Genomic DNA, 57,176 nt, shown 5'->3' on the forward strand with positions numbered 1-57,176 from the left:
TCAGCTTCTTCATAAGTTCCCACACGAATTGCTTGATTCAATTGCGAAGGCGATTGGGTCTGTAGCTCAGTTGGTTAGAGCGCACCCCTGATAAGGGTGAGGTCGGCAGTTCGAATCTGCCCAGACCCACCAATTGTCGCGGGGTCGGTTGACCGGTTGACATTGGGGCCATAGCTCAGCTGGGAGAGCGCCTGCTTTGCACGCAGGAGGTCAGGAGTTCGATCCTCCTTGGCTCCACCACTCTCGGCGAGTTAGACCTGAAGAGCTCAGAATTGAATATCCGTGGTTGGATATTGAATTCTGGACTTTGTTTCAGAATCGTTCTTTAAAAATTTGGGTATGTGATAGAAGTAGACTGATTAATCTCTTTCACTGGTGATTAGTCAAGTCAAGGTAAAATTTGCGAGTTCAAGCGCGAATTTTCGGCGAATGTCGTCTTCACGTTCGAGGCTTATAACCAGATTGCTTGGGGTTATATGGTCAAGTGAAGAAGCGCATACGGTGGATGCCTTGGCAGTCAGAGGCGATGAAAGACGTGGTAGCCTGCGAAAAGCTTCGGGGAGTCGGCAAACAGACTGTGATCCGGAGATATCTGAATGGGGGAACCCACCTAGGATAACCTAGGTATCTTGTACTGAATCCATAGGTGCAAGAGGCGAACCAGGGGAACTGAAACATCTAAGTACCCTGAGGAAAAGAAATCAACCGAGATTCCCTTAGTAGTGGCGAGCGAACGGGGATTAGCCCTTAAGCTTCTTGGATTTTAGCGGAACGCTCTGGAAAGTGCGGCCATAGTGGGTGATAGCCCCGTACGCGAAAGGGTCCAGGAAGTGAAATCGAGTAGGACGGAGCACGAGAAACTTTGTCTGAATATGGGGGGACCATCCTCCAAGGCTAAATACTACTGACTGACCGATAGTGAACCAGTACCGTGAGGGAAAGGCGAAAAGAACCCCGGAGAGGGGAGTGAAATAGAACCTGAAACCGTATGCGTACAAGCAGTGGGAGCCTACTTGTTAGGTGACTGCGTACCTTTTGTATAATGGGTCAGCGACTTATTTTCAGTGGCGAGCTTAACCGAATAGGGGAGGCGTAGCGAAAGCGAGTCTTAATAGGGCGTTTAGTCGCTGGGAATAGACCCGAAACCGGGCGATCTATCCATGGGCAGGTTGAAGGTTAGGTAACACTGACTGGAGGACCGAACCGACTACCGTTGAAAAGTTAGCGGATGACCTGTGGATCGGAGTGAAAGGCTAATCAAGCTCGGAGATAGCTGGTTCTCCTCGAAAGCTATTTAGGTAGCGCCTCACGTATCACTCCAGGGGTAGAGCACTGTTTCGGCTAGGGGGTCATCCCGACTTACCAAACCGATGCAAACTCCGAATACCTGGAAGTGTCAGCGTGGGAGACACACGGCGGGTGCTAACGTCCGTCGTGAAAAGGGAAACAACCCAGACCGTCAGCTAAGGTCCCAAAGTTATGGTTAAGTGGGAAACGATGTGGGAAGGCTTAGACAGCTAGGAGGTTGGCTTAGAAGCAGCCACCCTTTAAAGAAAGCGTAATAGCTCACTAGTCGAGTCGGCCTGCGCGGAAGATGTAACGGGGCTCAAACCATACACCGAAGCTACGGGTTCGTCGTAAGACGAGCGGTAGAGGAGCGTTCTGTAAGCCTGTGAAGGTGAGTTGAGAAGCTTGCTGGAGGTATCAGAAGTGCGAATGCTGACATGAGTAACGACAATGGGTGTGAAAAACACCCACGCCGAAAGACCAAGGGTTCCTGCGCAACGTTAATCGACGCAGGGTGAGTCGGTCCCTAAGGCGAGGCAGAAATGCGTAGTCGATGGGAAACGGGTTAATATTCCCGTACTTCTAGTTACTGCGATGGAGGGACGGAGAAGGCTAGGCCAGCTTGGCGTTGGTTGTCCAAGTTTAAGGTGGTAGGCCGAACACTTAGGCAAATCCGGGTGTTCAAGGCCGAGAGCTGATGACGAGTGTTCTTTTAGGACACGAAGTGGTTGATGCCATGCTTCCAGGAAAAGCTTCTAAGCTTCAGGTAACTAGGAACCGTACCCCAAACCGACACAGGTGGTTGGGTAGAGAATACCAAGGCGCTTGAGAGAACTCGGGTGAAGGAACTAGGCAAAATGGCACCGTAACTTCGGGAGAAGGTGCGCCGGTGAGGGTGAAGCATTTACTGCGTAAGCCCATGCCGGTCGAAGATACCAGGCCGCTGCGACTGTTTATTAAAAACACAGCACTCTGCAAACACGAAAGTGGACGTATAGGGTGTGACGCCTGCCCGGTGCCGGAAGGTTAATTGATGGGGTTAGCGCAAGCGAAGCTCTTGATCGAAGCCCCGGTAAACGGCGGCCGTAACTATAACGGTCCTAAGGTAGCGAAATTCCTTGTCGGGTAAGTTCCGACCTGCACGAATGGCGTAACGATGGCGGCGCTGTCTCCACCCGAGACTCAGTGAAATTGAAATCGCTGTGAAGATGCAGTGTATCCGCGGCTAGACGGAAAGACCCCGTGAACCTTTACTGTAGCTTTGCACTGGACTTTGAGCCTGCTTGTGTAGGATAGGTGGGAGGCTTTGAAGCGAGGACGCCAGTTCTCGTGGAGCCATCCTTGAAATACCACCCTGGCATGCTTGAGGTTCTAACTCTGGTCCGTCATCCGGATCGAGGACAGTGTATGGTGGGCAGTTTGACTGGGGCGGTCTCCTCCTAAAGAGTAACGGAGGAGTACGAAGGTGCGCTCAGACCGGTCGGAAATCGGTCGTAGAGTATAAAGGCAAAAGCGCGCTTGACTGCGAGACAGACACGTCGAGCAGGTACGAAAGTAGGTCTTAGTGATCCGGTGGTTCTGTATGGAAGGGCCATCGCTCAACGGATAAAAGGTACTCCGGGGATAACAGGCTGATACCGCCCAAGAGTTCATATCGACGGCGGTGTTTGGCACCTCGATGTCGGCTCATCACATCCTGGGGCTGAAGCCGGTCCCTAGGGTATGGCTGTTCGCCATTTAAAGTGGTACGCGAGCTGGGTTTAGAACGTCGTGAGACAGTTCGGTCCCTATCTGCCGTGGACGTTTGAGATTTGAGAGGGGCTGCTCCTAGTACGAGAGGACCGGAGTGGACGAACCTCTGGTGTTCCGGTTGTCACGCCAGTGGCATTGCCGGGTAGCTATGTTCGGAAGAGATAACCGCTGAAAGCATCTAAGCGGGAAACTTGCCTCAAGATGAGATCTCACTGGGATCTTGAATCCCCTGAAGGGCCGTCGAAGACTACGACGTTGATAGGTGGGGTGTGTAAGCGCTGTGAGGCGTTGAGCTAACCCATACTAATTGCCCGTGAGGCTTGACCATATAACACCCAAACAATCTGCGGATTGTGGGTGCGGATGGTGAAGTCGACAGACCGAAAATTGGCCTGAACTTGCAAACCAGACTGTCACATACCTGATTCGGGGTCGCGCCAGCGGCGAGACCCCAACCGAATTGCTTGACGATCATAGAGCGTTGGAACCACCTGATCCCATCCCGAACTCAGTAGTGAAACGACGCATCGCCGATGGTAGTGTGGAGCTTCTCCATGTGAGAGTAGGTCATCGTCAAGCTCCTATCCCAAACCCCCGATACGCCCAGGCGTGTCGGGGGTTTGTCTTTGGGCGTTGAAAAGAATGGTGCTTCGTCGGTAGCGATCATTTGCGTCAGTGCGACTGCCGCTCGTCTAGAATAACCCGGTGACTCTCAGAGCTTTCCCCATATGCCAGAACAGGCCGATGACTGCGTTTTAGCGGACTATCCCCTGCACGATCTGATTGCCTGCCATGAGTGCGATCTGTTGATGCGGCGTGCTGACCTCGTTGAAGAGCAGAAAGCCTGTTGTCCCCGCTGCGGCTATGAACTGGTCGTGCACCGCTCGAACATGGTGCGCAGAGCGCTGGCACTGGTGCTGACGGCCTTGCTGCTGTACGTCCCCGCCAATTTCCTGCCAATCATGGAGCTAAACCTGCTAGGGCAAACCACGCAAGACACCGTGTGGACTGGGGTGGTCGGTCTCTATCAAACCGGAATGGGTAGTGTGGCCGTACTGGTGTTCCTGTGCAGCATGTTGATTCCCTTGGTCAAGTTGCTCTGCCAGCTCGTTGTCCTGTTGTGCATTCGCTTTCGCAAGGGACGTGAGATAGGGATGCAGATCTACCGTCTGTACCACCACTTGCGTGAGTGGGGGATGCTTGAGGTCTACCTGATGGGCATCCTGGTATCCATCGTGAAGTTGATTGATCTTGCAGACCTGCATCTAGGTGTTGGGTTGGCCTGTTTCATCGCGCTCTTGCTCTCGCAGGTCTGGCTGGAGGTCACTATGTCGTCCCACCAGGTTTGGGATGAACTTGACTCGGAGGGAGGGGCTCATGCGAGCCATTGATGCCGGTATTCTCGTTTGCGACGAATGCCACCAGCTGAACCGTCCGCAGCCAGAGGAGGAGCAGACCTGTCGCCGCTGCGGCGCTCGCTTGTACGCACGGCGCCCCGACAGCCTCGTACGTACGTGGGCACTGCTGATCACGGCCACTATCCTCTATGTCCCAGCCAACGTCCTGCCGATCATGACGATCAACTTCTTCGGCACTGGGGCTCCGTCCACGATCATGGGTGGAGTGATCGAGTTGATTCACGCCGACATGATCCCAATTGCTCTGGTTGTATTCATTGCTAGCATCCTTGTACCTACGTTCAAGCTAGTTGGTATTGCAATGCTGCTTTACTCAGTGCAGCGGCACCTGCCGATGTCTCCTAGGCAAAGAATTCTGATGTATCGCTTTATTGAATGGATCGGTCGCTGGTCGATGCTGGATATTTTCGTCATCGCAATCCTCGTGGCGCTGGTGAGCTTCGGCAACCTGGCCAGCATCGAAGCCAATCTGGGGGCGGCGGCCTTTGGCAGCGTCGTAGTGATTACCATGATCGCGGCCGTGACTTTCGACCCCAGGTTGATCTGGGACAACACCGAAGTGGAAGACGAGAATGCCTGAGCTGCCAACGCCAAAAACACGCAAGACCTCGAATTGGTCGGGGATCTGGGTGCTGCCGCTGGTAGCCCTGCTCATCGGCCTCTGGTTGGCCTGGAAGGCTATGAGCGAGGCTGGCATCGAGATTCAGATTCGCTTCGAGAACGGCGAAGGTATCCAGGTAGGGAAAACTCAGCTGATGTACAAGGGCATCCAGGTGGGCAAGGTCACAGACCTGCACGTCAGCTCTGACATCAAAGGGGTCGTGGCGACTGTTGAGGTGCTCAAGGAGGCCGAGCCTTATCTCAGCAAGGAAACGCGCTTCTGGCTGGTTCGGCCACGCGTTTCTCTGGCGGGTGTGACGGGCCTTGAAACCCTGGTTTCAGGCATCTACATCGCAATCGATCCGCAAAAGGGTGAGCGGGAGCGACGTTTTACCGCCTTGGCGGAACCACCGCCACTATCCGATTCGCTGCCCGGTCTGCACCTGACGCTCAAGGCCGACCGTCTGGGCTCGCTTGAGCAGGGCAGTCCGGTTTACTACCGGCAGATCCAGGTCGGTCAGGTGAAGAACTACCAGTTGGCCGAAGACCAGCGCACCGTTGAAATCAAGATCCACATCGAGGCCCCATACGCAGAGCTGGTGCGCAAGCACACCCGGTTCTGGAACGCCAGCGGATTGGATGTGTCAGCAGGACTGAGCGGTGTGAGGATCCGTACAGAGTCGGTTCTGAGCATGGTCGCTGGCGGCATTGCATTTGCGACCCCCGAGCATCGACAGGACAGCCCGCCGACGGACCCGAGCATCCCCTTCCGGCTGTATGAGGGTTTTGAGGCGGCGGAGGCGGGTCTGCGCGTTACCCTGCGGATGCATGATGTCAGTGGCCTGAATCCGGGCTCCACGCCGGTGATGTACAACGGGGTACAAGTGGGGAGTTTGAAGAAGCTCGATATGGACAAGGACTTTACCGGGGCGACTGCCGAGCTGACCATGGAGCCTCGCACTGAGGACTTCCTGGTGGAGGGTACGGAGTTCTGGACGGTCAAACCGTCCATCTCCCTGGCAGGTATCACTGGTATCGAGGCCTTGGTGAAAGGCAACTACATCGCAGTGCGCTTCGCCAAGGAGGGAGCACCAACTCGTGAGTTCCAGGTCCGGCCCAAGGCGCCGCCGCTGAATACCGACGCGCCGGGCCTGCACCTTGTCCTCACCAGCGACCGCCTTGGTTCGCTGGAGGTCGGCAGTCCAGTGCTGTTCCGCCAGATTCGCGTGGGTAGCGTGCAGAGCTATCAGCTATCGCGTGACCAGCAGCGCGTGGTCATCGGGGTTCACATCGAACCAGAGTTTTCCAAGCTGGTGAACGAGTCCACGCGCTTCTGGAACTCCAGCGGCGTAACGCTCAAGGGTGGTTTGTCAGGCGTCGAGGTGAAGAGCGAGTCGCTTCAGACCCTCCTGGCCGGAGGCATTACCTTCACGACGCCAGATCCCAAGGCCAAGCCGGTAACTCGCCCCCGGCGGTTCTCGCTTTATTCAGATGAGGCCCAGGCGTTGGTCAAAGGAACCATGGTCGAGATCGCTATGGACCAGTCCAATGGTGTCAAGGAGGGCACCCCAGTCCGTTACAAGGGGCTGGATGTAGGCGAGGTTGAGCAGGTGACCCTCAGCGAGGACCTTTCTGGCGTCCTGATCAAGGCGCGTATCACTCAGGCGGCGGACCGGATCGCCCGGATGGGGACTCAGTTCTGGGTCGTCAAGCCTGAGTTGGGGCTTCTGCGGACTGCCAACCTGGACACACTGGTGAGCGGACAGTACCTAGAGGTCCAGCCGACTGACCGGCCGGGCGCTCCCAAGACTCGTTTCACTGCGCTACCGCAAGGGCCGGACGGCCAGGCCAGCGAGGAGGGACTGCAGATCGTCCTCAGCGCGCCGCGCCTGGGTTCTTTGAAGCCTGGGGTAATTGTCAGTTATCGCGAAGTGCCGGTAGGCAAAGTGCTGGCCTACGAACTGGGTAAGTCCGCTGACCGTGTGCTGATCCGCGTGTTGATCGAGCCTCGCTTCGCGCCTCTGGTACATAGTGGCAGCCGATTCTGGCATGCCAGCGGTATTGGCGTGGACGCAGGCTTGTTCAAGGGCGTGAAGGTGCATACCGAATCGCTCGAAGCCCTGATTGAGGGCGGGATCGCCTTCGCGACGCCGAACGAGGCGCAGATGGGTAACCCGGCGCTACCTGGCCAGACCTTTGCCCTGCATGATAAGGCAGAGGATGAGTGGTTGACCTGGGCGCCGAAGATTCCCTTGGCCCAGTAATTCCATTCAACAAGAAGGGCCGCTGATGCGGCCCTTCTTGTTTGGTTCCCTAACGGTCAGGCAGGCTCGGCAGCGGGCTCGGTTTCTTCAGTCGTCGCTTTCACCGTCTCGCGGCGCTTAATGAACTTCCAGTCGGCTTCGTCGATGTAGATGCCGTTCGGCCCACTGCCGCCTTCAAGATCGATGGCGACATTGGCCGATACCTGTGGCTTGACCGAGGCGAGGATCGGCGTGAAGCCGAGCTGCTGGCTGGTTTCGATCAATGCCTGCTGGTTGCGTTCGTCGATGTCAGCCGCTTCGTCGAGATAGTAAGGTAGGCGGATGCGGCCGGCCTGCTCACGGTCCATCAGGTGCAGCAGCAGATACATGTTGGTCAGCGCCTTGATGGTCATGGTGGTGCCGTTGGAGGCAGCGCCATCGATGTCCGTATGGATGACCGGCTGACCGTGCACCTTGGTGATTTCGAACGCCAGCTCGAAAAGATCCTTCAGGCCCAGCTGGTTCTGGTTGGCTGCCACCAGGCGCGCCAGATATTCCTTGGCCTCTTCGTTCTTCGCATCCTGATCAGCTGTTTGCGTCAGGTCGAACACCGAAAGGGTTTCGCCCTCTTCGTACTGGCCTGCGCTGTGAATGATCTGGTCGATATGGCGCAGGGCTTCCTTGTTCGGCGCGAGGACGATGCGGAAGCTCGAGAGGTTGGAAACCTGGCGCTTGTTGATCTCGCGGTTGAACAGCGCCAGCTGGTGTTCCAGGTTGTCGTAGTCGCTGCGGATATTGCGCAGGGTCCGGGCGATATCGGTCACGGCTGCGCGACGAGCCTTGGCTAAAGTCATGGCCTCGTCCTGGCGGTGTGCGTAGGCGTTGATCAGCAGTTGGAGGCGGCGCTCGGTGTCGTCTTCGCTGTCGAACTTGGCCACACCCTTGAGGCGTACCTGGGCGTAGAGCGCTTCGATCTGTCCGTCGATGCGCTGTAGCGCCTGCCAGGTGTCCTGATAGTCGTTCAGCAGCGGCAGCAGGTTATCCAGGCTGTCGTCCACCGGGTCCATGAACGGTTTTCCGAACGGCAGGTTGGCGGGCAGCAGTTGGCGACGGCGCAAGGCGTCTTCCAAGGTGCGCTCCTTGGCTTCCAGGTCTGCCAACTGACGGCCTACCAGCTGAAGCTTGGCGGAGAGCTGCTGGACGCGCTCGGTGAAGGCGTCGCTGGATCGCTTCAGCTCGTCCTGGGTGGCCTCCAATTGCGCCAGTTCTTCCAGCTTTGCCGGTTCTTCTGCGCACAGGGTTTCGCTGCGGCGGTAGTCTTCCAGAGCCTTCTGCGCATCCAGCACTGCTTGATAGAACTGCTCGGCCTGGGCTTTGCTCGCAGCGCGGTCGGCGGCGACGGCCTGTTGGGTCTTGAGCTGCTTGAGCTCGCGCTCCAGACGGTCCTTCTGGTCACGCAGCGCGGCACGGTCGGCCAGAGCCTGTAGCGCGGGCGGCTCGATGTGGGAAAGGTCGATGGATAGGCCGGGCACCTCGAACTGGCTGCCCTTGAAGCTGTCGAGCACGGTTTCCAGGGTTTTCACCCAGGTTTCGCCGTCATCGAGCTGGATGCCTTTCTCGCCCAGCGGCAGGCTGAACAGCTGGCCGTTGAACAGACGCATCAGGCGGTCGACATCGGCCTGGGAGAACTCTTCACGCAGGCGCGAGTAGCTGTTGTTGTCGGCATGGTCGAGCTGCTGCTTGACCGCCTTTAGGCGTTTCTCGAGGTCGCGCAAGCGCTCGTCCAGATCTTCGGCGGAGAACTGCCGAGATTGGGCCAGGGCGCCGGCCAGTTCGTCGTGGGCGTCCTTGGCAGCGAGCAGTTGCTGCTCCAGGACCTTGGCGTCATCCACCAGCGCGAAGCGGTTCTTCAATACCGCCAGTTCGCCCAGCCAGCGCTGGCATTCGGTGATGGCGCGCTCCAGGCGCATCAGCTCCTGGGTGCCGCCGCGCTGTTCGTTCTGCAGACCGTCCTGCTCGCTGCGGTAATGCTCGGCCTGGATGACCAGTTCCTCACGGCGAGCGGTGGAATAGTCCTGCCAGGTGCCCAGCAGGGAATCCAGCAGCGGGGAAATGCGGTGCAGCTTGCCGCGCAGCACTTCGCGCTGGGTAACGCCATTTGCCAAGGCTTCCACCAACGGGCCGGCGGCGACCAGGGCCTGGTAGTCCTGCTCCATGCGGCGCACATCGCGGAAGGCTTCCTCGCAGGCGGCTATGTAATCGACGCTGCCGGAGCGCAGGCTGTGCTCGAAGGCGTCGAGGAACAGCTGCTTGAGCTTGGCGGCAGTGATCTCGCGCATGTGTAGCAGGTTGATGAACAGCGAGCGGAAGGTCTTCAGGCTCTGTTCGCTGGTGGAGCGCAGCGGGATCAGGGTGAGGTCAAGCGGGATCGAGGTATGGCCGCCGACCAGTAGGCGGCGCAGTTCGTCCGGCTTCAGCTCATAGGCTTTGATGCCTTCGCGCTCGAGGTTGTTGAACAGTTCGCGTTGGCGCAGGCAGGTGCCGCCCTGCTGGTAGTGGTCCAGGTCCAGCTCGCCGCGGTAGGCGAAGAACTGGTGGCCGAAACCGCCGCCCGGGCCGCGACCGGCCACGCCGATCACGTGCGGTCCATGGGGCAGGACCACTTCGACGAGGATGTAGCTGGTGTCGGTGGCGAAGTAAAACTTGCGCGACTGCTCCAGGCTGTACTTGCCGAAGCTCATGTCCGACATGCGCGCAAGGATCGGGAACTGCAGGGCGTTGATCGAGGCGGATTTACCCAGGTTGTTGGCGCCATAGATCGACAGCGGGGTTTCCAGTGGGAAAAGGCCGAGGCTGTAACCCGCAGTATTCAGCAGGGCGAAGCGGCGGATGCCGTAGCGTTCCTGGCTCATGCGTCCACCTCCTGGGCTGCGCGTTCTTCGGCCATGGCACGGGCCATGGCGTCTTCTTCGGACTCGTCGGAGTCCAAGGTGTCAGGGATGTCCATCGGGATGATCGTGTCGCCGCTGTCATCGTCCAGCAGTACCGGAGCGTGCAGTTCGAGGTCAGTGCTGTGCAGGCTGGCAGCCAGGTCGCGGTCGTGTTGCACCGACAGACACACATCGAGGAAACGGTGCATCGGTGGCAGGAAACGATACACGCCGTTGCTGTCCTCGGCGAAACCAAGCTGCGTCAGCCGGCGGATGATTTTTTCTTCCAACTCTTCATGGGTGGTGACTTCGGCCTGATGGAACAGGTCGCGGTACTTGTCCAGCAGCGATGGCAGTTCGTCGCGGCCAATGCTGCCGCCATCGAGCACGGACAGCGGATCGCGGCCCTGGTCAGCCAGGTGCTCGACGAGGATGAAAGTGAACAGCGCCAGGCGCTGGGCGGTCTTGTTCACCTGGGCACCCATCTGCTCGGGCACGAAGTAGTAGAAGCCACGAGGGTCGCACACCAGTTCGAAGCCGAGCGCCTTGAACAGGGCGCGGTACTGGTCCTGCTGGGTGGACAGCTGGGCGTAGCACTCCGGCTCACTGCGGGAGAGGTGGTAGCCCTTGAACAGCTCGCGGAAGATCGGCGCCAGCTGGGTCATTTCTTTCAGGTCGATATTCATGCAGAGGTCTTCTCGGCCGAAGATTGGCTTTTGATCAGGGCGTAGGAGCTCAGGCTGACCTGGTGCTCGGCGGTCAGGTAGTCACGGCGTTCCAGGCGTTCGCGCTGGAAGCGCGCGTCGCGGGATAGGCGCGAGAACCAGTAGAGCAGTTCGTCGGTGGCACCTTCCGGCTCCTGTTCAAGCAGCCAGACCATCAGGTCCGGCAGCGGCAGGGCCTGCTCACAGCGGTCGAGCATTTCCCGGGCGGTTTTCGGTGCCCGCGGTGCGCTGGTCTTGCGTGGGCCGCCGGATTTCGGGAAGTGCGCGGGCTTGGGCTGGAAGCGCGCCAGGGCGTAGACGTACGCCTCGACTTGAGACGCGCTGCCGAGGAAGGTGCTCTGCGGCCGGGTAAACAGCGGTAGGGCAGCTTGCGGAACGGCGTCCAGGCCTTTCTTGCGGATCACCGACAGCGCCAGGGCTGCGCCACGGGTCACCGCGTTGTGCCGGCGGGCTTCCTCACGCAGTGGCAGCAGCAGCTCGCGGGCCTTGCGCAGGGTCAGCTGGGCGCTGGTCTGCATCTCCAGGATGCGTGCGTGAGTCCGCAGCAGCAGGTCGTCGTCGACCAGTTGGCCAAGGCGTTGCTGTTCGCCCAACAGGCGCAGTAGCACCTGTTCGACGCGGCGTACGCCTTGTTCGAAGGCGCCATCGGCAGCGACCAGCTGGATCATCGGCTCGACGTATTCATCCCAGGTGGCCAGCACCTCGGCGTAGCGCTGGCGCAGGGGAATCTGCCGATCGCTGGTCTTGGCCCGATCGGCCACGGCGACCAGCGCCTGCTCGTCGTTGTCGAGCTTCTTCAGCACGTCGCGCACGCGCATGTCGAGCAGGCGCAGCTGGCGCGCCAGGTCGTTGCCGTCGCGAATCTCGAAGGCTTCCTGGATATAGCCGGCGAGGCGCTCCAGGTGGCGCAGGTAGGCCTCTATCTCCAGACACAGCCCCAGGCGGTGTTCGCGTCGCAGGTAGGCGAGGAAGTCGTGGATCTGCGCATTCAGCTCGAAGCGGTTGGGGCTCTTCGCCACGGGTACCAGGATATCCAGGCGCACCCAGACGTCGAGCAGGGCTGTGATGTCGGTGGGCGTGCCCTCCGGCAACTGGCCGGCGAGCTGGACACGCAACTCCACCAGGCTCAAGGTGCCAGCATCGAAGCGCTCGCAGAGCGGCTCGAGCAACGTCCAGTGTTCGGCGAGGGCGCGCAATACGCGCTTGGGATCGATCATCGATTGGCCGGTTTCGCTGAAAAAAGAGGCGATTGTACTTCAGGATGCCGGTGGCAATTCAGCCTTAACCGATCAGAGGATGAGGCCTGGCCGAGGGACTGACGTTTTTGGTCAGTTTGCGACTGGCCTCGGGTCACGAATCGGCAGCAATCAAGCCGCATCCCTGAATCAAGTGTTTGAAATGTCTGGCATGTTTTCTGCCTCACCAGCAGGACCGTGACTTATCGACAGGCGCCATGACACCGAATTCCGCCCTTTCAGCCGACGCCCGTTGGGTCGAGCTGGAGCGCCAGACCGACCTTGACTGGAACCTGGATGCCATCACCAATCGCCAGGAGGCAATTGCCTTCCTGCTGCGCTTCGAAAACCGCCTATGCGTCTATTCCGGCTATGTGGAAAAGCTCTACAGCAACTACAGCTTCGTGGTGCCCGAGGAGGAGCACGGCAGCATCACCATCCTGCCGGACGAGAGGGCCTGGCATGACACCTTCAATGAGATCCCCGTTGAGGCTGTGAAACCGACCGGTGTCCATATCCTGCCCGGGGAGGTCCTAGGGTGCAGCGGGCTCTACATGAAGATTCCCGGCGGGCATCCGCTGAGCCCGTCCTTCGAGTTGCCCTTCCAGGATGGGCTCAAGATGCTTATCCAGCGCTACCAGGCGCGCGGCGAGCAGTTCCTGCCGGTGCTGGTGAAAGGGGATCTGCGCGAGTACGAAGCGCGCATGCCCTCGCTGCACCTGCACCGCATCGATCCACGCCATCTGGGACGCATCTCGCAGCTGGAGATCGACATCATCCGCAGCACCATTGCCGAGCACCTGATCGGCCTATTCCGCCAGCGTTGAGAGCGGCGTTACCCGGTTGTGGCCATGGGCAACTGCCTGCCTGCCGTGGGGCGCACAACCCGCCTGGGCGGAACTGCGTACGATGGATGAAGGCGAGTTGCAGGGCATCACAGGTCGTGACGGTTTGAGTCTCAGCCTGGATATCAATTTCGCCGCCACCCCCGAACAGACCCGCTGCCTGAGCGGCTGCGGTACGCGTATCGCCTTCCAGCCAGCCAACGGTGCAGGCTTCATCGTTATCGACAACATCCGTGGCACTTTCAGTTTCGACGGCGTACAGCTAGATGTGGTCAAGATCGACAGCGGATTTGACGGCGACGGCGCCGCTTTCAATGCGACAGCCCTGCGTCTGGCGCTGACGCCTGCTCGCTTCTCCAATGCTCAGTTCACCCTGGCCAGCTCTAATCAAGTGCATGGCGACCAACCGGGTCATCGGCAGACGGGGGTTTTCACCTACCACACCGACGGCGAGGTGCGCCTGCACGGCAACCTCTACCTGTTCGGTACCCGTTGACCGGCCGACAAGGCTCACCGGCCTTCCCGTTCGCGGGAATTCACGCGACAATCCGGCCGTTGAGCACCCATCGTCACGAGTGGGGGGTGCCGCCAGCCTGAGCGGGCTACACGCCTGCTCGCGTCTTGAGGAGCGGAGTATGAGCAGCAACGATCGCGTCATCATTTTCGATACCACCTTGCGGGACGGCGAGCAGAGCCCCGGCGCTTCCATGACCAAAGAAGAGAAGCTGCGCATCGCCAAGGCCCTTGAGCGTCTGCGGGTCGACGTGATCGAGGCTGGCTTCGCCATCGCCAGTCCGGGCGACTTCGAGGCGGTCAAGGCGATCGCTGACAGCATCAAGGACAGCACGGTGTGCAGCCTCTCGCGGGCCATGGACGCTGACATCGACCGAGCTGCCGAGGCCTTGGCCGGCGCCAACTCCGGGCGTATCCATACCTTCATCGCCACCAGCCCCATCCACATGCAGTACAAGCTGCGTATGCAACCGGACCAGGTGGTGGAGCAGGCAGTACGCGCGGTGAAACGGGCTCGCAACCTGTGCGAGGACGTCGAGTTCTCCTGCGAGGACGCCGGCCGCTCGGAAATCGACTTCCTTTGCCGCATCATCGAGGCTGCCATCGATGCCGGTGCCCGCACTATCAACATCCCGGACACCGTGGGCTACGCCATTCCGCACCAGTACGCGGAGACCATCCGCCAACTGCTGCAGCGCATTCCCAACGCCGACAGGGCCGTGTTCTCGGTGCACTGCCACAATGACCTAGGCCTGGCCGTGGCCAACTCCCTGGCCGCCGTCGCCGTGGGGGCGCGGCAGGTGGAATGCACCATCAACGGGCTTGGAGAGCGTGCCGGCAATGCCGCGCTGGAAGAAATCGTCATGGCCATCAAGACACGCCAGGACGTACTCGGCGTCTACACCAACATCGACACCCCGCACATCCTCAGCACCTCGCGCATGGTCTCCGGCATTACCGGCTTCCCGGTTCAACCGAACAAGGCCATCGTCGGCGCCAATGCCTTCGCCCACGAATCGGGCATCCACCAAGACGGCGTGCTCAAGCACCGCGAGACCTACGAAATCATGTCCGCCCAGTCGGTGGGCTGGAACACCAACAAGATGGTGCTCGGCAAGCACTCCGGGCGTAACGCCTTCCGCACCCGCCTCGACGAGCTGGGCATCCAGCTGGGCAGCGAGGCCGACCTGAACGCCGCTTTTTCCCGCTTCAAGGAACTGGCGGACAAGAAGCACGAGATCTTCGACGAAGACCTCCAGGCGCTGGTCTCCGACACCCTTGGAGAAGAGGCGCCGGAACACTTCAAGCTGGTCTACCTGGAGGTTGCCTCCAAGACCGGTGAAGTGCCACAGGCCAAGCTTGTGCTGAGCATCGACGGCGTGGAGCAGGGCTCCAGCGCTGAAGGTTCCGGCCCCGTCGACGCCACCTTCAAAGCCATCGAAGCTTTGGCCGGCTCGGAGTCCACGCTGCAGTTGTACTCGGTCAACGCCATCACCCAGGGGACTGATTCCCAGGGCGAAGTAACCGTTCGCCTGGAAAAAGGCGGTCGTATCGTCAACGGCAATGGCGCGGATACCGATATAGTGGTTGCTTCCGCCAAGGCCTACCTCAACGCGCTGAACCTGATGCAGGCAGGCGTGCGCAAGGCCCATCCACAGGTTGCAGACGTTTGATCGCTGAACTCCGTCGTCGCGCTTACCTCAGCGCCATGCAGGTAGCCACCTGGCTACCTCGCGTGGCGCTGCCGTTTGCCGCCCCCTCTCGCCCGGAGCTGCTCGACGCCGCCCCGCAAGAGCCGCTCAAAGAAACACCGGCCCAGAATGAGGCAGCAGCTGCGCAAGCCACTCCGGCAGCCGAAGCTCGTCCGAACATCGCGCGCCCGAAGATCGAGGTGCCGCGCCCTGGCAGCACGCCGCGGCAGGCCGTGCAGCCCGAGTCGGAGCCCGGCGCCGAAGCCGAAGCGCCAGCGGCCAAGGCCGAAGTGGTACCGCCACCTCGTTTCTCCCTGCAACTGCTGCGCGCCGGCACCTGTATGCTGCTGGTCGAGTTGCCCACCGGCGAGGCCTTCCAGAGCCGCGACCCGGCCTACCTGTTGCTCAAGGACCTGTTGCGCGCTGCCGGCCTACCCGACAGCCCGCAATTGATCGGCGAGCCGGTGCGCTGGCCGCTGCTCAGCCGCGGCAACATGGATCAGGGGCCGGATGCTGCCCGTGACTTCGTCCAAGGCTTCGTGGCTGCGCGTCTCGAGGAGCAGGGCGAATGCGCCTGCCTGTGGCTGGTCGGGCTGCCGGCCATTCGCTTCGCCGGTGAGGCGGACGCGGAAGCCTTCAACCGCGAGTTGCAGGTCGAAGGCCTGGGCGCCGCCTGGGCGCTGCCAGGTCTGGAACAACTGATGGACGAGCCCCAGCGCAAGGCCGAACTCTGGCAAGCCATGCGCCGCATCATGCGCCGCTGGAAGAGCACCGAATGACCGACGCCGTTTCCTTCCGGCCTATGACCGAGGCGGACCTTGATGCCGTACTCAAGATCGAATATGCCGCCTTCAGCCATCCCTGGACTCGCGGCATCTTCACTGACAGCCTTAAGTCATACGATTGCTGGCTGATGTTCGAAGGCAGCCAGCAAGTCGGCCACGGGGTGATCAACGTTATCGTTGGCGAAGCCCACCTACTGAACATTACCGTCAAGCCAGAAAGTCAGGGCCGCGGCCTCGGCTTGCGCCTGCTGGAACACCTGATGCGTCGGGCCCATGAGCTTGAAGCAAGTGAATGCTTCCTCGAAGTGCGCGCCAGCAACCAGGCTGCCTACCGTCTCTACGAGCGCTATGGCTTCAATGAGATTGGCCGGCGCCGTGGTTACTACCCGGCGGTCGGCGGCCGCGAAGACGCCCTGGTGATGGCCTGCACTCTGCTCGACTGATGCACTGGCGGGTCTCCAGGGCCATTGCCAAAGCCTTCTGCGCTCCGTAAGGTGCGCCGGCCGAATGAGGAGAAGAACCGATGAGCGACCTGCAACAGCTGTTCGACAACAACGCACGCTGGGCTGAGGACATCAAACAGCGTGAGCCGGACTTCTTCGAAAAACTCGCCAAACAGCAGGTGCCCGAATACCTGTGGATTGGCTGCTCCGATGCGCGCGTCCCGGCCAACGAAATCGTCGGCCTGTTGCCGGGCGATCTGTTCGTCCACCGCAACGTCGCCAACGTGGTGCTGCACACCGACCTCAACTGTCTGTCGGTGATCCAGTACGCCGTCGATGTACTTAAGGTGAAGCACATCCTTGTCACCGGTCACTACGGGTGCGGCGGCGTCCGGGCTGCAATGCGGGACGCCCAGCTGGGCCTGATCGACGGCTGGCTGCGTACGATCCGTGACCTCTATTACGATCAGCGCGATCATCTGGCACAGTTCGAAAACGAAGAAGAGCGCGTCGACCGCCTCTGCGAACTCAACGTCATCCAGCAGGTGGCCAACGTCAGCCACACCAGCATCATCCAGAACGCTTGGCACCGCGGGCAGAGTCTCTCCGTTCACGGTTGCATCTACGGCATCAAGGATGGCCGCTGGAAAAACCTCAATGTCACCGTGAGTGGCATGGAACAGCTTCCCCCGCAGTACCGCCTGCGTCCACTCGGGCAGGCCTGATCCATGGCGCAACGTCCGGGTCAGGGCGCTGTAGGCCTGGCCTGGGCCGGATTGCTCCTGGCGTGCCTTTGCTGGGCAGGCAACGCTCTGGTAGCCCGCGCCTTCCACGACGCAATCCCACCGTTTGCCCTGGCCTTCTGGCGCTGGAGCCTGGCGTTGGTCATCCTTCTGCCCTTCGTCGCTCGGCCGCTCTGGCAGCACCGAGCCGAACTGCGCCGCGCCGGCTGGCGCCTATGGCTCGTCGCTGCTCTCGGCATCAGCACCTACAGTGTTCTGCTTTACTTTGCCGCCCGTACCACGGTGGCGATCAACCTCACGTTGCTCAATACCTGCCTGCCGCTGGCCACCTTCATCGGTGCCGGGCTGTTGCTGAACGAGTGGCCATCGCGCCGCGCCTGGCTGGGGATGGCCGTGGCGATCCTCGGATTGCTGGTGCTGATTGGTCAGGGCAGCCTGGCGTCCCTGGCCAGCCTCAGCTTCAACCCCGGCGACCTCCTGATGCTGCTCGCTGTGCTCGACTGGGCGCTCTACACGCTGTTGCAGCGGCGCTGGTCCAGCTACTTCCACGGTATTCCACCGTTGGCGTTCCTTGGCATGCTGGTGCTTGTTGGCGTACCGCTGCTGTTGCCCTTCTACCTACTGGAACAGGCTGGCGGCGCGCACTTCGACCCGAATCTGAACAACCTTGCTGCCATCGGCTATACGGGTGTTTTCGCTTCGCTAATCGCCTACCTCCTCTGGAACCAAGGCATCGCCGTCCTTGGCGTGGCCAAGGCCACGCTGACCAACTACCTGATGCCGGTATTCACTGCACTGCTTGGGTACTTCATCCTCGGTGAGGCGCTGCAGGCTTACCACTGGGTTGGTGGTGCGATGATCTTCGCCGGCCTGCTACTCGGTACCCGCCAGCGCCCGAAATAGTCAGGCCATCCTTTCCTCTGGGGTGCTGCTGATCGCTGCGAAGCCCAGCGATTGGGTCCTGTGCATAATTGCTTGCCTTCCTGCCGGATGTGCTTCGCGCCCTGATCCACTATTGGCACGATCCAAAAGCCCTACAAAAAGCTGGTTAAACGGTCAGAAAGTTATTTTCTCATTCTGTTTTAGCTATAAGAACCCTTTTGATTGACTGACTAATCCTGTCGTCTAGATGAGTTGTAGTCGTTTGTCTCGCCAAATGTCATTGATGCGGAAGATTTACCTGTTTTACCTCGTAAGCCAATTGTCGAGTTGCTACCCCAGCCGGCCCTCTATACAAAGCCCGTCGTTCGGGGGCAGCGGTCAATACCCGCCTTGTTCCGCCTTGCCACCTGAACGGTTTTATAGCTTTGGCCCCGTACCACGGAGCCAAGCGCACACGCACCTGCCGGGTTATCGCTCGGCGCGTGTCTGTCCTACTAAAAAAATAAGAGGTTCTTCATGTCTAACAGCGAACATGAACTTCAACGTGGTTTGGGTGAACGACATATCCGCCTCATGGCCCTCGGCGCTTGCATCGGCGTAGGCCTCTTTCTCGGCTCCGCCAAGGCCATCCAGATGGCCGGTCCGGCCATCATGCTCTCCTACATCATCGGCGGCCTCGCCATCCTTGTGATCATGCGCGCCCTCGGTGAGATGGCTGTGCACAATCCGGTCGCCGGCTCCTTCAGCCGCTACGCCCAGGACTATCTCGGCCCACTGGCCGGCTTCCTTACCGGCTGGAACTACTGGTTCCTGTGGCTGGTGACCTGTGTCGCGGAGATCACCGCCGTCGCCATCTACATGCAGATCTGGTTCCCCGAAGTGGACCGCTGGGTCTGGGCCCTGCTGGCCCTGGCGAGCATGGGCGCCATCAACCTGATCACCGTGCGCGCCTTTGGCGAGTTCGAGTTCTGGTTCGCGCTGATCAAGATCGTCACCATCATCGCCATGGTCCTGGCCGGCGTCGGGATGATCTGGTTCGGCATCGGTAACGGCGGCATTGCCACCGGCATCAGCAACCTGTGGAGTCATGGCGGCTTTATGCCCAACGGCATCCAGGGTGTGCTGATGTCGTTGCAGATGGTGATGTTCGCCTATCTCGGCGTAGAGATGATCGGCCTCACGGCGGGCGAGGCACGCAACCCGCATAAGACCATCCCCAGTGCGATCAACTCGGTATTCTGGCGCATCCTGCTGTTTTACGTCGGTGCCCTGTTCGTGATCATGTCCATCTATCCCTGGAGCGAAATCGGGACCCAGGGCAGCCCCTTCGTGATGACCTTCGAGCGCCTCGGCATCAAAACTGCTGCCGGCATCATCAACTTCGTCGTCATCACCGCGGCGCTGAGCTCCTGCAACGGTGGTATCTTCAGCACCGGACGCATGCTCTACAGCCTCGCCCAGCACGGTCAGGCGCCGAAACCCTTCTCCAAGACCTCGAGCAACGGCGTGCCGCGCAACGCGCTGCTGCTGTCCATCTTCGCCCTGCTGCTCGGCGTGCTGCTGAACTACCTGGTGCCCGAAAAAGTATTCGTCTGGGTGACCTCCATCGCCACCTTCGGTGCGATCTGGACCTGGGCCATGATCCTGCTGGCGCAGATGAAGTTCCGTCGCGGCCTGAGCCCGGCCGAGCAGGGCAAGCTGCAGTTCCGCATGTGGCTGTTCCCGCTGAGCTCCTACCTTGCGCTGGCCTTCCTGGCGCTGGTGGTGGTACTGATGGCCTTCTTCGAGGAAACCCGCATCGCCCTCTACATCGGCCCGGCGTTCCTCGTGCTGCTGGCCCTGCTGTACAAGACACTCAACCTGGCGCCCAAGGCTGACGCCGACGAGCCGGCCACGGTGAGTGTGGCAGGCTGAGGGAGCCACTTCGCGCCCAAGCACGGGTGATAGTGCAGTGCTAAAGAAACACCCCGACTCGTTCGGGGTGTTTCGTTTATAGCGGCAGGCGCTACGCAGGATAAGTTCGGGTCACATCGCCTAGCTTGCGGATTGCTCGCCAATGCTGTTGGGCGAGTGCTCAGAGGCTTACCATCAAGACAGGTGGGGCGGATTTTCGCTGGCCGGTTGTCAGTAGCTTGCCCCACGCACAGGTGAAGTTATGCACAAGCTTGTCGTAATCTCCGGTGATGGCATCGGCCGTGAAGTGGTGCCCGTTGCGGTGGAGGTACTGGAAAAGCTCCTGCCGAACCTGAAAACCGTCGAGGCCGATGCTGGTTGGGACTGCTTCCGGCGCCACGGTGCCGCCGTCCCCGAGTCAACTCTGCAAGCCCTGCGCGACTGTGGCGCTGGCCTCTTTGGTGCCGTTTCCTCACCCGGCCAGCGGGTGAATGGCTATCGCAGCGCCATCCTGCAAATGCGCCAGGCGCTGCAACTCAACGTCAATCTGCGCCCGGTACGCAGCTGGCCCGTCGTCTCCGCCAAGCACGGCGTGGACCTGATCATCCTGCGGGAGAACAGCGAAGGCCTCTACAGCGGCCGCGAACACCTCGAAGCCGATGGCGTCGCCATAGCCGAACGGGTGATCACCCGTGGCGCCTGCAAGGCCTTGGCCCAGCGTACGCTGGAGGTCGCCAAGGCGCGCAACGCCCGGCGCATCACTTTGGTCCATAAAGCTAACGTCCTGCCACTCACCTGCGGCCTGTTCCGCGATACCTGCCTGGAAGTGCTGGAAGGGGAGGGCTGGGCCGCCCAGCTCGACGAACGCTTGGTCGACCTCGCTGCTCTGCAGTTGGTGCAACAGCCCGAAGCCTTCGACCTTATAGTCACTACCAACCTGTTTGGCGACATCCTCTCCGACCTTGCCTGCCACTGGAGCGGCGGCCTGGCCCTGGCCCCATCGCTCAACTGGGGCCAGGGCATCGCCCTCGCCGAACCCGTCCACGGTAGCGCTCCCGATATCACGGGTAGTGGCCGCGCCAACCCGCTCGCCGCCATCCTCAGCCTCGCCCTGCTGCTGCGCTACCACTGGCTGGACGAAGACAATGCCAAGCGATTGGAGCAGGCTGTTGAAAGCTTCCTGCTGCATGAGGGCCGGGCCGACTTCGGGGTCGACACCACCCGGGTAGTAAGGGAAGGTGTGCTGGCAGTGCTCTGACTGCGCCCCGAATTCCAGTTCTCAATCCACTCTTGCATTCAAGGGAGAGGGCTGGTTGGGGTGGGCAGTGAATCCGGCCTCTATTGGATCCTGTGCCGCTGTACCCGTTCGGAGAGTCGCGGCCAGCACTGTTGACTGATCCACGAGGCTATTCCGACACTGTGCGACGTGGCGTTCGGTGGTCACGAGGGCGCAGCATGCGATCTCCCTATGCAAGTTGCAGCATGAGGAGGCTAGTACGCAAACCGGTGAAGTGCTCATGTGTTGCGCTCCCAGGCGTACAGCAGTCACAGCGCCGTGGCGCTGCTCATTTCATTCGGAAGCGTCTGGCATCCAGGCGACGGCCCTACTCACAAGTCTCCGTCCTTCTCGTTCATTTGGGGGTGTATGAAATGACCAAGCCTGCCGCCCGACTTGGTGATCTCCATATCTGCCCAATACCGGGGCACGGCCCCCTTCCTTCTGTGTGACCCGATACTTCGATCAGTTTGCTAGGGGCGGCCCGGGTCGGTTACGCCGCCAAGGAGATGAGGGAGCGTGATATCTACAAGCACTTCCAGCGCCTGCTGGTGGAACGGGCAGTGAGGTGGGGTAGGGCGGTATGACGGTGCGCAAGGATGGCAAGGCCTGGACGGCGGACTTTTATGAGAACGGTCGATCAGGGCGCCGCATTCGCAAGTATGGTTTCCCAACCAAGGCTGCAGCCCAGCGCTATGAGGCTGAGTACTTCTCCACGCTGAAGCAGACCGGAAGGCCGCTGGATGATCGCCTCTCGGACCTGGTGGAGCTCTGGTATGAGCTGCACGGCTGCTCGTTGAAAGATCACAAGGCAAGACTGGCACGTAGCCAGGCCGTGGTGGATCGGCTCAACGATCCCTATGCGTCCGACTTCGACACCTTGGCCTGGGCAAGGTACCGGCAGTCACGCCTCAAGGATGTATCACCGCACACGGTGAACCATGAGCAGCGTTATCTGTCGGCCGTGTTCTCTGAGCTGATCCGCCTTGGCGCGTGGTATGGAGTTAACCCCATCGCCAAGGTTAGGCAGATCAAGACTGACCAGGTTGAACTGTCGTTCCTCACCCTGGACCAGATCGAGCGGCTCCTCGAGGAGTGTCGCAACTCCACGAACAACCACACCTATCCGGTGGCGTTGATCTGCTTGGCGACTGGTGCGCGATGGGATGAGGCCGAGTCCCTACAGCGGAGCGCTATCTTTGGTGGCAAAGCGCATTTCCACCGCACCAAGAATCGTCAGTCGAGGTCGGTGCCAATCCCGGCCGATGTGGAGGAGATCGCCCTAAAGCTAGGCATGCCGGGTACAGGCCGCCTGTTCATGTCCTGCCGGGCAGCGTTCCGTAGTGCCTACAAGCGCTGTGGCTTCGAGACGCCGGGTCAGCTGACCCATATCCTCCGACACACCTTCGCCAGCCACTACATGATGGGAGGCGGGGACATCCTCAGTCTGCAGCGGATCCTCGGGCACTCATCGATCACCATGACCATGCGCTATGCGCATCTGTCGCCGGATCATCTGGAGTCGGCATTGCGCCTGTCGCCCCTGGCACAAAGCGGTCATGTTCCAGTATGCTATCAGTGATTTCAATGATTGTACCGGAGAAAGTCATGGCCAGTATCACGATTCGCAACCTCGACGATGAGCTGAAAGCACGTCTTCGCATCGTGGCGGCCAGTCACGGCCGTTCGATGGAAGAGGAAGTCCGGGTCATCCTGTCTCAGGCGCTTTCCGTCCAGGACAAGCGTGGCGGACTGGGGAGCCGGATACACAACCGCTTTGCTGCTCTGGGTGGGGCTGAGGTCGAGCTGCCTGCCCGTAAGACCAAGGCACGTGCAGCGGACTTTGATGAATGATCCTGCTCGATACCAATGTGTTGTCCGAGCTGATGCGGGCCAAGCCTGACCCGAACGTCATTGCGTGGGTAGATGCGCAATTGGGCAGCGAGATGGTGATCAGCTCAATCACTGTCGCCGAGATCCTTTATGGCATTGCCAGGATGCAGGACGGTAAGCGCAAGGAAGCGTTGTTTGAAGTCGCTAATGCAATGTTCGAAGAGGATTTCTCAGGCAACATCCTGCCATTCGATGTGGATGCAGCTGTGCACTACGCCGAGTTAGTCGCCGGCAGTGAAGCGAAGGGAAAGGTGGCCGATATGGCGGACGGGCAGATTGCCGCGATTGCTCGGCGCCATGGAGCCGCGATCGCCACACGCAATATCCGTCACTTTGACAGTTTTGGCGTTTCCCTCATCAATCCCTGGGAAGCCTGATAGAAAAAGCGAAGTAGGCGCGCCGTAGTCACTTTGTAGTCACCGGCCCAAACAAAAAAGGGCTTACCTTTCGGTAAACCCTTGTTTTGTTTGGTGGCTACGCAGGGACTTGAACCCCGGACCCCAGCATTATGAATGCTATGCTCTAACCAGCTGAGCTACGTAGCCGAGTGGCGCGCATTATTCTAGGGTCGGGGCCCTGTGTCAACCCTGCTTTGAAGATTTTTTTGATGGCTGATCAATTGCTTAGCGTCGATTGCCTGCCAGGAGCGTGGTTACTGGATTGCGCTGGTGGCATTCCGCCAATCTGGGGGGGGTTGAGTCGAAGGGGATTTGTGCTGAGCCTGCGCAGCAGGGTGAAACTCAGCCCTGGGCTCGGATAGGAAGGTTAGTTGGGCTTTGCTGCGCTCTGCGCCAACCGACAAATTGGTGATCCCGGCCCACCCGCAGACCTGGCTCCGCCTGGTTCTGCAACAGTAAATGCAGCTTTCGCGTCTCCAGGCGCGGCTGGCGCATCCGGACCTGTCGCCCGAACTGGGCCACCTGTCGATCCTGATGACTGATGCCATAACGGGCCTGAGCTTCCTTGTTGCTCATTGCGCCTTTTTCGACCTGGTCGGCCACCGCCAATTTAAAAGCCAGCGCGTAATCACGCTGGCTGAGTCGTACACCTTCCACTGCGGGGTTCTCCTGAAAGCAAGCGCATAAGGTGCAAACCTTATTCATGGCTGCTCGGTCGACCTCGGCGCAGTCGGGGCCGTTGGCGATCCATTCTCGCGGGGCTGTTGTCGGCTGCGGCCCCATTGGATAGCGATCAGCAGTAGGGTCGGGATGCCGAGCAGAGCTGTGATCATGAAGAAGTTGTGGTAGCCGGTGCTCTCCACCATGACACCTGAATAGCCGCCGATCAGTCGTGGCAGCAGCAGCATGATAGAGCTGAGCAGGGCGTACTGGGTGGCCGAGAACTTCAGGTTGGTGAGGCTGGACAGGTAGGCGACGAAGGCCGACGTGGCTAGTCCTGCGCTGAAGTTGTCGCACGAGATGGTCAGGATCAGCATGTTCAGGTGTGCACCCATGTCGCTGAGGGCGACGAACATGAGGTTGGTCGCCGCCGAGGCGACGCCACCGATGAACAGGATAGGTAGGATGCCGAAGCGCACGATGAGCAGGCCGCCGGCGCCTGCTCCGAGCAGTGTCATGATCAGGCCGAAAAGCTTGCTGACGCTGGCGATCTGCTCCTTGGAAAAACCCTGGTCGATGTAGAAGACGTTGGCCATGACGCCCATCACTGTGTCGGACATCCGGTAGGTGGCGATAAGTCCCAGCAGTAACAAGGCCTGCCAGCGGTAGCGCTGCACGAATTCGCTGATCGGTGTCAGGACCGGTGCCATCAGCAGGCGGCCGGGCGGAGAAAAGCAGGCCAGGGTGATCAGCACGAACAGCGTCCCGCGGGGCCAGGCGCCTGTGGAGTAGGCCTTTGCTGCTGCCGCGACAGTCACCAGGATAACGATCAGGACAATGATCGACACCGCTTGGTGGACGAAATCGAAATTGGGAATCACCTTGCCTCGCGCCGCCACCAGCAGCTGGCGGCGTTGCTGGCTGAGCAGTTCGCGCACCGGCAGTATCTGGCGAAGGCCCCAGGGCGACAGGCAGGTCAGCAGGAACAGGGCATAGAGGGCCGCTCGCGGCCAGGCGCGATCGAGCAGGCCGGTGATCATGGCCGGGAAGGAAATCAGCATCACCAGCAGAATGAGGACCGATGACAACTGGTGCTTGAGCCTGAAGCGCGAGTTGTTGCTCTGTACCGGCATGTCGATGGCAGGTTCTCGCATCCACAGGCTGGTGATCAGCCCAGGCAGCATCAGCAGGGCGAAGAGCAGGTAAGTTCCTGCCCAGGCGCTGTACGCATAGACCTGGGTGGTGGAGCCGAACCATTCGGCAAAATACAGAGCGCCCGCGGTGGCAAGCAGTGCGGAGACGCGGTAGCCAGTCATGTAGCTTGCGGCGAGGGCCGCTTGGCGGCTGTCTTCGGCAATCTCCAGGCGGTAGGCGTCAATGGCGATGTCCTGGGTGGCGGATGCAAACGCAACCAGCACAGCCAGTGCGATCAACCAGGTCAGGTTGGTCTGTGGGTCGCACAGCGCCATGCCCACCAGCCCGATAGCGACCAGACCTTGCGATAGCACCAGCCAGGAGCGACGGCGGCCAAGACGGCCGAGCAAGGGCAGGCGCCATTGGTCGAGCAGTGGCGACCAGATCCACTTGAAGGCGTATGCCAACCCGATCAGGCTGGCGAATCCGATGGTCTCGCGGGAGACGCCGGCCTCACGCAGCCAGACGGAAAGGGTCGAGAACACCAGCATGTAGGGCAGGCCAGCGGCGAAACCGAGCAACAGCAGGGACAAGGTGGCCGGGCTGGCGTAGGCGGCGATGGCGTCGCGCCAAGAGCGATGGGGCATTAGCGGTGTGGTCCGGAAAGCGTAGTACGGTGCATGTGGCGGTTCTTGGCCTCAACCTGTTCGATGGAGATAAAAAGCAGGGCGCACTCTAACCTTTGGGTGGTATGGGATGCCAGCCGTGCCGACGCATGTCCACCCTATCGTTCTGGATACTGACACCTTCGGCGCGCAATCGTGCCCGCTGTTCGATCCCTGAAGGCGTCCCTATGGCCAGGCTTAGACGTCCTCCAGCAGCCAGCACCCTATGCCAGGGCAAGCGCGTTTCCTGGGGTAACTGGCTCAGCGTACGGCCAACCCAACGCGCAGCGCGCCCAAGTCCGGCCAGTTCGGCCAGTTGGCCGTATGTGACCACCCTGCCTTCCGGGACCTGTGCCAGGGTCAGGTAAAGGGCCTCGCGCCGGGCCTCTGCGCTTGCCGCTGACACGTTTGGCCATGCATGCTCAGCCGCCACTTCTTTCTTGTTCGTTCCGATCATGCTGCTACGAAGCCTGTGTGCGATTTTCCTGCTGGGTGCTGCATTTCCAATCTGGGCAGATACGGTCTGGCTGAACAATGGGGATCGCCTGACCGGTGAAATCCTGCTCCTGGATGGCGGCAAGCTGGCGCTGAAGACCCGCTATGCCGGCCGAGTGCTGATCGACTGGAAGGATATCGACACCCTGAGTTCGGAGAAACCACTGCTGATCAAGCGCAGCGGCCTTGACAGCCAGCATAGCCACAGCCTGAAAGCGGCGGGCAAGGGAATGGTGCGCCTGCAGAACGGGAGCAGCGAAACGGTGCCGCTGGCCAGTGTCCGGCAGATGGTGCCACCGCGACCGCTGGTGAAGGATCGGATCTGGGAAGGCAATTTGGACGCCAAGCTCGACATGGAGCGCAACGCCGATAGCAAGGATGAATGGAAGCTCAAGGGCGACACGCGTGTTGAGCATGGGCGTTGGCGTCATGTGCTCAGCGGTCAGCTGGAGAATGAAACCAAGAGCGGCAGCCGCACGGAAGATGACTGGGAGCTGGAGTACGACCTCGACCGTTTCTTCACGCGCCATTGGTTCGCGCGCGCCAGCCTGGACCAGCAGGCGGACAAGTTCGAGTTCTTCACCCGTCAGCGTTCATACGGCCTGGGGCCAGGCTATCGCTTCTGGGACGACGAGCTGGGCCGCTTCGACCTGATCGCCCAGCTCACCCGCTTTCAACTCGACAGCGTCCAGGGTGATCTGGATTTCAACGCCTATTCCCTCGAGTGGGATTTCAAGCGGCTGGTCTGGGGGACGCGCTTCGAGCTTTATTCCAAGGCGCAACTTCAGCTGCCGCGTATCGAGGAGGTCGACTATGTGCTCGACAGCGAGTTCGGCCTTCGGTACCGGCTCAACGACTGGGCACGGCTTTCGCTGCTCTACGAGCTGGACCAGGTGCGCGGCCTGGGGGACACCGCGTCCGACCGGCATTACATGATCGGTGTTGGTGTCGGCTGGTGAGCGATTCTGCGGAGGCTCGATTCGAGGGCATTGGTCGATCCAATTGAACTCGGGCGGCGGCTGCCGGTCAGTCCTTGCTCTGTCGGCGGTCAAATGGATAATGCCCGGCCGTTTTTGCAACCCGGAAATCCTGTAGTCGCTTATGTTGTCTAGATCGATTCTTTACCTGGCTCTGTGTACCACCTCCACTGCCTCATTTGCAGATACCGTCTGGCTCAAGAATGGCGATCGCCTCACCGGCACCATTCGCGTCTTCGACGGCGGCAAGCTGGTGCTCGAGACGGACTACGGTGGCACGATCCCGCTGGACTGGAAAAAGGTCGCCACCCTGGAAAGCGAGCGTGAACTGCTGATCAAGCAGGGAGACTTCGAGGGCGAACGCGCCAAGGCGCTCAAGCCAGCTGAGCCTGGCAAGGTCATTCTCGCCAATGGTGAGGCGCCCAAGACGGTGGAGCTAGCCAGCATCGATCAGATCATGAAACCCAAGCCGTTCGTGGAGGACCTGACCTGGACCGGTAACGTCGGTGTTTCCCTTGACTACAAACGTGCGGAAAAGGACACCGACGATTACGACATCGACTTCAAGACCAAGGCCCGCCATGGTCGCTGGCGGCACAATGCGAGCGGCGAGTACAACCGCGAGTTCCAGAATGACGTGAAGACTACGGACAACTGGGAAACCGAGTACGCGCTGGACCGCTTCATGACCGACAAGTTTTTCTGGCAGGGGCGTGGCGAGTACAAGCGCGACAAGATCGAAGACCTTTCCCGTCAACGCACCGTGGGTACCGGGCCCGGTTATCAGTTCTGGGACGATGAACTGGGGGCGTTCTCCCTGGCCTCGTTGGTCAACCGCAGCGACTACCTGTTCGACGACGGCGAAAAGGAAAGCTTCTATTCCTTGAGCGTGAAGTGGGACTACAACCGCTACCTGATCGGCAAGACGGTGGAGATGTTCTCCACCGGTGAAGTCGGCCGTCCGCTGGACAACACCGCGGATTACTCGCTGGATGCCGAAGTTGGCCTGCGTTACAAGCTGACCGATTGGGCGTCGCTGAATATGAAGGCGGAGAAGGACCAGGTCAGCGGCGCCGATGGGGATATCGACGAGACCCGCTACACCTTGGGCTTCGGAGTGGGCTGGTGATGTCACCGTCCTGTTGAGGCAGCAGCAGGGTGGATGACGCTTTTTTTAGCCGCCAGACGGCGCTTCGAGAAAGTACGCTGGTGGATCGATGAAACGTGATCCCTCTGCAATTGACTGTCACCCATGAAAAAGCCCCGATGCTTCGGGGCTTTTTCATGCTGGGCGGACCTTACAGGCGCAGGCCGCCGTCTAGCTCCAGGACACGACCGGTGTAATAGTCGTTCTCCAGGATGTAGGCCACCGAATGGGCAATCTCCATTGGCTTGCCAAGACGCTTGAGCGGGATGCCCGAAGTCATCTTTTCCAGAGCTTCCGGCTTCATGCTGGCGACCATGTCGGTCTCGATGAAGCCCGGCGCCACGCCGGCCACGCGGATGCCGTAGCGTGCCAGCTCTTTGGCCCAGACCACGGTGTCGGCAGCGACACCGGCCTTGGCGGCGGAGTAGTTGGCCTGGCCCATGTTGCCGGCGCGGGAGATGGAGGAAATGTTGATGATCGCGCCTTCGTTGTTCAGTTCGATCATTTTGGCGGCGACTTCACGGGTGCAGAGGAAAACACCAGTCAGGTTAACGTCAATCACGGCCTGCCACTGGGCCAGGCTCATCTTGGTCATCTCGCCGTCCTTGACCTTGATGGTCAGGCCGTCGCGCAGGATGCCGGCGTTGTTCACCAAGCCGTTGATGGCTCCGAAGTCTTCGGCCACCTGGGCGACCATGTGGTTCACCTGCTCTTCATTGGCCACGTTGCACAGATAGGCACGGGCGTGGCCACCGGCAGCCTTGCAGGCGGCCACGGCTTCGTCGAGCTTCTCCTGGTTCAGGTCAACAAGGGCCAGCTTGGCGCCTTTGGCCGCCAGATACTCACCCATGGCGCGGCCGAGGCCCTGGCAACCACCGGTGATGATGATGACCTTGTCTTTCAGTTGCATGTGAAATCCCCTCGAATAACGGTCGCTTTGCCCCGCTGGCGCCATAAACCGCTATTCTGGGCGCCCGTCCGTTTTCGACGGATTCTTTGCGAGGAGTCAGAAGGTGAGCGTGAAAGGCGCAAAGCATGCCCGAGAATTGCTGCTCAAGGAATACCGCGGAGTGCTCTCGACTCACTCCAAGGCCATGCCAGGCTTTCCTTTCGGATCGGTGGTGCCCTATTGCCTTGACGCGGCGGGCCGCCCCCTGATCCTCATCAGCCGCATTGCCCAGCACACCCATAACCTGCAGCAAGACGCGAAATGCTCGCTTCTGGTGGGGGAGCGCGGTGCCGACGACGTCCAGGCGGCTGGGCGCCTGACCCTGCTGGCGGAGGCGCGGCAGATCACCGAGCCGGCCGAGGTCGATTTGGCTGCAGCTCGCTACTACCGCTATTTCCCTCAGGCTATTGATTACCACCGCACCCATGACTTCGACTTCTGGGTGCTGGAGCCGATACGCGCGCGATATATCGGCGGTTTCGGCGCGATTCACTGGGTCGACCAGCTAGTCCTGGCCAACGACTTCGCTGGCGAGGCCGAGGTCGGTATGCTGGAACACATGAACAGCGATCATGCCGCGGCCATCGCCCATTACGTCGAACTGGCCGGCCTGCCCTCCGAGCCTGAGGCGGAAATGGTGGGTATCGATACTGAAGGGTTCCACCTGCGGATAGGTCAGATCTTGCACTGGCTGCCTTTCCCAACATCCTGTAACAACCCGGGCGCAGTTCGTCAGGCCTTGGTGCAGCTGGCTCGCGCGACCACCTGGCCGACCAGTGGCGACGCCCAACCTTGAATTGATCGGCTGGCGACTTCATCTATCCACTGTCTGGAAGCTGATCTTCCGCCAAGGAAACCCCTGATGCGCGCCGTACTGTTCCTGTTCCTGCTGTTCCCGCTGATCGAATTGGCCGTCTTGATCAAGGTCGGCAGCGCCATCGGCGTGCTACCGACGCTGCTGCTGGTGATCGGTACGGCGTTGCTCGGCAGCGTCCTGCTGCGCGTGGCGGGGGTCGCAACCGCCTGGCGTGCCCGTGAGCGATTGGCGCGCGGCGAAGTACCCGAGCAGGAAATGCTCGAAGGCCTGTTGATCGCAGTTGGTGGTGGTTTGCTGCTGCTGCCGGGGTTCATCAGTGACATCTTCGGGCTGCTTTGCCTGATCCCTTTCACCCGTCGCCTGTTCATCCGTCGCCTGCGCCAGCGCGTAGCGGCCCAGGCCATGCGCCAACGTGCCTTTGCCGATGACCTGTCTGCGCGCAGCGGGCAGACTCGGCCGAATGTGATCGAGGGCGAATACGAACGCCGTGATCGCTAAAGCACTACTGAAATTTTTTGTGATAGCCCCCTTGAAATACCTCCAGCTGCCCCTATGTATGGGTCACCGCAAGGTTCCTGCCTAATCGGCAGGTCTGATTTCAGCGGCGTGCTCTGCGCGCTGCAACCGGCCCCGCCGGACATTACCAACCCGCCGGTGTCTACATCGGTCGAAAGAAACAACACTATTGGGAGAGATCGACAATGAAGCTTCGTCCTCTGCATGACCGCGTCGTGATCCGTCGCAGCGAAGAAGAGACCAAAACCGCCGGCGGCATCGTGCTGCCGGGCTCGGCCGCCGAGAAGCCGAACCGTGGCGAAGTCGTCGCTGTTGGCACCGGTCGCCTGCTGGACAACGGCGAAGTGCGTCCGCTGGCCGTCAAGGTCGGTGATCAAGTGGTGTTTGGCCCGTACTCCGGCAGCAACACCATCAAGGTCGATGGCGAAGAACTGCTGGTGATGGGCGAAAGCGAAATCCTCGCCGTCGTCGAAGCCTGAGTTCCGCGAATCTCCGTTTAATTTCCAAGAATTGAGGATCAATCAACATGGCTGCTAAAGAAGTCAAATTCGGCGATTCCGCTCGCAAGAAAATGCTGGTCGGCGTTAACGTCCTGGCCGATGCCGTCAAGGCTACCTTGGGCCCGAAAGGCCGCAACGTTGTGCTGGACAAGAGCTTCGGTGCTCCAACCATCACCAAGGATGGCGTGTCCGTTGCCAAGGAAATCGAGCTGAAAGACAAGTTCGAGAACATGGGCGCCCAGCTGGTAAAAGACGTTGCCTCCAAGGCCAACGATGCTGCCGGTGACGGCACCACTACCGCTACCGTTCTGGCCCAGGCCATCGTCAACGAAGGCCTGAAGGCCGTTGCCGCCGGCATGAACCCGATGGATCTGAAGCGCGGCATCGACAAGGCCACCATCGCCATCGTTGCCCAGCTGAAAGAGCTGGCCAAGCCGTGCGCTGATACCAAGGCCATCGCCCAGGTAGGCACTATCTCGGCCAACTCCGATGACTCCATCGGCAACATCATTGCCGAAGCCATGGAAAAAGTCGGCAAGGAAGGCGTGATCACCGTTGAAGAAGGTTCCGGCCTGGAAAACGAACTGTCTGTCGTAGAAGGCATGCAGTTCGATCGCGGCTACCTGTCCCCCTACTTCATCAACAAGCCGGACACCATGGTCGCCGAACTCGACGGCCCGCTGATCCTGCTGGTAGACAAGAAGATCTCCAACATCCGCGAAATGCTGCCGGTGCTGGAAGCCGTTGCGAAAGCTGGCCGTCCGCTGCTGATCGTCGCCGAAGATGTGGAAGGCGAAGCCCTCGCCACCTTGGTTGTCAACAACATGCGTGGAATCGTCAAAGTCGCAGCCGTCAAGGCTCCGGGCTTCGGCGACCGCCGCAAGGCCATGCTGCAGGACATCGCCATCCTGACTGGCGGTACCGTGATTTCCGAAGAAGTCGGCCTGAGCCTGGAAAGCGCCTCCTTGGAGCACCTGGGTAACGCCAAGCGCGTTGTGCTGAGCAAGGAAAACACCACCATCATCGACGGCGCTGGCGCCCAGGCGGACATCGAAGCCCGCGTTGCGCAGATCCGCAAGCAAGTCGAGGAAACCACCTCCGACTACGACCGCGAGAAGCTGCAAGAGCGCCTGGCCAAGCTGGCCGGCGGTGTTGCCGTGATCAAGGTTGGTGCGGCTACCGAAGTCGAGATGAAAGAGAAGAAGGCCCGCGTTGAAGACGCCCTGCACGCTACCCGTGCTGCGGTTGAAGAAGGCGTGGTTCCTGGCGGTGGTGTTGCCCTGGTACGCGCTCTGCAGGCTATCGAAGGCCTGAAAGGCGACAACGAAGACCAGAATGTCGGTATCGCCCTGCTGCGTCGTGCTGTCGAAGCTCCGCTGCGCCAGATCGTTGCCAACGCTGGTGACGAGCCGAGCGTGGTCGTCGACAAGGTCAAGCAAGGTTCCGGCAACTACGGCTTCAACGCTGCTACCGGTATCTACGGCGACATGATCGAGATGGGTATTCTCGACCCGGCCAAGGTCACCCGCTCCGCACTGCAAGCCGCTGCCTCCATCGGCGGCCTGATGGTCACCACCGAAGCCATGGTTGCTGAAGTGGCTGACGACAAAGGTGCTCCGGCCATGCCGGACATGGGCGGCATGGGCGGCATGGGCGGCATGATGTAAGCTACCTGGCCATCCGGTCTGAAAAAGCCCCGCACTTGTGCGGGGCTTTTTTATGATTGGTGCAAAGTGCCATCCCTGATGCGAACTCAGGGTGCAAAATCGACCCAGGGCGCTTAAGGTCCCAACTGGACCTTCAGTGCTTTGGGGTATGGAGACAATCTGATGCGGATTCTGCTTGTCGAGGACAACCACGACATTCTGGCCAACATGGTCGACTACCTGGAACTCAAGGGGTATGTCGTCGACTGCGCCCGTGATGGGCTTTCCGGTCTCCACCTGGCCACCAGCGAGCATTATGACCTGATCGTCCTCGACATCATGTTGCCGGGCCTGGATGGCTACAGCCTTTGCCGGCGACTGCGTGAGGAGGCCCGGCGAGATACGCCAGTGATCTTCCTGACTGCCCGGGACTCCCTGGATGACCGCCTGCAGGGATTCAAATCTGGGGCCGATGACTACTTGCTCAAGCCCTTTGCGCTCTCCGAGCTAGCCGCGCGTATCGAGGCTGTATTGCGCCGTTCCCAGGGCGGCGGCAAGCGCATTCTGCAGGTGGCTGATCTTTGTTATGACCTCGACACTCTCGAGGTCAGCCGTGGTGGCAAGGCCTTGAAGCTCAACCCTATCGGCCTCAAGCTCCTCGCGGTATTGATGCAGAAAAGCCCGCATCTGGTTCGCCGCGAAGCGCTGGAAGAGGCCCTGTGGGGCGATGACTGCCCGGACAGCGACAGCTTGCGCAGTCACATCCATCAATTGCGCCAGGTGATCGACAAGCCTTTCAGCAACCCTTTGCTGCATACCCAGCACGGTCTGGGGTACCGCCTGGCGGAGTCGGCCGATGGAGTTTAGGCAAAGCCTGGCACGACGCATTGTCATCGCCTTCGTGCTGATGACGGCGCTGGTGGGTGGAGCCTTCGCGATCGGCATCATAGAGGTGGTGCACCTGATCGAGGAGCAATTGATCTCCCGTGACCTGAGCAACGAGTTGCATCGAGTCTTGGCGCAGAACATCGCCAAGGGGCGGGTTCCCAGTCTCGACAGTGACACCCGTTTCTTCACCAGCGATGGCCAATGGGGACAACTCATCCCTCCTGAGTTGGATGCACTTGCGCCGGGTTTCCATGAGGTTTTCGAGGATGAGCGTTCCTACCACGCCCTGATTCGTGAGATCGAGGGGCGACGCTACATCCTGCTGCAGGACCAAAGCGATTTCGAGGCACGCGAGCAGGTACTCTACCGCGTGGTGATGGTGGGCTTCGGACTCAGCGTCATGTTGTCCGCGTTGCTGGGCTGGCTGCTGGCGCGCAAGGTCATCGAACCCGTGGTTCGCCTCGCGCGGCAGGTGCGCCATCGCGATCAGCTGCTTGGCCTGGCGCCTCCGCTGGCGCCTGATTACGCCGACGATGAGGTTGGTCAGCTGGCGCGTGCCTTTGACGACACCTTGGGGCGCCTGCATGAAGTTCTGACCCGTGAGCGGCTGTTCACTAGCGATGTCAGCCATGAACTGCGTACGCCGTTGATGGTGCTCGCCAGCTCCTGCGAACTGCTGGAGGAGAATCCGCACCTTGACCTGCGCGCCCAGGCGCAAATACAGCGCATTGCCCGTGCCACACAGGAGATGAGGGACCTGGTGCAGACTTTCCTCATGCTCGCCAGAGCCCAACGCGAAGAAATCAACCTGGCTCCCCAGGCCAGCTTGAACACGGTGGCTGACGAACTCGTCGCCCAGTGGCGGAATGCCATCGAGCAAAAGGGCCTTCGTTTCGAGTATCTGCCGGGTGTCCTGCAGGAAGGGCGCTACAACGCTGCTTTCCTGAGGTCGGTGCTGGGCAATCTTCTGCGAAACGCATTGCATTACACCGATACTGGAACAATTCGTCTTGCATTGCAGGATGGCAGTTTCGTGGTCGAGGACAGTGGCGTGGGCATTCCTGCCGAGAGTCGTGAGGCAATGTTCCGTCCTTTCGTGCGAGGTGACGAACGGCGCGGAGACGGCCTCGGGCTAGGGCTTTCGCTGGTTCAACGCATCTGTGACAGCCAGGGTTGGACAGTCAGCTTGTCGGATATGCATCCCTCCGGTTGCCGCTTCAAGGTAGATTTGGACGGTCGCGCCCAGCACACGCCTTGACGGATTTTTCACCTGGGTTCGACCTTTTCTTCATTCGCGGCTAATTAGAGTCGCGGCTCTCTTTGGGGGATATCTACTGTTCAGGCGTCGCACAGCGTTGCGATGCAGGTTCCCCATTGCGTGTACCAAGTACCCGTCAACGCGGAGCGGTAGCTCCTTGTGAAGTAGGGCTGCATGGGTGCCGTCCGTCCGTCCGTTCGTCGGCGGGGCAGGTTCGAGTGGCGCGAATGCCAAAGGCCGAAATAGAGCCTCCAGTGTCCCCTCCGATGTTTTTTTCCAGTCGTCCGACCGATTTCGTGGCGCACCGTTCGTCACGCAAAAGGGCTAATTCAAGGCGGCTGATCTAGGTTTACTGAGCAGCGTTTGGCAGCGCTATCAAGGGGTTGCGATCATGAAGTTAGAAGTCACACGAGCATTGTTCCTTGTCGGTGCCTTGGGAGTGGCCTCCCTGGCGGCGGCCGCCTGGCAAGAGCCGTCGCCTTCCGTGGTCAGCGTCAACGGTCTGGGCTATTGTCCGTTGCCGCCTAATCTGCGATCGAAAGCCCAGACGCAGCAGCCAGATCAGAACTTGGTGCTGTTGATGTTCGGCCTGTCCCAAAGCTTGCGGGCCCAGTAACGGTAGTCTGCTGGCTGGCGGACAGTCCGAGTAGGTAGCTTGGGAGGGGCAGCACGGGGTATTGGAGCCGGCGCTCTTCGCCATCGGATCACTTGATGGGGAGCGCGGGGAGAGTAAGCAAGCCGGTGGCCTGCTTGGCGAATGAGCCAGTCCTCCTGGCTCGCCCTGCGAGATATCCAGCGTTTCCGGGGGATAACCGTGAGGATTTACAAGAAAGCCCCGCCATTGCGGGGCTTTCTTGTGCTCCGGGCTTCAGTGGCTCAGTGCTGTCGCCACTTCTGGCTGCGCATCCTTCTTCGCCAGCAGGGTGTAGACGCATGGCAGGACGAAGAGCGTGAACAGGGTACCGATCGACATGCCGGTGGCGATGACCAGGCCGATGTCGAAGCGGCTCACCGCCCCCGCGCCGGTAGCCAGGATCAGCGGCACCATGCCGAAGACCATAGCCGCGGTGGTCATCAGCACCGGGCGCAGACGAATGGCAGCGGCTTCCTCGACGGCCTCCCTGGCGCTCAGCCCCTTCTCCCGACGCAGCTGGTTGGCGAACTCCACGATCAGGATGCCGTGCTTGCTGATCAGGCCGATCAGCGTCACAAGACCTACCTGGGTGTAGATGTTCATGCTCGATACGCCGAGGAAGAGTGGGATCAGCGCGCCGCAGATCGACAGCGGCACGGTGACCAGTATCACCAGCGGGTCGCGGAAGCTTTCGAATTGTGCGGCCAGGACCAGGAATATGATCGCCAATGCCAGTGCGAAGGTGACGTAGAGCGCGCTGCCTTCCTGCACGTACTGTCGCGAGGCGCCTGCGTAGTCGAAGGCAAAGCCGCGCGGAGCCTCTTCCCGTGCGATCTGGGATACGGCGTCGATGGCCTCGCCCATACTGACGATCGGGAAGCCTTCGATGATTGCCGAGTTGAGCTGCTGGAACTGCTTGAGCTTGGTCGGTCGCGCGCTGTCATGCACGCGGATCAGGGTTGCCAGTGGCACCATGGCGCCACTCTCGCTCTTGACGTAGTAGTTGCCCAGCCAGCCCGGGTTGTCGCGGTAGGCGCGCTCCACCTGGGCAATCACCTTGTAGCTACGGCCATCGATGGTGAAGCGGTTGATTTCCCCTTCGCCGAGGAGAATCGCCAGGGTTGAGCCCAGGTCCTCCATCGAGACGCCCATCTGCGCTGCCTTTTCACGGTCGATCTCGACCACCACTTCCGGCTTGTCGAACGCCAGGTCGACGTTGAGGAAGGCGAACTTGCCGGACTCCTGCGCGCGTTGCTTGATGCGTTCAGCCACTTGCAGCAGTGACTCGTAGTCGTTGGGGGTGTTAATGACGAATTGGAAGGGCAGGCCTTCGCCGGTACCCGGCAGCGACGGCAGGTTGAAGCCGAAGATCTGCAGGCCGGGAATCTCGTTCAGCTTGCCCTGCACCTCATGGAGCAGCTCCATCTGGGTCCGCTCGCGTTCGTCCCAGGGTTTCAACAGGAAACCGCCGATTCCCGCTTGCACGCCGTCGAACCCGTTGATCTGGAACGAGGAGTAGTACTCGGGGAAGGCCTTGAAGATTTCCACGAATTGCTCGGTGTAACGGTTCAGGTAATCAAGGTTGGTCGGTTGCGGCGCCTTGGCCATGAGAAAGACGATGCCTTGGTCTTCGTCCGGGGCCAGCTCGCTCTTGGTGAACTTCAGCAGCACCGGGATCAGGCAGAGCACGATCACCGCGAACACCACCACCACCGGGCGTGTGTTGAGAGTGTTGTGCAGCGCGCGTTGATAGCGGTGCTTGAGGCGCTCGAAGATCATGTCCAGGCGGTGTGCGAGCCCCGAGGGGTTTTCTTCGTGACGCAGCAGTTTGGAGCACATCATCGGCGAAAGGGTCAGCGCAACAATGCCAGAGATGATCACCGCACCGGCCAGGGTCAAGGCGAACTCGCGGAAAAGCGCGCCAGTCAGGCCTTCGAGAAAGCCGATTGGCGCGTATACCGCTGCCAGTGTGATGGTCATCGAGACCACCGGCCCGGCGATCTCCCGTGCACCTTCGATAGCGGCATCGAACGGCGTCTTGCCCTCCTCGATGTGTCGGTGGATGTTTTCGACCACCACGATCGCGTCGTCCACCACCAGGCCGATAGCCAGCACCATGGCCAGCAGCGTCAGCAGGTTGATCGAGTAGCCCATCAACTGCATGAAGAAGAGCACGCCGATCATCGACAGGGGGATGGTGATCACCGGAATCAGCACGGAACGGAAGGCGCCGAGGAACAGGAACACGACCACGATGACGATCAGCACCGCTTCGGCCAGGGTCTTCACCACCTCGTCGATTGAGGCCTGGATGAAGCGGGTGGCGTCGTAGGCGATGGACGCCTTCAGATTCGGCGGCAGCTGAGCTTCCAGCTCCGGCATGAGCGCCCGCACGTGCTTGATCACATCCAGGGGGTTCGAGCTGGGCGTACCCTTGATGCCGATATAGACGGACGGAATGCCATCGAATGAGCTGATCGAGTCGTAATTCTCCGCACCCATCTCCACGCGTGCGATGTCACGCACCAGCACGCGGCTGTCGCCCTCCGTCTTCACCGGAATGGCCGCGAAAGCCTCGGGGGACTTGAGGTCGGTGGCGGCGTTGATGCTGGTCACCACGTATTGGCCCTTCACCTCGCCAGCGGCGGACAGGAAGTTGTACTTGCGTACGGCATCGTTGACGTCGCTCGCAGTGATGCCATACGCAGCCATGCGTACCGGGTCCAGCCAGAGCCGCATGGCGAATACCTGGTTGCCTAGGATCTCCGCCTCGGCCATGCCCGGCAGGGTGGCCAGCTTCGGCTGGATGACCCGCGACAGGTAATCGGTGATCTGCGGGTTGGATAGCTGATCGCTGTAGAAGCTGATGTACATCAGGGCCGTGGAGTCGGCGGCTTCCTTGGACAGCACCGGGTCCTCGGCGTCCTGTGGCAGCTGGTTCTTCACCTCGTTGGCCTTGGCCAACAGCTCGGTGAAGAGGCGGTCGGAGTTGGCGCCGATACGGGCGTAGATCTGGATGATCGACAGGTTCTGCTGGCTCGACGAAGTCATGTAGTCGATGCCTTCGGCGCTCGCCAGGCTCTGTTGCAGCGGCTGGGTGATGTAGCCCTGGATGGTCTCGGCGTTGGCGCCGGGGTAGGCCGTGGTTACCGTGATCAGGGCGTTTTCCATCTGTGGGTACTGGCGGATCACCAGCTTGCTGAAGGCCTGCATGCCCAGCAGCACGATCAGCAGGCTGACCACGGTCGCCAATACCGGCCGACGGATGAAAGGATCTGTGAAAGCCATATGCAATTCCTTCGCGCGCAGCCGTCAGTACTCGGTGCGGGCTTGATTGTCAGGTTTGGCCAGCAGGCTCTGGTCAGGGACGATGGCGACGTGAGAGCCGTTGTCCAGCTTGAGCTGGCCGGAGGTGACCACCTGCTCGCCCGATTTCAGTCCCTTGAGCACGACGACCTGGCCATCGCGATGTTCGCCGGTTTCGACGAAGCGGCGTTCGACCACAAGGCTCGACTTGCCTTCGGCATCCTTCTCTTCGCCGACCACATACACCGAGTTGCCATAGAGCGTGTAGGTGATGGCGCTTTCCGGCACCACGATCCGCAGGTGTTCACCGGGCAGCAGCACTTCCAGGTTGGCGAACATGCCGGGTAGCAGTTTGCCGTCCGGGTTCTGCAGCACCGCGCGGACCTGCAGGTTGCGTGTGGCCTCTTCCACTTTCGGGTTGATCGCGGCGATGTCGCCTTCGAAGACTTCGCCCGGGAAGGCTGCGACGCTGATGCGCACCTTCTGCCCGACGGCCAGCTGCGGAGCAGCCTGCTCCGGCAAGTAGAAGTCGACGAACAGGGTGCTCAGGTCCTGCAGGGTGGCGATGATGGTGCCCGAGGAGAGGAAGTCGCCTACATCGACCTGGCGAATACCGATGGTGCCAGTGAAGGGCGCGACGATGCGTTTCTTGTTGAGCAGGGCCTTGAGTTGGCCGACCTTTCCGGTAGCTGCTTGCAGTTCGGACGCCAGGCGGTCGAACTCGCTCTTGGAAATGTTCTGCCTGCTCACCAGGCTGCGACCGCGTTCGAACTCGACACGGGCCAGGCTAAGTTCCGCTTCGGACGTGGCCAGGCTGGCCTTTTCGACATCACTGTCCATCTGGATCAGGGGTTGTCCCTGCTTGACCTTCTCGCCAGACAGGAACAGCACGTCCTGGACGGTGCCACTGGCTTCCACGGTCAGGTCTACGCCTTGCAGGGACCTGAGGCTGCCGATAGCCGGCAGGCGGCTTTGCCAGGGGACTTCGACCGACTTCTCGGCGGAAACGTTGATTGGCGGTTGTGGGGCCGAAAAAGTCTGGACCTGCTTGTAGATCGAGAATCCTTTGTAGGCGGCGAGGGCGAGCACCACGAGGGCAACCACGCCCAGCATGATGAGCATGCGGCGGAGCAACATATTCCGGTTCCTTGGCAGGGCAAAATGAGGCCTGGGAATAGGCGAGGTTTGCACCTTAGTCCTAGTCCCAATTCAAGTCAAAGCCTAGAAATTTCGGAACGTTGCAAGTTGGGGGTTTGGCCAGCCTTGATGGCGAGAATCGCCGGAGATCGTGAAGGATCGATGCAGGCAGTGTAGGTGGTTCTTCGTATTTTCTGATCGACGGGCCAGGAATGCCGCCTCAGCTCCGAGGCGAGGCATTTGTGCGGATTTGATGTCCCAGGAAGCCACGGCGGCGGACTTCCTGGTGGATCAGGTGAGGTGCAGGTGGTTGTCCCAGAGACCGGCCGGTAATTGAAGCGGGGTGACGGCAATCGTTTCGCTTTGGCAATCATAGAGACGGCAGCGTCCCTGGCCCGAAGTCACGACGAAACCGTCCCTGACCGCGCCGACCCCGGCGCAATCCGGCAAGGGTGCATCTAGCCGGATGGCTCCGGTGTCTAGATCCCAGATGAAGAAACGGTTGCCGCGCGGCGCCGTCAATGCAACCAGGCGCAGGTCATCGTGGATTGCCACGCTGGCGGTGTACTGGTTCATCGCCAGGCGCTGTTCGTCGCCGAGCGGGAAGGGTAGGAAGGGTTGCCCAGGCCGCTTGATGGCCAGCAGGTCGGCATGGTCGCTCGCCTCGCCCATGTATTGCTGACCCGCGACGACAGTACCGTCGGCACCGATTGCCAGGTGGCGGATGCTGTTCATCTGCTGCGGCAGGGTTTCCCGGGAAAGCAGGCTGCCGTCCCGGCGCATCAGCACCAGACTTGGCTCCATAGCATCGAGATTCATCTCGACACGGCTTTCGGCTTCAGTGCGAATGCCGCCATTGGCTACCACCAGGGTTTCCCCATCGGGAAGCCAGGCGACCTGGTGCGGCCCCAGACCGTGGGTGGAGAGTTCGCCGCTGTGAACAAGCTGCCCGTTTTGGAAACGGTACTGGCCGAGTACGCCGCGGCCAGGATCAGTGGTGTCATTTTCGGTAGCGTAGAGCCACTCGCCGTTGCGGTGGAACACCCCATGCCCGTAGAAGTGGCGGTTCGCCTGCGATTGCAGGGTCTGCAGCAGGCGCCCATCGCGCAGGTCGATCAAGTAGCTCTCGGTTCCCGGGCGACGGGCGACGAAAAGTGCTACCGGCTCGTTCGGATGCTCGACGATGTCGTGGCAGCGCTGGGCGACGCGGGTGGCGAAGCCCCGAGTGCCGTCTAGCCGGTAGCCCACTGCGTAGTGATGTCCATCGGCGTCATCGCGGGCGGAGAGCAGCAAGGGCGAGCTGCCTTTGCGGCTCAAGGTCCAGCCGCCGAGCGTTACAGCGCCCAGCAGCAGGCTGGCAAGAGTGAGAACCTGGCGGCGCAGCATCTCAGTCACCGTCGTTGGCATTGAAGCCGAGTTGCACGCCCAAGGCACGGGCCAGGTCGCCTGAGTGCAGGCGCTGGACCTTGTCCAGGCTGTCGTAGAAAACGTTCACCTGTGTGCGGCCGGCTTCGTCGGCGAGCAGGTCGGTGAGCGGCTTTTGCAGGCTGGTCAGCTGCTTCTCGGCGTCAGCGTAAGCTGCGTCGATGCGTTCAGCCAGGTCTTTCTGGTCGCTTCCAAGCAGGCTGCGGATGCCAGGGCCGTCGACACCGCGCCAGAGGTTTTCGGCGCTGTCCAGGCTGGCGGCCAGGTTGCTCAGCGAGCTGTGGCTGCGCCAGGCCTCGGCTTGCATCGGCTGCGGCAGGCCTTTGGTCTGGCGGCCGAGTGGGGTGCCAAGCTTCTTCTTCAGGGTATCCAGGGCGGTGACCTGGACTCGCAGTAACTCGGAGATGGCTTCGTGGGAATCCGCGTAGCGCGTGTTGGGGAAAGTGCTGAGTTGCTCGAGCATGCCGTCTTTGGCGTTCCAACGCGCCAGGATCTCTTCGGCAAGGATCTTCTGGCGCTCGCCGATGGCCTGTAGCAGCGGGCAATAGCGGGCCTTTTGGGCGCCGTCGGCCATGTCCAGGTTGCTGTCGAACAGAATGTACTCGTAGGCGGACAGGCCCTGCACTACCACGCTCGATTTCGCCAGGGCGGCCGCATCGACTTGCGGCTGCGCCTTGATCAGTTGTTCGACCTGACGGCCAACCAGGTTTTTCTTGTCCGGCCAGAACTGCACCTGCCAGGCGCGGTTGCCCTCGGCCAGCGGGCCGATCATCAGTGGTTGCAGTTCGGCCCAGGCTTTCTGCGCGGCGAGGAAGTCCGCGCGAGCCTTATCCAGATCCTCTTTGCCGGAGCAGAAGGCCAGCGCGCTGGCAGCGAGCTGCTGGTCCGCCTCCACCCAGCGGCTGTAAGTCGGAAGGATCACCTGCTTGGCCAGGGCGGCAGCGGTCTGCGCCTGTGGGTCCTGTGGTGCGCAGGCGCCGAGGGCGAGGGCGGCAAGGCTGGAGAGCAACAGTTTGGGTCGGAACATTGCGGGGCTCCTTAAAGGGAATTCAGGAAGGCCAGCAGCGCGGCGCGCTGCCTGGCATCGAATTGCAGGACCTGCTGCCTGGCCGCTTCGGCCTCGCCTCCGTGCCAGAGAATAGCCTCGAGCAGGTTGCGTGCGCGGCCGTCATGGAGGAACTGGGTATGGCCATTGACGGTTTCGGTGAGGCCGACGCCCCACAGAGGCGGCGTCCGCCAGTCGCGGCCTCCTGCCCGGAATTCGTCACGGCCATCGGCGAGACCTTCACCCATGTCGTGCAGGAGCAGGTCGCTGTAAGGACGGATGAGCTGGTTGGCCAGTTCAGGCTCGGCAGCATCCGCCGCCGTGGTAAAGCTTGGTGTGTGACAGCCCTGGCAGCCCGCCTGGTGGAACAGGCCTTTACCCTCCAAGACTTGCGGTGCTTCGACTTCGCGTCGTGCTGGCACGGCGAGGTTGCGGCTGTAGAACAGCACCAGGCGTAGGATGTTGTCGCTGACCTCGGGCTCGCCGCCATTCACGGTCGTCAGGCAATCCGTCTGCGCAGGTGTGCAGTCGTCACGGGACAGCAGAGTAGTGGTCAGGCCCATGTCGCCGGAGAAGGCGTGGGCATTCTGCTGGTTGAGGGTGGGTTGGCCGGCCTTCCAGCCGAAGCGGCCGAGCACGGTGTTACCTGCGGCATCGTCCCAGACCTGGTTGGGGCGACCATGAATGCCGTCGCCGTTGCGGTCCTCGGGGTCGGCATTGGCGAGGATGGCCGATTCGGGGATGGCTTCCAGCAGACCCAGGCCGATCATCGGCGGAGCTACACGGGCAGAGAAGAGCGTATCCGGTTGCATGGGCCCGTAGCCCAGCTGGCTAATGGAGAGGCGCGGCTTGCGCAGCTCGACGCGGGTGCCGTCGGCGAAGCTCACCGGCACGCTTTCGTACTCGATGCGAACCTTGCCCTCAGGCGATACGCCGGGGCTGGCCATGTCCTGCAGCTGGCCGCCATAGACCGGCTCGGGCACCACTCCGAGGCGCTCGAGCATCCGTGCGTGTTCCGCTGATGAATCTGCCGGGATCGACAGGCGTACCAGCATGGAAACGGCATTACCGGCGCTTGGTCCGGGCGGGTGGCCGCGGCCGTCCTTGACGTGGCAGTTCTGGCAGGCGTTGGTGTTGAACAGCGGTCCCAGTCCATCGCGGGCGATAGTGGTAGCGGGTGCGATCACCCAGGGATTGCGGAAGAAACTGTTGCCCACGCTGAAGTCCAGGCGGCGCGTTGGCGTGAGATTGGCCGAGGGCATGGAGAAGGCATTGCGGTCGAACTGGCGGACGGTTGCCGTGCCACCGGAAAGTGCTTCGCCTGGTTCGGCCTGGGCGAACTTCGGCGCGTCGTCGCAGGCGCTGAGGCCGATGACCAGGAGCAGGGGCGACAGGCGGCGAAGGGCCGGTGGAACGAGCATGGGTGAGACTCGGACGGCGAAAATTCAGGCGCGCAAGCTTATCAGGCTGTGGAGATTTGAATAAGAGGGATTTGCGTTTACTTGTAGGTGCCAGGACTGGCATGTGGGAGCTGTCCGCGAATCAGCCTTCAGGGCTGCCCTTCAGAACTCGGCCAGGGCCGCTGCGCGGCCTTTCGCAAGTGAATTCGCCCCACAGGTGCGGGAGGTCATTTCTTCGAGCACAAAAAAAAGCGGATGCGGCACTGGGCCGCATCCGCTTTTGGTCACCGCAGCGTCGATCAGAACTGGTGATCTGCGTTGTCCGGCTTCAGGTCGGTGATGCCGAGCTTGGCCGAGGCCTGCTCAATGGCACCGGTCTGCTTGACCAGGGCGGCGATGGCATCGCGCACCAGTTGCTGGCCGGCGGTATTGTCGGCGGCGATCAACTGGTCGAAGTGCACGTCCTTGTTGGCGCTGTCGACCAGGGCCTGCAGCTTGCCTTCGGTAGCTTCCAGGTCGGCCTTCAGGGTGGTGTCGGTCGGTGAGTCGATCTTGGCGACAAGGGACGACAGGCTTGGGCCGCTCAGGGTGGTTCCGTCGACCTTCTTGTACTCGCCCAGGTAGACGTTGCGGATACCCTTGCCGTTGTAGAAGTGCGAGTTGTGGGTGTTGTCGCTGAAGCAATCGTGCTCGTCTTCGGTGGAGTTGGCTTCCAGCGCGACTTTCATGCGCTCGCCAGCCAATTCGCCGAGGGACAGGCTGCCCATGCCGAAGAGCATCTTGCGCAGGCCGGACTCGACCGGTTCGGCCTCCAACTTGGCGCGGTAGTTGTCGGCGACGCCGGTTTTCCACTGGCCGACCATGTATTCAGCGTCGGCTACCAGCAGGTCGGTGGCGGCTTTCAGGTAGGCACGGCGACGCTCGTTGTGCTCGCTAGTAGCGCCTTTGCCGACCACATAGTCGGTGGCAGGGCGGTTGCCCGCGCCGGGCTTGGTGCCGTTGAGGTCCTGACCCCAAAGGAGGAACTCGATGGCGTGGTAGCCGGTGGCGACGTTGGCTTCGGAGCCGCCCAACTCGTTGAGGCTGGCCAGTTTTTCGCCAGTGATTTCAGTGACGTCGATCTTGTCTTCGCCAACCTGGATCTCAGTGTTGGCGATGATGTTGGCGGTAGCGCCCGGGTTGCCAAGGGCATGCTGGTAGTCGCCCGCAACGTAGTCGATCAGTCCTTCGTCCAGCGGCCAGGCATTCAGCTGGCCTTCCCAGTCATCCACAACCGGGTTGCCGAAGCGGAACACTTCGCTCTGCATGTACGGGACGCGGGCAGCCAACCAGGCTTCGCGAGCAGCTTTCAGGGTGTCAGCATTGGGGGTGGCGAGCAGAGCGTCGACGGCTTTCTGCAGGTTCACCGCGGTGCTGTGGGCGTCGGTGAACACGGCCAGGGCCAGGTCGGCGTAGTGGCTGACGATCTTTTTGCCTTCGGCCTGGTCGATATTGGCGGCGGCCGGTGCGCTGCTGGTAGCAGCTGGGGCAGCGGCTTGCGGAGCTGCGGCTTTCTCTTTGTCGTCACCGCAGCCGGCGAGCGAGATGGCGACAGCGAGCAGGCTGGCGGTAGCCAGGGGCATGCGAATCATGGAGAGATCCTTTGCGTCTGAGGTGATGGCTATATGGGGGCACGTGAAAACCGCAACATAATGCGAAAGATTTTCATTTTTGGAAAGACTTGGGTTTGAGCCGAGATCAGCACTTGTGCACCGGGGCTCTGCACTGCGTCCTGCTTGCCCTTAGAATGCCTCGAATCCCAAGTCCCGCAGCATTCAAGGAGAAGCCTGCATGAGTCTGACCAGTGTTGCCCTGATCGTGGTGTTGCTGCTCGCTGCCGCCTACGCAGTGATCCTCTACAACGCGCTGGTGCGCTTGAAGCATGGTGTTGGCAAGGCTTGGTCGAACATCGAGGTGCTGCTCAAGCAGCGCCACGATGAGCTGCCGAAGCTGGTGGAGACCTGCAAGCAATACATGCAGCATGAGCGCACCACCCTGGAGCGGGTGATTGCCGCGCGCAACGCCGTGGCCAGTGCCCGCGAGAAGGGTGATATCGGTGCTCTTGGCCAGGCCGAGAGTGGGCTGCGGGCGGGCCTCGGGCAGTTGTTCGCGTTGGCGGAAAATTATCCACAGCTCAAGGCGAACGAAAGTTTCCAGTTCCTCCAACAGCGCATCAGCGGACTGGAGAACGGTATCGCCGACCGCCGTGAGCTTTACAACGAGGCAGTCAACCTCAATAACGTGCGCATCGAGCAGTTCCCGGATGTGATCATCGCCGGTCTGTTCGGTTTCAAGGCCGCTGAACTGCTGGAATTCAACGAGGCCGAGAAGGCCGACGTCGACCTCAAGTCGCTGTTCGGTTGAGTCCTCCTGTGGATATCGCGGGCCTGACTATCAGCCTTGGCTTCAGCCTGGGGGCATTCGCAGGGGGTGGTTGGTGGTGCTTGCGTCGACTGGCACAGGCCCGCTTGTTGCTGGATACCCCGACCTCGAAGATCCGTTCGGCTGCCCAAGGGTACGTGGAGCTGTATGGCGTGCTCCATGAGCAGGGAGATGCCCCCTTGCTCGCGCCTCTGACTGGAAAGCCATGCCTCTGGTGGCGCTTTCGCATCGAGGAATACTCCGAGAGCGGCAAGAGGAAGCGCTGGCGGGTGCTGGAAAGCGGTGTCAGCGATGCTTGGCTATGCCTGGCCGACGCAACCGGCAGATGCCTGATCGACCCGAGGGGGGCCGAGGTGCGCCCGGCCACTCGCGAAGTCTGGAAGGGCAGCCAGCGGCATCCTCGAGCAGGCGCCGCTGCTTTCGGCATCGGCGCCTGGTTATCGAGTGGGGGCGAGTACCGTTATACGGAGGAGCGCCTGCACGTGGGCGAGCCGCTTTACGCCATCGGTGATTTTCGTACGAGTGGTGGTGGGCGTAAGGGCCTGGACCTGGCGGTGGCGCAAGGCGCGGTGATTCGCGAGTGGAAGAGCGACTTTTCCGGGCTGCTGCAGCGTTTCGACAGCGATGGAGACGGCCAACTCGGAGAAGCTGAATGGAACCGCGTACGTCTGGCGGCCCAATTGGAAGCGGAGGATCGCCATCGGCACGCGAGCACAGCGCCGGCACTCAACCATCTGCGCCGTCCTGCCGAAGCGCAGCCATTCCTGCTGTCCAGTCATGGCGAGGATGTGCTGGCCCGGCACTTCCGCTGGCAGGCGTTGTTTGGCGCTCTGCTTTGCGTGGGCGGCGCGGTAGCGACTGTTTATCTATTGCAGGTGACTGGGCTTCTGTAGAGCAGGGCCGTGGCCTGCTTGGCCAATGAGTTCGCCCCGATACGGAATTGTCTCTCAGGGAGCACTCATAGCGTGGCGGGGTTGGAAGCTGCGTTGGACAGGCGCCGGGCCTGCTTGAGGTAGAGGGTCAGTTCGCGAGCCGGCAATGGTTTGCTGTAGAGGTAGCCCTGACCTTCGTTACAGCCCTGGGCGATGATGTAGGTCTCTTGCTCTGCCGTCTCCACACCTTCGGCTATCACTTGCATACCCAGGTTGCGGGCAAGCTGGATGATGGCGCGCACGATAGTGGCATCGTCCTCGTCTTCCAGCACATCCTGGACAAAGCTCTTGTCGATTTTGATCTTGTCCAGCGGCAGGCTCTTAAGGTAGCTGAGCGAGGAGTAACCAGTCCCGAAGTCATCGATCGCGATCAGCGCGCCGGAGCGGCGCAGGCTCAGCAGGTGTTGGGCGGCGGTGGAGATGTCTTCCATCAGGCCGGTTTCGGTGACTTCCAACTCCAGGCTGCGTTGTGGCAGGCGATAGACCTGTAGCAGGTTGTTCACGACACGCGGCAATTCGGCGTGGTGCAACTGCACGGTGGACAGGTTGATGGCCATGCGCAGTTCGCTGAAGCCCTGGTCGTGCCATTCGCGCAATTGGCGGCAGGCTTGGTCCAGCACCCATTCACCGATGGCGATGATGGTGCCGTTCTGTTCGGCCAGGGGGATGAACAGGTCTGGCGGCACGAGGCCTTGTTGCGGGTGCTGCCAGCGGAGCAGTGCCTCGACACCGACGACCCGGTGGTCCCGATAGTCCACCTGTGGTTGGTAGACGAGATGCATCTCGCCACGCTTGAGGGCTTCGCGCAGGTCCTTTTCCAGCTCGCGCCGGCGGCGCATTTCGCTGTCCACACTGGCGATATAGAACTGGTAGCGGTTGCGCGAGCGGCTTTTGGCCAGGGTCATGGTCTGTTCGGCTTTCTGCAGCAGCTTCTCGGTGCTGTCGCCATCTTCGGGGAAGAGGGTGATGCCGATTGTGGCGCGCAGGCGGACTTCCTGCTGTTCGAGTGAGAAAGGGATTTCCAGGTCGTCAAGCACGCTCTGCGCCAGTTCGGCGGCTTCATAGGGTTGCTCGATATCGGCCTGGACCAGGGCGAACTGGTCGCCACCCAGGCGGGCCAGGGCGCCGAGACGGCCGCTGTGGCCGCGTAGCCGGTCGGCGAGGGCGATCAGCAACTGATCGCCGGTCTGGTAACTGAACTGCTCGTTGACGCCCTTGAAGTCGTCAAGACCGACGCACAATACTGCGACGCGGCGTTGAAGGCGACCGGCGTCTTCGAGGATGTGGTCCAGTTGCTGCTGCAATTGCTGGCGGTTCGGCAATCCGGTCAGGAAGTCGTACTGGGCCATGCGTAACAGGCTGTTCTCGGCTTCCCGGCGCAGGTGGGTATTTCGCTCAATGGAAGCCAGCAGCTCATTGGCCGTGTTTATCCACAGGCCGATTTCATTCTTTTCGTTGCCCTTGAGCATCGGCAGCTTGTGCTCGCTGGGGCGGTCAGGGTTGATGCTGGTGAGATGCTCGATGATCTTCGACAGTGGCTTGGTCAGGAGCCAGTGGTAGACGAGGTAGAGCACCAGGCCCATGGCCAGGGCTCGCAATACACCGGAAATGAAGATGATCACCGAACTGGCGACGAAGTCCTGGCCGTAGGGGGCTGTATCCAGGGTGATGCTGAGATCGCCGTAGTATTCGCTGTACGGGCTGCGACCGACCAACTGGGTTGTATAGGTCTGTTCCTTGCCGAGGATGGGGTCGGTGAGCCAGCGGGTCGGCAGGTTCGTCAGCGGCCTTTCCTTCTCCGCCAGCATCGGTTCCTTGGGATGGCCGATAGAGGCATGGCGTACCGATTCGTGTTGGAACAAGCCTTCGATGACCTGCATGCCCATCTCGCGATCCAGGCTGTACACCGCCTGGGTGGAGGGATCGCGAAACATGCCGAGGATTCGGTGGGCATCGCTGGTTACCGCTTGGCGAGTCTTGTAGGCATCGAACACGATCTGGGCGCAGCTCAATACGACTCCGACTACCAAGGCCGATAGCAGCACCACGCGCAACAGCTTCATGGACAAGCTGTGTTTGAGATCCAACTTCAAAAGGAGATTCCTTGTTCGATGCCGCCTGGCGTCAGACCGATGTGAGTATTGGCAAACACGGTGTGGCCGTCAAAGGGCAAGCGTCAGAATGCCACTACGTGTCGCATTATCTCGACGGGTCTCCCTGTTCTATGTCGGTTCGACACTCGCCAAGCTTGAGGTTGGCGCGTGAATTTCCATTTGTGCATGCCAGATATGAAGAAACCCGGCATAGGCCGGGTTTCTTCAGGGGACACGCTGGACTCAGGCTGCGTAGTTCTTGGCTACGAAGTCCCAGTTGACCAGGTTCCAGAACGCCTCGACGTACTTAGGACGCAGGTTGCGATAGTCGATGTAGTAGGCGTGTTCCCAGACGTCGCAGGTCAGCAGCGGGGTGTCGCCGCTGGTCAGCGGTACGCCAGCGCCGATGGTGCTGGCCAGGGCCAGGGAGCCGTCAGCTTTCTTGACCAGCCAGGCCCAGCCGGAGCCGAAGGTGCCGATGGCGGTCTTGGTGAACTCTTCCTTGAACTTGTCGAAGGAGCCGAAGGCTGCGTTGATAGCATCAGCCAGGGCGCCAGTGGGTTGGCCGCCGCCGTTCGGGCTCAGGCAGTTCCAGTAAAAGGTGTGGTTCCAGATTTGAGCAGCGTTGTTGAAGATGCCGCCGGAGGAGGTCTTGATGATCTCTTCCAGGCTCTTGCCTTCGAACTCGGTGCCCGGCACCAGGTTGTTCAGGTTGACCACGTAGGCGTTGTGGTGTTTGCCGTGGTGGTATTCCAGGGTCTCGGCGGACAGGTGCGGCTCGAGGGCGTTTTTCTCGTAAGGCAGCGGCGGCAATTCGAAAGCCATGATGGATCTCCTACTCAGGTCAGGTCGGTGCTTCTCGCGCGGGGCCGTTCACGGTCGGCCGAAAGGTGCGGCTGGGGTTGCTCCCCTTTTTGCCGCAAGCCCCGGATCATAGCACCCGACCTGGGGCATATCCACGCAGCAACTGTGTGGAAAAGGCCGTTCCACAGCCATCGAGTAGACGGTCGTGGCGCAGTCTTGCGCCTTACTGGCCGAGCATCAGTTGGGCGGCCATGCCGAACATCATCAGGGCAACGGTGAGGTCGAGCACGCGCCAGGTGGCGGGGCGCGCCAGCCAGGGGGCGAGCCAGGCCGCCCCGAGGGCAAGGGCGAAGAACCACACCAGCGAGGCGCTGGCCGCGCCCAGGGCGTAGGCGCCTGGCACCGTCTGGTGAGCCCCGAGCGAGCCAATGAGCAGGACGGTATCGAGATAAACGTGAGGGTTGAGCAGGGTCACCGCCAGCGCTGCAAGAAGAACGGCTCGGCGCGAGCGTGGGCCGGTTTCAGCTCCTTGCCCCAAGGCGGTGGGGCTGATGGCGCGACGCAACGCTTGTACGCCGTACCACAGCAGGAACGCTGCGCCACCCCAGCGGGCGATGTTCAGCAGCACCGGGTTCTGCGCCAGCAGCGTGGCCAGGCCGAAGACCCCGGCGCTGACCAGCAGCGCATCACAGACCACGCAAAGTGCGGCTACCGGCAGGTGATGCTCACGGCGCAGGCTCTGCGCCAGGACGAAGGCATTTTGCGCGCCGATGGCAATGATCAGGCCGGCGGCCATCAGCAGGCCATTGATATAGCTTTGCCACATGGCAATCACTCCGGTTGGGCGTGGGCGGCGAGCGCACGGAGCGTGGACAGTGCCCGCTCGGCATCGCGGCTGGTGACGAACAGATGGTCGTGGAAGTAGCCCGCCACCACATTGCAGCTGATGCCCGCTTGGGCCAGGGCGGCGGCGAAGGCAGCCGTCAGGCCCACGGCGCTGAGCGAGGAATGCACCTCCAGCGTGATCCAGGCAGCGACATAGTCGTAGGCCAGGTTCAGGTGGTCAGCGTCTTCGCGAGGGAGGATCACCGTCAGCCCTTCACGCTCCCAGAAGCTGCCGACAGGTTGGTTACCTTGCAGCTGTTCTGGCCCGTCCAGCGTGCAGTAGACGTATTCCCCGGGGTTGAGCCGGGGCTCCATGCTGCGGATCAGGATTGAAAGAGAGGTCTCGCCAGCCATGGGCATGTCCTGTCGTGAATGAGGTTGGATGTGGCGAGTGTGTGGCGTTGCCCTGTATAAGGAAAACAAATCATGCTGATCTCCCATTAGGAAAACTGATTTGTTCGATTACAAATTGTTGGCCGCCCTGGCCGCCGTGGTGGAGCAGGGTGGTTTCGAGCGTGCCGCTCAATTGCTGGGGCTATCGCAGTCGGCCGTTTCGCAGCGGATCAAGCTGCTCGAGGCACGCGTGGGCCAGCCGGTGCTGGTGCGCGCTACGCCGCCCGCGCCCACCGAGGTGGGCACGCGGCTACTCAACCATGTGCAACAGGTGCGGCTGCTGGAGCGTGACCTTCAACGCCAGGTTCCTGCGCTGGAGGAGGGGGGGGCACCGGAGCGCCTGCGCATCGCCTTGAATGCAGACAGCCTGGCTACCTGGTGGGCCCACGCGGTAGGTGACTTCTGTGCGGAGCAGCAGGTTCTGCTTGATCTGGTGGTGGAGGATCAGGAGGTCGGCCTCAAGCGCATGCGGGCAGGCGAGGTGGCGGCCTGTGTCTGTGCCGCCGAACGACCGGTGGCCGGGGCACGCAGCCTGATGCTGGGTGCCATGCGGTACCGCGCGCTGGCCAGTCCTGCCTTCATCGAGCGGCATTTTCCACAGGGGGTGACACCGGAAGCCCTGACCCGCGTACCGGCCATTGTCTTCGGGCCGGACGATCTGTTGCAGCACCGTTATCTGGCGTCATTGGGTGTTGAGGGCAGCTTCATCCACCACCTGTGTCCTTCCTCGGAAGGGTTTGTGCGCTTGGCCGAAGGCGGCCTGGGTTGGGGCCTGGTGCCGGAGCTGCAGGTCAGCGCGGAACTGGCCCGCGGCGAGTTGCGGGAACTGCTGCCCGGCAAACCCATCGATGTGCCGCTCTACTGGCACCATTGGCGGCATGGGGGCGATCTGCTCGGCATCCTTACCGACCACCTGGCCAGGGCTGCAGGCCGCTGGTTGGTGCCACGTCCGGCATGACTGCCTGTCGACCCTGGCGTGCGGAACATTGCTCGCGCGGGGTGTTCAGAGTCGCAGGATTGGCTCGCGATGCCACGTTCGCGGCGCGACGTGGCTGCTAGAGTCGCGAGCACAATGATAAAAGCCTGGGAGTGATCGATGAAGATTCTGGTTACAGGGGCGAGTGGCTTCATTGGCGGGCGCTTTGCCCGTTTCGCCCTGGAGCAAGGGCTGAGCGTGCGGGTTACCGGCCGACGTGCTGAAGCGACGGAGGATCTGGTCCGGCGGGGCGCGGAGTTCATGCAGGGCGACTTGTCCGATCCTGAATTGGTGCGGCGTCTCTGCACGGATGTCGAGGCTGTGGTGCATTGTGCCGGCGCGGTGGGCGTGTGGGGCAGATACCCGCAGTTCTACCAGGCCAATGTTCAAGTGACCGAGAACGTCGTCGAGGCGTGCCTGAAACAGCGTGTTCGCCGCCTACTGCACCTATCGTCGCCATCCATCTATTTCGATGGCAAGTCCCACGTGGGATTGACCGAGGAGCAGGTGCCCAAGCGGTTCTCCGACCACTATGGCGCCACTAAATACTTGGCTGAGCAGAAAGTCTTCGCCGCCGAGGAGTTCGGCCTTGAGGTCATGGCTTTCCGCCCACGCTTCGTCACCGGCGCCGGGGATACCAGTATCTTCCCCAGGCTGATCGCCATGCAGCGCAAAGGGCGGTTGTCGATCATCGGCAATGGCCTGAACAAGGTCGACTTCACCAGCGTGCAGAACCTCAATGATGTCCTCCTTAACGGCCTGCTGGCGGCGGGGTCTGCGCTCGGCAAGGCCTACAACATCAGCAATGGCAAGCCGGTGCCCCTATGGGACGTGGTCAACTATGTGCTGCGTCGGTTGGGTGTTCCTCCGGTCGCCCGGCATCTGCCGTTCGGCGTGGCATACAGCGCCGCGCTGCTTAACGAGAGCGTCTGCAAGTTGCTGCCGGGGCATCCAGAACCTTCGCTGTTCCGTCTTGGCGTTGCCGTGATGGCACGCGACTTCTCCCTCGACATCAGTCGTGCGCGACAGTACCTCGACTACGACCCGCAGGTAAGCATTTGGACCGCTCTGGATGAGTTCTGTGGTTGGTGGAAAGCCCTGCAGCCTCAGTGCCATATGGACAGCGCCTAACCGCGGAGCGGGCCGGCGTACTGGGTGTACTTGCGGATCAGTTCTTCCTCGCTCGGTGGGGGTGCTTTTAGCCTGATGCCCGTCAGTGTGCTGAGGCGCTCGCCCAGTGCGCGGGTGGCCTCCAGTTGCGATTCAGCGCAGGCATTGATCATCGATTGGATAGCGTCGGGCTGGCTGAGGCGGATATCGACGGACTGTTCGTCTCGTAGCTGACGCCGCAGTGCTTGCATGCAATCCAGGACAGCCTTGGTCAGTTCCACTCGTCTTCCCCTTATGGTTGAAGCACGCTGCGCTCTTCTGCTGAAGGGGCACGTTTTGTTGGAATCATTCAGGTCGGCCCGCTGTGCCCAGGCCGCACTGGCAAGTGGCTAGCAAGGGGCGTACCACCTGTCGGACATCGGAACCGTGCGGCGATCCGGAGGTCGATTTAAAAGCGCTGCCCCTAGGCGGTGCGTCTTGCACTGGCTTGGCGCGACGCTGATGGGCAGGTTTCGAATCGGTATACTGCCGCTCAATCGTGTTTCTGCGTTTTTCTCTGAAGGTTCCCCCATGCGTAACGATGCCCTCGATGATGTGGATGATATCCCCAGCCTGACTACTGACGCCCATGATCGCGACGAGTTCGGCCATCACCCAGCGGCAGCCGCGCCGCTGGGTTCCAGTAGTTATGGTCATCCCGCCAACAGCCCGATGGTGGTGAAGAGCGCCAGCACTGGCCCACTCTGGGCCTTGATCGGTGCCCTGGTGATCGCCCTGGGTGGCCTGGGCTGGTGGAGCTTTCAGCAGATCAGCCTGATGGAGCAGCAGCTGGTGGCCACCCAGGAAAGCTTCGCTCGCATCAGCGAGGAGGCCGCCGGTCGCATCCAGGACATCAACGGCAAGGTGGTCGCCACCGAGTCCAACGTCACCAGCGGCAGTGAGTCGCTGAAGCTGCAGATCAGACAGTTGCAGAACAAGGTGGTGGAGCTCAGCAAGCAGCAACAGAACGTTGCCGCCCAAGTCGGTAACCAGGGCAAGCGGGTCGATCAACTGGCTTCCGACTTCCGTGCCCAGCAAGGCGCCGCGGGCCAAGTGGACGGCAAGTTGAGGGCGCTGGCTGAAGAGCAGTCCCGGCTCAAGTCGTCGCAGGGTGATCTGGCCAGACTCGACGAGCGTCTAAAGGGCCTCGGTAGCGACCTGGACGTGCTGAAGAAGCAGGGCAACCCGAACCAGGCCATCAAGAGCCTCGAGCAGGACCTGCTGGTGCTGCGTAGCCAACTGGACAACCGCCCGGCCCAGGCCCAAGGCGCCAGCACGGCAGAATTCGATGCCTTCCGTGCGCAGATGACCCGTAACATCAGTGCCCTGCAGACCCAGATGCTGAACCTGCAGCAGCAGATCAATACGCGTTGAAGGCGGGATCTCCAGCCTTCACGCCCCTTTATCCCTCCCCCTACCGCCTCTCCCGTTAACGGGAGAGGCGGCCGATCGTGCAACCTGCCTGCAGCTTCTCGTAGATACAAGGTTGGCGCTGAGCGTAGCGGAGCCCGCCGACCTGCAGCACCGCATCTACCTTCGCCTGACATCAGAACTGGTAAACGTAATTCAGGTAAATCCGATTGGCGTTGTGGGTAATGATGCCCGCCGGTCCGAATGAGGTATTGAAGCGGGATATCCCGTCCGGCTCGCCCTTGGTGCGGAATTGGTTGTGCAGCCACGCCACGTTCAGACCTTTCAAATATCCGTCGAAGTTGTACTGAAGTATGCTTTGGAACTCCCTGCGTGAGAATCCGTCATAACCATCGGCGTGGTCGGAGAATGCGTAGTGGGTATCCAGTCTTAGTTGCGGAAGACCGAAAAAGGAAAAGTCCATTCCGCCCATCAGTTTGAACATTTCTTCTTCTTCCAGTCCAAAGAAGTAAAACAACTTGGCGCTGCTGTTCCAGGTTCCATGATCCTTGCTGAAGAAAAGTCGATCAAAATCATCGCCACGCACTTTGTTGTAGGTCATTCCGGCATAAAAATGGTCCGTACGGTACTTTGCCGACAGGTCGAGGTAACGCGCATCATGCGAACTCTCTGCCTCGTAAAGCCCGCGCGCACCCTCGTATTCGAAGCGATCGCCAGCGTCCTCCTGCATGCCCTGGGTGGCGTAAAGATCGAGGTACTGCCCGGGGGCCAGCTGGATACTGTGCTCCAGCTTCACCGAGGCAACCCTGAGGTAGTCCTCCGACTCGGAGTATTCGGCCTGCAGGCGGCTACCCCAAGGCATTGCATAACCCAGGGCGAAGAGCTGCAAGGCGTCGATGGTTTCTCCGCGAAAGTTCCTCAGATCGTCGGCCCAACCCGACTCATTGCGGGCACTGAAGCCGTTGATATGGCTGAAGCGCAGGGCCAGCCCGCCAAGTGTGTAGTCGAGGTCGAGGCCCAGGGTCGAGGGAGGCAGGATGCGTGATCTGGGGTCATCGAAGTATTGCGCGTAGCGACGACTCTTCTTGCCAGCCCCCAGTTGCAGTTCACCGCCTTCTCCGGCTAGGCGACCGCGCAGGTACGCTTCGACCGGCTTGGCGATGCCGTGGGGCGATTGCACCGAATTGTCGGCTTCCAGGTTGCTGATATTGTTGGCTTCGCCGCCGACATAAAGATCGTCCGCCAGGCCATAGCTGTAGTCGAAGCCCAATAGGTCCCGATACCAGCCAGAGTTGAAGTTGAATAAGGCTGCCTGCACCCATTCGTTACGCGTCGGCCCTACGCCGTCTCCATTGTTTTCTTTCCAGTAGAACTGGCTGTAACGCAGGGAAGTTCGGCTGTCATCGATGAATGCATCCGCACTCGCACTCCCCATGGCGCTCAAGCAGGCCAGGCCAGCGAGGCACTTTTGCGCAATCCGCATTTCATCACCTTCTTATTCTTCTTGAATGATGGAAAGGCCGTATAAACGGGTGTGGCCTATTGTCGATTCGGGGGAATAAAGGGCAATTGAATTGAGTTCCGCCACGCGGAATCGCGGATGATCAAATATCAAGGAAATGATTGTTCACTCGCATGCTAAAGCATTGTGAGTGGCTAATTTTCAGTGGTGGGAAGTTGGCGAAGGCTAACGAATTTTGACGCGTCTCGGCCAAGTATCAGCCTAGGCTCTGCTGCAATTGATCGATAGCTCCGGCCAGATCGACCAGATGGCGTTGGCGTACCCGCTCGACACTGTCCTGATCCCTTGGCCAGTGCAGGGCGATACTGCCGACCAGGCGCCCCTGGGCGCGTACCGGCAAGGCCACGGCGCGGATCAGGAAGGGTAGGCGGACTGCGTACTCCCAAGAGCCTTCGGTGCGCTCGCCGAAGCCCAGGTGGTGCGTCTGTTCGTGGGCTCGCAGTAAGTCGTCGCCGCACAACTGATGACGCTCGGCCAGC

49 protein-coding genes, 3 tRNA genes and 2 rRNA genes (1 of these 54 cut by a window edge) are annotated in these 57,176 nt (G+C 60.9%); 34 read left to right on the forward strand and 20 right to left on the reverse strand.

Annotation, left to right across the window (positions count from 1 at the left end; genetic code table 11):
- The first annotated feature begins 55 nt into the window (after positions 1-55).
- The 7 genes from OXH74_RS12620 to OXH74_RS12650 all read left to right on the forward strand — a co-directional run bounded on the left by OXH74_RS12620 (position 56) and on the right by OXH74_RS12650 (position 7,321).
- Positions 56-132 (forward strand) — tRNA-Ile (locus OXH74_RS12620).
- 32 nt (positions 133-164) lie between these two features.
- Positions 165-240 (forward strand) — tRNA-Ala (locus tag OXH74_RS12625).
- A 238-nt stretch (positions 241-478) separates the two neighbouring features.
- Positions 479-3,367: ribosomal RNA gene (locus tag OXH74_RS12630) — 23S ribosomal RNA — on the forward strand.
- Between the two features lie 135 nt (positions 3,368-3,502).
- A 5S ribosomal RNA gene (gene rrf, locus OXH74_RS12635) occupies positions 3,503-3,618 on the forward strand.
- A 149-nt stretch (positions 3,619-3,767) separates the two neighbouring features.
- Positions 3,768-4,430 (forward strand): paraquat-inducible protein A, encoded by a 663-nt coding sequence (locus OXH74_RS12640; RefSeq protein WP_375741466.1) that lies wholly within the window; start codon positions 3,768-3,770, stop codon positions 4,428-4,430.
- Positions 4,417-5,037, forward strand: coding sequence for a paraquat-inducible protein A (locus tag OXH74_RS12645; protein ID WP_375741467.1), 621 nt, complete (start codon positions 4,417-4,419; stop codon positions 5,035-5,037). The genes OXH74_RS12640 and OXH74_RS12645 overlap by 14 nt, the downstream gene beginning before the upstream one ends.
- Positions 5,030-7,321, forward strand: coding sequence for an MlaD family protein (locus OXH74_RS12650; RefSeq protein WP_375741468.1), 2,292 nt, complete (start codon positions 5,030-5,032; stop codon positions 7,319-7,321). The genes OXH74_RS12645 and OXH74_RS12650 overlap by 8 nt, the downstream gene beginning before the upstream one ends.
- Positions 7,322-7,377: 56 nt before the next feature.
- On the opposite strand, the gene mksF is transcribed toward OXH74_RS12650, so the two are convergent.
- Genes mksF through mksB form a run of 3 tightly spaced genes read right to left on the reverse strand, consistent with a single transcriptional unit; the run spans position 7,378 to position 12,172 of the window.
- Positions 7,378-10,212, reverse strand: coding sequence for an Mks condensin complex protein MksF (gene mksF, locus OXH74_RS12655; RefSeq protein WP_375741469.1), 2,835 nt, complete (start codon positions 10,210-10,212; stop codon positions 7,378-7,380).
- The gene (gene mksE / locus OXH74_RS12660; protein ID WP_215379651.1) at positions 10,209-10,916 is read right to left on the reverse strand and encodes an Mks condensin complex protein MksE; all 708 of its coding nucleotides are present in this window, start codon (positions 10,914-10,916) and stop codon (positions 10,209-10,211) included. The genes mksF and mksE overlap by 4 nt, the downstream gene beginning before the upstream one ends.
- A complete protein-coding gene (gene mksB / locus OXH74_RS12665; RefSeq protein WP_375741470.1) occupies positions 10,913-12,172 on the reverse strand; it encodes an Mks condensin complex protein MksB in 1,260 nt (419 codons plus the stop codon). The genes mksE and mksB overlap by 4 nt, the downstream gene beginning before the upstream one ends.
- Positions 12,173-12,408: 236 nt before the next feature.
- Between mksB and OXH74_RS12670 the strand changes: the two genes are divergently transcribed.
- The 12 genes from OXH74_RS12670 to OXH74_RS12725 all read left to right on the forward strand — a co-directional run bounded on the left by OXH74_RS12670 (position 12,409) and on the right by OXH74_RS12725 (position 23,531).
- Positions 12,409-13,017 (forward strand): hypothetical protein, encoded by a 609-nt coding sequence (locus OXH74_RS12670; RefSeq protein WP_375741471.1) that lies wholly within the window; start codon positions 12,409-12,411, stop codon positions 13,015-13,017.
- An 82-nt stretch (positions 13,018-13,099) separates the two neighbouring features.
- Positions 13,100-13,531, forward strand: coding sequence for a hypothetical protein (locus OXH74_RS12675; protein ID WP_375741472.1), 432 nt, complete (start codon positions 13,100-13,102; stop codon positions 13,529-13,531).
- Positions 13,532-13,670: 139 nt separating this feature from the next.
- Positions 13,671-15,221: a 2-isopropylmalate synthase gene (locus tag OXH74_RS12680; RefSeq protein WP_375741473.1), complete on the forward strand. Its 1,551-nt coding sequence runs from the start codon at positions 13,671-13,673 to the stop codon at positions 15,219-15,221.
- On the forward strand, positions 15,218-16,018 hold the full coding sequence (locus tag OXH74_RS12685; protein ID WP_375741474.1) for an energy transducer TonB: 801 nt from the start codon (positions 15,218-15,220) through the stop codon (positions 16,016-16,018). Before OXH74_RS12680 ends, OXH74_RS12685 begins: the two co-directional genes overlap by 4 nt.
- On the forward strand, positions 16,015-16,467 hold the full coding sequence (rimI, locus tag OXH74_RS12690) for a ribosomal protein S18-alanine N-acetyltransferase (RefSeq protein ID WP_375741475.1): 453 nt from the start codon (positions 16,015-16,017) through the stop codon (positions 16,465-16,467). Before OXH74_RS12685 ends, rimI begins: the two co-directional genes overlap by 4 nt.
- A gap of 80 nt (positions 16,468-16,547) precedes the next feature.
- Complete coding sequence (can, locus tag OXH74_RS12695; RefSeq protein WP_375741476.1) at positions 16,548-17,192, forward strand: carbonate dehydratase; 645 nt, start codon at positions 16,548-16,550, stop codon at positions 17,190-17,192.
- A 3-nt stretch (positions 17,193-17,195) separates the two neighbouring features.
- The gene (locus OXH74_RS12700; RefSeq protein WP_375741477.1) at positions 17,196-18,113 is read left to right on the forward strand and encodes a DMT family transporter; all 918 of its coding nucleotides are present in this window, start codon (positions 17,196-17,198) and stop codon (positions 18,111-18,113) included.
- A 495-nt stretch (positions 18,114-18,608) separates the two neighbouring features.
- Positions 18,609-20,006, forward strand: a complete 1,398-nt coding sequence (locus OXH74_RS12705; RefSeq protein WP_375741478.1) for an amino acid permease — start codon at positions 18,609-18,611, stop codon at positions 20,004-20,006.
- A gap of 241 nt (positions 20,007-20,247) precedes the next feature.
- Positions 20,248-21,243, forward strand: a complete 996-nt coding sequence (locus tag OXH74_RS12710; protein WP_375741479.1) for an isocitrate/isopropylmalate family dehydrogenase — start codon at positions 20,248-20,250, stop codon at positions 21,241-21,243.
- Between the two features lie 601 nt (positions 21,244-21,844).
- Positions 21,845-22,843: a tyrosine-type recombinase/integrase gene (locus OXH74_RS12715; RefSeq protein ID WP_375741480.1), complete on the forward strand. Its 999-nt coding sequence runs from the start codon at positions 21,845-21,847 to the stop codon at positions 22,841-22,843.
- Positions 22,844-22,869: 26 nt separating this feature from the next.
- Positions 22,870-23,115 (forward strand): Arc family DNA-binding protein, encoded by a 246-nt coding sequence (locus tag OXH74_RS12720; protein ID WP_375741481.1) that lies wholly within the window; start codon positions 22,870-22,872, stop codon positions 23,113-23,115.
- Positions 23,112-23,531: a type II toxin-antitoxin system VapC family toxin gene (locus OXH74_RS12725; RefSeq protein WP_375741482.1), complete on the forward strand. Its 420-nt coding sequence runs from the start codon at positions 23,112-23,114 to the stop codon at positions 23,529-23,531. Before OXH74_RS12720 ends, OXH74_RS12725 begins: the two co-directional genes overlap by 4 nt.
- A 91-nt stretch (positions 23,532-23,622) precedes the next feature.
- Here OXH74_RS12725 and OXH74_RS12730 read toward each other — a convergent pair.
- Positions 23,623-23,699, reverse strand: a tRNA-Met gene (locus OXH74_RS12730).
- A 312-nt stretch (positions 23,700-24,011) separates the two neighbouring features.
- Between OXH74_RS12730 and OXH74_RS12735 the strand changes: the two genes are divergently transcribed.
- Positions 24,012-24,239, forward strand: a complete 228-nt coding sequence (locus OXH74_RS12735) for a hypothetical protein (RefSeq protein ID WP_375741715.1) — start codon at positions 24,012-24,014, stop codon at positions 24,237-24,239.
- A 14-nt stretch (positions 24,240-24,253) separates the two neighbouring features.
- Here the strand turns inward: OXH74_RS12735 and OXH74_RS12740 are convergent, their stop codons facing one another.
- Together OXH74_RS12740 and OXH74_RS12745 are read right to left on the reverse strand one after the other, a co-directional pair.
- Positions 24,254-25,993 carry an AmpG family muropeptide MFS transporter gene (locus OXH74_RS12740; protein ID WP_375741483.1) on the reverse strand — a complete coding sequence of 580 codons (1,740 nt, stop codon included), beginning with the start codon at positions 25,991-25,993 and terminating at the stop codon, positions 24,254-24,256.
- A gap of 88 nt (positions 25,994-26,081) precedes the next feature.
- A complete protein-coding gene (locus OXH74_RS12745; protein ID WP_375741484.1) occupies positions 26,082-26,468 on the reverse strand; it encodes an MGMT family protein in 387 nt (128 codons plus the stop codon).
- Between OXH74_RS12745 and OXH74_RS12750 the strand changes: the two genes are divergently transcribed.
- Complete coding sequence (locus OXH74_RS12750) at positions 26,467-27,465, forward strand: DUF481 domain-containing protein (RefSeq protein WP_375741485.1); 999 nt, start codon at positions 26,467-26,469, stop codon at positions 27,463-27,465. The two genes, OXH74_RS12745 and OXH74_RS12750, sit on opposite strands and share 2 nt — an antisense overlap.
- Positions 27,466-27,607: 142 nt before the next feature.
- The gene (locus OXH74_RS12755; RefSeq protein ID WP_375741486.1) at positions 27,608-28,612 is read left to right on the forward strand and encodes a DUF481 domain-containing protein; all 1,005 of its coding nucleotides are present in this window, start codon (positions 27,608-27,610) and stop codon (positions 28,610-28,612) included.
- Positions 28,613-28,781: 169 nt separating this feature from the next.
- On the opposite strand, the gene OXH74_RS12760 is transcribed toward OXH74_RS12755, so the two are convergent.
- Entirely contained in the window at positions 28,782-29,540 is a 759-nt protein-coding gene (locus OXH74_RS12760; RefSeq protein WP_375741487.1) for an SDR family oxidoreductase, read from the reverse strand.
- Between the two features lie 103 nt (positions 29,541-29,643).
- Here OXH74_RS12760 and OXH74_RS12765 point away from each other — a divergent pair, with 103 nt between their 5' ends.
- The 7 genes from OXH74_RS12765 (at position 29,644) to OXH74_RS12795 (ending at position 35,820) form a co-directional block, all read left to right on the forward strand.
- The gene (locus tag OXH74_RS12765; protein ID WP_375741488.1) at positions 29,644-30,375 is read left to right on the forward strand and encodes a HugZ family protein; all 732 of its coding nucleotides are present in this window, start codon (positions 29,644-29,646) and stop codon (positions 30,373-30,375) included.
- 66 nt (positions 30,376-30,441) lie between these two features.
- A complete protein-coding gene (locus OXH74_RS12770) occupies positions 30,442-30,894 on the forward strand; it encodes an FxsA family protein (protein ID WP_375741489.1) in 453 nt (150 codons plus the stop codon).
- Between the two features lie 203 nt (positions 30,895-31,097).
- Positions 31,098-31,391, forward strand: a complete 294-nt coding sequence (locus tag OXH74_RS12775; RefSeq protein WP_028628402.1) for a co-chaperone GroES — start codon at positions 31,098-31,100, stop codon at positions 31,389-31,391.
- Positions 31,392-31,438: 47 nt separating this feature from the next.
- Positions 31,439-33,079, forward strand: coding sequence for a chaperonin GroEL (gene groL, locus OXH74_RS12780; protein WP_375741490.1), 1,641 nt, complete (start codon positions 31,439-31,441; stop codon positions 33,077-33,079).
- Positions 33,080-33,241: 162 nt separating this feature from the next.
- Entirely contained in the window at positions 33,242-33,925 is a 684-nt protein-coding gene (locus OXH74_RS12785) for a response regulator transcription factor (protein ID WP_375741491.1), read from the forward strand.
- Complete coding sequence (locus OXH74_RS12790; RefSeq protein WP_375741492.1) at positions 33,915-35,204, forward strand: sensor histidine kinase; 1,290 nt, start codon at positions 33,915-33,917, stop codon at positions 35,202-35,204. Before OXH74_RS12785 ends, OXH74_RS12790 begins: the two co-directional genes overlap by 11 nt.
- A gap of 391 nt (positions 35,205-35,595) precedes the next feature.
- On the forward strand, positions 35,596-35,820 hold the full coding sequence (locus OXH74_RS12795; RefSeq protein ID WP_375741493.1) for a hypothetical protein: 225 nt from the start codon (positions 35,596-35,598) through the stop codon (positions 35,818-35,820).
- Positions 35,821-36,072: 252 nt separating this feature from the next.
- Here OXH74_RS12795 and OXH74_RS12800 read toward each other — a convergent pair whose 3' ends face one another.
- The 6 genes from OXH74_RS12800 to OXH74_RS12825 form a co-directional block, all read right to left on the reverse strand.
- Positions 36,073-39,126, reverse strand: coding sequence for a multidrug efflux RND transporter permease subunit (locus OXH74_RS12800; protein ID WP_375741494.1), 3,054 nt, complete (start codon positions 39,124-39,126; stop codon positions 36,073-36,075).
- A 24-nt stretch (positions 39,127-39,150) separates the two neighbouring features.
- A complete protein-coding gene (locus OXH74_RS12805) occupies positions 39,151-40,281 on the reverse strand; it encodes an efflux RND transporter periplasmic adaptor subunit (RefSeq protein ID WP_375741495.1) in 1,131 nt (376 codons plus the stop codon).
- Positions 40,282-40,572: 291 nt separating this feature from the next.
- Entirely contained in the window at positions 40,573-41,667 is a 1,095-nt protein-coding gene (locus OXH74_RS12810; RefSeq protein ID WP_375741496.1) for a DUF1513 domain-containing protein, read from the reverse strand.
- Position 41,668: 1 nt separating this feature from the next.
- Positions 41,669-42,733 carry an imelysin family protein gene (locus OXH74_RS12815; RefSeq protein WP_375741497.1) on the reverse strand — a complete coding sequence of 355 codons (1,065 nt, stop codon included), beginning with the start codon at positions 42,731-42,733 and terminating at the stop codon, positions 41,669-41,671.
- A gap of 11 nt (positions 42,734-42,744) precedes the next feature.
- Positions 42,745-44,172 carry a di-heme oxidoredictase family protein gene (locus OXH74_RS12820; protein WP_375741498.1) on the reverse strand — a complete coding sequence of 476 codons (1,428 nt, stop codon included), beginning with the start codon at positions 44,170-44,172 and terminating at the stop codon, positions 42,745-42,747.
- A gap of 278 nt (positions 44,173-44,450) precedes the next feature.
- Entirely contained in the window at positions 44,451-45,782 is a 1,332-nt protein-coding gene (locus tag OXH74_RS12825) for an imelysin family protein (RefSeq protein ID WP_375741499.1), read from the reverse strand.
- A gap of 199 nt (positions 45,783-45,981) precedes the next feature.
- On the opposite strand from OXH74_RS12825, the gene OXH74_RS12830 reads away from it, so the two are divergent.
- On the forward strand, positions 45,982-46,554 hold the full coding sequence (locus OXH74_RS12830) for a LemA family protein (RefSeq protein ID WP_375741500.1): 573 nt from the start codon (positions 45,982-45,984) through the stop codon (positions 46,552-46,554).
- 8 nt (positions 46,555-46,562) lie between these two features.
- Positions 46,563-47,465 carry a GIDE domain-containing protein gene (locus OXH74_RS12835; RefSeq protein ID WP_375741501.1) on the forward strand — a complete coding sequence of 301 codons (903 nt, stop codon included), beginning with the start codon at positions 46,563-46,565 and terminating at the stop codon, positions 47,463-47,465.
- 65 nt (positions 47,466-47,530) lie between these two features.
- Here the strand turns inward: OXH74_RS12835 and OXH74_RS12840 are convergent, their stop codons facing one another.
- The 4 genes from OXH74_RS12840 to OXH74_RS12855 form a co-directional block, all read right to left on the reverse strand.
- Positions 47,531-49,597 (reverse strand): putative bifunctional diguanylate cyclase/phosphodiesterase, encoded by a 2,067-nt coding sequence (locus tag OXH74_RS12840; RefSeq protein WP_375741502.1) that lies wholly within the window; start codon positions 49,595-49,597, stop codon positions 47,531-47,533.
- A 243-nt stretch (positions 49,598-49,840) separates the two neighbouring features.
- Positions 49,841-50,422: a superoxide dismutase [Fe] gene (sodB, locus tag OXH74_RS12845; protein WP_215379733.1), complete on the reverse strand. Its 582-nt coding sequence runs from the start codon at positions 50,420-50,422 to the stop codon at positions 49,841-49,843.
- Between the two features lie 202 nt (positions 50,423-50,624).
- Positions 50,625-51,227 (reverse strand): LysE/ArgO family amino acid transporter, encoded by a 603-nt coding sequence (locus OXH74_RS12850; RefSeq protein WP_375741503.1) that lies wholly within the window; start codon positions 51,225-51,227, stop codon positions 50,625-50,627.
- A gap of 5 nt (positions 51,228-51,232) precedes the next feature.
- A complete protein-coding gene (locus tag OXH74_RS12855) occupies positions 51,233-51,640 on the reverse strand; it encodes an ACT domain-containing protein (RefSeq protein WP_375741504.1) in 408 nt (135 codons plus the stop codon).
- A gap of 100 nt (positions 51,641-51,740) precedes the next feature.
- On the opposite strand from OXH74_RS12855, the gene OXH74_RS12860 reads away from it, so the two are divergent.
- On the forward strand, positions 51,741-52,637 hold the full coding sequence (locus OXH74_RS12860) for a LysR family transcriptional regulator ArgP (RefSeq protein WP_375741505.1): 897 nt from the start codon (positions 51,741-51,743) through the stop codon (positions 52,635-52,637).
- A 138-nt stretch (positions 52,638-52,775) separates the two neighbouring features.
- Positions 52,776-53,786: an NAD-dependent epimerase/dehydratase family protein gene (locus tag OXH74_RS12865; RefSeq protein ID WP_375741506.1), complete on the forward strand. Its 1,011-nt coding sequence runs from the start codon at positions 52,776-52,778 to the stop codon at positions 53,784-53,786.
- Here the strand turns inward: OXH74_RS12865 and OXH74_RS12870 are convergent.
- A complete protein-coding gene (locus tag OXH74_RS12870) occupies positions 53,783-54,046 on the reverse strand; it encodes a hypothetical protein (protein ID WP_375741507.1) in 264 nt (87 codons plus the stop codon). The genes OXH74_RS12865 and OXH74_RS12870 overlap by 4 nt on opposite strands.
- Positions 54,047-54,335: 289 nt before the next feature.
- Here OXH74_RS12870 and OXH74_RS12875 point away from each other — a divergent pair, with 289 nt between their 5' ends.
- The gene (locus tag OXH74_RS12875) at positions 54,336-55,178 is read left to right on the forward strand and encodes an ATPase (protein ID WP_215379749.1); all 843 of its coding nucleotides are present in this window, start codon (positions 54,336-54,338) and stop codon (positions 55,176-55,178) included.
- A gap of 172 nt (positions 55,179-55,350) precedes the next feature.
- Here the strand turns inward: OXH74_RS12875 and OXH74_RS12880 are convergent, their stop codons facing one another.
- A complete protein-coding gene (locus OXH74_RS12880) occupies positions 55,351-56,658 on the reverse strand; it encodes an OprD family outer membrane porin (RefSeq protein ID WP_375741508.1) in 1,308 nt (435 codons plus the stop codon).
- A 235-nt stretch (positions 56,659-56,893) separates the two neighbouring features.
- Positions 56,894-57,176, reverse strand: the final stretch of a protein-coding gene (locus tag OXH74_RS12885; RefSeq protein ID WP_375741509.1) for an IclR family transcriptional regulator. It continues 488 nt past the right edge of the window; 283 of the gene's 771 nt are visible here — the last part of the coding sequence; the start codon falls outside the window, past its right edge; its stop codon occupies positions 56,894-56,896.

It is taken from the genome of Metapseudomonas boanensis (assembly GCF_042232855.1).
In the GTDB taxonomy this organism is placed as follows: domain Bacteria; phylum Pseudomonadota; class Gammaproteobacteria; order Pseudomonadales; family Pseudomonadaceae; genus Metapseudomonas; species Metapseudomonas boanensis.

Bases quoted from the DNA above. Each gene is read 5' to 3' on its own strand.
- mksE (WP_215379651.1), bottom strand. From the start codon at position 10,916: ATGAATATCGACCTGAAAGAAATGACCCAGCTGGCGCCGATCTTCCGC.
- OXH74_RS12790 (WP_375741492.1), top strand. From the start codon at position 33,915: ATGGAGTTTAGGCAAAGCCTGGCACGACGCATTGTCATCGCCTTCGTG.
- OXH74_RS12750 (WP_375741485.1), top strand. From the start codon at position 26,467: ATGCTGCTACGAAGCCTGTGTGCGATTTTCCTGCTGGGTGCTGCATTT.
- OXH74_RS12740 (WP_375741483.1), bottom strand. From the start codon at position 25,993: ATGCCCCATCGCTCTTGGCGCGACGCCATCGCCGCCTACGCCAGCCCG.
- OXH74_RS12865 (WP_375741506.1), top strand. From the start codon at position 52,776: ATGAAGATTCTGGTTACAGGGGCGAGTGGCTTCATTGGCGGGCGCTTT.
- OXH74_RS12760 (WP_375741487.1), bottom strand. From the start codon at position 29,540: ATGCAACTGAAAGACAAGGTCATCATCATCACCGGTGGTTGCCAGGGC.
- OXH74_RS12715 (WP_375741480.1), top strand. From the start codon at position 21,845: ATGACGGTGCGCAAGGATGGCAAGGCCTGGACGGCGGACTTTTATGAG.
- OXH74_RS12745 (WP_375741484.1), bottom strand. From the start codon at position 26,468: ATGATCGGAACGAACAAGAAAGAAGTGGCGGCTGAGCATGCATGGCCA.
- OXH74_RS12725 (WP_375741482.1), top strand. From the start codon at position 23,112: ATGATCCTGCTCGATACCAATGTGTTGTCCGAGCTGATGCGGGCCAAG.
- OXH74_RS12645 (WP_375741467.1), top strand. From the start codon at position 4,417: ATGCGAGCCATTGATGCCGGTATTCTCGTTTGCGACGAATGCCACCAG.
- OXH74_RS12815 (WP_375741497.1), bottom strand. From the start codon at position 42,733: ATGTTCCGACCCAAACTGTTGCTCTCCAGCCTTGCCGCCCTCGCCCTC.
- OXH74_RS12700 (WP_375741477.1), top strand. From the start codon at position 17,196: ATGGCGCAACGTCCGGGTCAGGGCGCTGTAGGCCTGGCCTGGGCCGGA.
- OXH74_RS12735 (WP_375741715.1), top strand. From the start codon at position 24,012: ATGCAGCTTTCGCGTCTCCAGGCGCGGCTGGCGCATCCGGACCTGTCG.
- OXH74_RS12680 (WP_375741473.1), top strand. From the start codon at position 13,671: ATGAGCAGCAACGATCGCGTCATCATTTTCGATACCACCTTGCGGGAC.
- OXH74_RS12640 (WP_375741466.1), top strand. From the start codon at position 3,768: ATGCCAGAACAGGCCGATGACTGCGTTTTAGCGGACTATCCCCTGCAC.
- OXH74_RS12875 (WP_215379749.1), top strand. From the start codon at position 54,336: ATGCGTAACGATGCCCTCGATGATGTGGATGATATCCCCAGCCTGACT.
- OXH74_RS12800 (WP_375741494.1), bottom strand. From the start codon at position 39,126: ATGGCTTTCACAGATCCTTTCATCCGTCGGCCGGTATTGGCGACCGTG.
- OXH74_RS12805 (WP_375741495.1), bottom strand. From the start codon at position 40,281: ATGTTGCTCCGCCGCATGCTCATCATGCTGGGCGTGGTTGCCCTCGTG.
- mksF (WP_375741469.1), bottom strand. From the start codon at position 10,212: ATGAGCCAGGAACGCTACGGCATCCGCCGCTTCGCCCTGCTGAATACT.
- OXH74_RS12770 (WP_375741489.1), top strand. From the start codon at position 30,442: ATGCGCGCCGTACTGTTCCTGTTCCTGCTGTTCCCGCTGATCGAATTG.
- OXH74_RS12795 (WP_375741493.1), top strand. From the start codon at position 35,596: ATGAAGTTAGAAGTCACACGAGCATTGTTCCTTGTCGGTGCCTTGGGA.
- sodB (WP_215379733.1), bottom strand. From the start codon at position 50,422: ATGGCTTTCGAATTGCCGCCGCTGCCTTACGAGAAAAACGCCCTCGAG.
- OXH74_RS12820 (WP_375741498.1), bottom strand. From the start codon at position 44,172: ATGCTCGTTCCACCGGCCCTTCGCCGCCTGTCGCCCCTGCTCCTGGTC.
- OXH74_RS12810 (WP_375741496.1), bottom strand. From the start codon at position 41,667: ATGCTGCGCCGCCAGGTTCTCACTCTTGCCAGCCTGCTGCTGGGCGCT.
- OXH74_RS12720 (WP_375741481.1), top strand. From the start codon at position 22,870: ATGGCCAGTATCACGATTCGCAACCTCGACGATGAGCTGAAAGCACGT.
- OXH74_RS12830 (WP_375741500.1), top strand. From the start codon at position 45,982: ATGAGTCTGACCAGTGTTGCCCTGATCGTGGTGTTGCTGCTCGCTGCC.
- mksB (WP_375741470.1), bottom strand. From the start codon at position 12,172: ATGATCGATCCCAAGCGCGTATTGCGCGCCCTCGCCGAACACTGGACG.
- OXH74_RS12675 (WP_375741472.1), top strand. From the start codon at position 13,100: ATGGATGAAGGCGAGTTGCAGGGCATCACAGGTCGTGACGGTTTGAGT.
- OXH74_RS12880 (WP_375741508.1), bottom strand. From the start codon at position 56,658: ATGCGGATTGCGCAAAAGTGCCTCGCTGGCCTGGCCTGCTTGAGCGCC.
- OXH74_RS12775 (WP_028628402.1), top strand. From the start codon at position 31,098: ATGAAGCTTCGTCCTCTGCATGACCGCGTCGTGATCCGTCGCAGCGAA.
- groL (WP_375741490.1), top strand. From the start codon at position 31,439: ATGGCTGCTAAAGAAGTCAAATTCGGCGATTCCGCTCGCAAGAAAATG.
- OXH74_RS12825 (WP_375741499.1), bottom strand. From the start codon at position 45,782: ATGATTCGCATGCCCCTGGCTACCGCCAGCCTGCTCGCTGTCGCCATC.
- OXH74_RS12855 (WP_375741504.1), bottom strand. From the start codon at position 51,640: ATGGCTGGCGAGACCTCTCTTTCAATCCTGATCCGCAGCATGGAGCCC.
- OXH74_RS12850 (WP_375741503.1), bottom strand. From the start codon at position 51,227: ATGTGGCAAAGCTATATCAATGGCCTGCTGATGGCCGCCGGCCTGATC.
- OXH74_RS12650 (WP_375741468.1), top strand. From the start codon at position 5,030: ATGCCTGAGCTGCCAACGCCAAAAACACGCAAGACCTCGAATTGGTCG.
- OXH74_RS12705 (WP_375741478.1), top strand. From the start codon at position 18,609: ATGTCTAACAGCGAACATGAACTTCAACGTGGTTTGGGTGAACGACAT.
- can (WP_375741476.1), top strand. From the start codon at position 16,548: ATGAGCGACCTGCAACAGCTGTTCGACAACAACGCACGCTGGGCTGAG.
- rimI (WP_375741475.1), top strand. From the start codon at position 16,015: ATGACCGACGCCGTTTCCTTCCGGCCTATGACCGAGGCGGACCTTGAT.
- OXH74_RS12710 (WP_375741479.1), top strand. From the start codon at position 20,248: ATGCACAAGCTTGTCGTAATCTCCGGTGATGGCATCGGCCGTGAAGTG.
- OXH74_RS12670 (WP_375741471.1), top strand. From the start codon at position 12,409: ATGACACCGAATTCCGCCCTTTCAGCCGACGCCCGTTGGGTCGAGCTG.
- OXH74_RS12785 (WP_375741491.1), top strand. From the start codon at position 33,242: ATGCGGATTCTGCTTGTCGAGGACAACCACGACATTCTGGCCAACATG.
- OXH74_RS12755 (WP_375741486.1), top strand. From the start codon at position 27,608: ATGTTGTCTAGATCGATTCTTTACCTGGCTCTGTGTACCACCTCCACT.